Genomic DNA, 57671 nt, shown 5'->3' on the forward strand with positions numbered 1-57671 from the left:
CTGTGATGATCAGTCCCCAGCCCAGTACTGTGAAAGAGGCGGTAAACCCGATTTTCGCCACCAGAAAGGCGCCGGCAGCTGGCGAAACGACGGAGGCGAGCGTATGCACCAAGCCGTTGCCGGCCATAAGCCGGCTTTGTTGCAACCGGTCCTTGCCCATCTTGGCTAACATCGCCATACAAGCGGGAGAAAGAAAAGCCAGAACAAAGCCGCTGATGGAGCGGATGGCCAGAAGTTGCCAGGGATTGCTCACCCTCGATTGAAGCAGCAGAATGACTCCCGAACCGATGAGGCTGATTACGATGAACCGCTTGCTGCCGTACCGGTCTACGCCGACTCCCGCCAGCAAATTTCCCGGCAGGTGGGTTAGAGAGTATACCCCCATAATGAGTCCAATAAAAGAGGGGGCAGCGCCGATGGATAAGGCGAAGGGCGATAAAATCGGGTATTGGGCATGCAGATCGAACAAAGCGACAAACATGAAAAGATAAAGCCAGATGGCCGTTTTCATCTTCCGGCACCTCCAAGGGCAGTGTACTCGTACTACGTATACGCGGGCAGGACAGGCGCTAGAACGAGGAACATGCCGGGGGAAATGGCCGGAATGGTCTATCTGCAAAGCCTTGGCAGAGCCATTTTCATAGGGAGATCGACTTTTCCTGCAAAAAACGGATGAAGTGGCGGGGCCGTATGTTGTATGATGAATAGGTATAGGTTTTTTCCCAATACCTGTTTGGTAGAGCTGGAGGTAGCATCCGATGGATCAATGGACGACTTTTCTACAAGACCGCTGGTATGTAGCGGTGATCGCAGTGATTGTGCTGTTCCTGATCGTGAAGTTGGTTAAAACTGCGGTTAAGTGGATTCTGGTGGTTGTGATTGCAGCTGCAGTGCTTTATTACGGTTACCAGTACAAGGACGAGCTGGAAAATGCAAAAAATCTCGTTCCCACCTCCTATCACATGGACAGCAATTTGAGTGTTGCGCTGGTTCCCAATTTTCCGCTCTGGGGGTGATTGAACTTGGCGGATTTACTGGAAGCTGCGAAAGATGTTAATGCTATTTCGGCTCTGCTTGTCATCATATTAGCTGCTTCCATTTTACAAGGCGCCGGCAAGGGTGCATCCGGTTCGGCGCTCCAGTTTATCCGGGCTGTCATTGAAGGGGTCTTTACTTTGGCGGCCATATTAATGGCCTGGCTTGCGGCAAAGGCTTGTTCGCCGCTCCTTCAAAGTTGGCTCGTCTCGCGGAACATTAAAATTCCCGCCGTCGAACTGGACGTCTTTAGCCGCGGCTATTATACTTTTGTGACCGGCTTGCGGGACTTTACGTTGTTGCGTACGGGCCTTCTCTTTCTGTTGGCCTACATGATCGTGAAAATGATCCTGAATGCAGTAACCGTTCGTATTACTTCCATCCGGACGTATGAAAAGGTGGGGAATCAGTCAGGTTCTCCTGCCAGGCGGTGGCTAAGCAGCATCACCGGGGCTTTCGTTGGCGGATTGACCGGCATGGGGCGTGCGCTGGCGATGATCGCTTTGCTGTTCGTTTGCGCGACTGTGTTTCCAAACTCGCCTATTGCCGGATATATTCAGTCTTCATCTCTCTACCAAAAGGGAGCCAATGAAATCATCGAACCGGTGACTGGGAAATGGGTGACGGATCGTCTGCCCGTATTTTCTCGGCAAGTACAAGAGGAGTTCGCCGGTATTCTGCAGCGCCGCTATGAAGTGTTGGATGCGAACATCCCCGATAATATCGCAGCGGCCGCCTTGGAAGTGACGAAAGGCGATTCCACTCCGGAGGAGAAAGCCCGCTCCTTATATTCCTTCATCGGAACCCGGGTTCAATACGATTGGGATAAGTACAATCTCTACATGAAGCAAAGAATATGGAAAGAGCAGACGCCGGAAGAAACCTTTGCCTCCAAGAAAGGCGTATGCATCGATTACTCCCGGCTGTATGCCGTTATGGCGAAGGCTGTCGGATTGGATGTCCGTGTCGTCACCGGGCTCGGTTATGACGGGCAGGGAGGCTACGGACCGCATGCTTGGAACGAAGTGAAGGTAGATGGAGACCACTGGATTCCCCTTGACTCCACCTGGGTATCAAGCGGCGGCAATTGGTTCAACCCGCCGGGCTTTGAGAAGACCCATATTAAAGAATCGGCCTAATAGCGAAAGACACCGGCCCCCTGGATCGGCGGGTCCGCCATAATAGAACGAGGAGCTGCACCATGCGAAAACCGTTATCCGGCTATAAAGCCGTCTTTTTTGACGCAGGGGATACTCTTTTGACCATTCCGGAAGCAAGAATTTTGTTCAGCCAGTTCCTTGCATTGAAGTCATTCCATAATGATGAACAGCATGTCGGCCAGTTGCTGGACGAAGCGTTCAATCTGTTCTATTACGGCAAGCAGTTAAACCCTGAGCAGGTGTGCTCGCCTGAATCGGACCGAAAATTCTGGATGGACCTTTACCGGTTTATTTTGGACCGCCTCGGAGCCGGGGAGCAGTGGAGCGAAGAAGAAATTTATCTCGTCTGCCACGAGCTGTACGATGAATTTATCGATCCGAAACATTACCAGTTGTTTGAGGATGTCAAGGCGAATCTGGAGCGTTTTCGTTCCCTCGGCCTGCGGATGGCGGTTATCTCCAATTTCGCGCCGACCCTTGCGACCATTTTGCGGGAAAAAGAAATCATGAACTATTTCGATGCCGTTATCGTCTCTACTGAAGTGGGTTTGGAAAAGCCGAATCCGGCGATTTTCCGCTTGGCTCTGGAGCAAACCGGACTGGCCGCGGAAGATGTACTCTATGTAGGAGACCACGAAAATAATGATATATGGGCTCCTGCCCAGGTAGGAATGGATGCCGTGAAAATATCGCGTTATACCTACCAAGCCGACGGAAGCATTCACTCGCTAAATGAGCTGACGTAAATCCGTCTGATTTTTATACAGGAAGGGAAGAAGAAGCATGTCGACACACGACTTGGACGACGCGAACAAGCAAGAAGGGAAGAGGAAATGGTATTTTTCCGTGCGTATCAATATGTTCTTCCTGGTTACCTTTCTGCTGTTCTCCGTGCTCATTGTCAGTCTTGCCTACCTGCAGTTTGTCCAAGGGCCGGTTTTGCAAGCCCAGAAGGCGCTATACGAGAAAAAGCCATATATCATTCCCCCGGTGCGGGGGAACATTTATGATATGAGCGGCGCACCCATCGCTTGGACGGTCTCCACTCAGACGCTGTTCTATACCATTTTGCCCACCTCCAAAGACCAATCCTCCACGGACCGGTGGAAGGAACAGGTGAACATCGCCAACAACCTGGCCGAGGTGTTCGCTAAATACAGCGACAAGCCGGAGCAGAAGCTGACAGCCCAGGAAATTTTCGAACTGATGGACACTGAAAAAACGTATACAGGCGAGAAGCGCACGGTTAAAGGCTTCGGTTATTGGCCCCGGCGTATTCGTTCCGATTTGAACGAGAAGGAAATCGCCTATATTTCCGAGCACCGGGATGAATTCCCGGGCATGGATATCTCAGAGGAAACCGTCCGCACCTACGAGCCTGACGATTCCAAGCAGGTGGCTGCCCAAATGGTCGGCTACATGAAGCCCTTTAAAGGGGCGATCACGATGGACGACAAAGTCGGGGGATTCTATAAGAGCAAGCAAGAGGATTCCAAAAAGGACTTAACCGATTTTAAAAACAATTATCAGAGTGAAGAATATGTCGGGATCGACGGCCTTGAATTCATGTACCAGGACGAGCTGCGCGGCGAAAACGGCAAGAAGGAATATCCTGTTAACGCCAAAAATGAGATCCGCGGCGAACCGGAAATCACCTATCCGGAAAAAGGCCACAACCTTTATTTGACCCTCAACAAAAACGTTCAGTTGGCGGCGCAAAACGCCATCACCGAGCATTTGGCAAAATTGCAGAGCTCTACGTCGAAATATTGGGTGGATGGAAAGGAAGCCGTCGCCGGTTACGCGGTAGCGATGGAAGTGGATACGGGGCGGATCGTCGCCATGGCCAGCATGCCGGACTACAATCCGTCTTCCTGGTATAATTTGACGTCGTCGAAGCTGCGGGAGATCCTCAACCGTTACCCTAACGGTACCATCAAGGAGCGGTACGCGGACTTGCCCGACGATAAGGTAGGCAAGCATCCCAGCTCATTGGTGCCGTTGGGCTCGACCATCAAGCCGCTGACGATATTAGTCGGCTTGCAGGAGAAATTGATTACTCCGTGGAGCACTTACGCTGATTCGGGGACCTTCCTCTACGGCAAGGACAACAGTAAAATCCGCAACTCGGAAGGGCACAGCTACGGGTTGCTCACTCCTGCCACTGCTATTGAGCATTCCTCTAACACATTCATGGCCGCCATGATTGGAGATAAGCTGTACAAGCGGCCGAATACAGATTCTGCCGCAGTTTGGGATTCGTATATGAAGCAGTTCGGTTTGGGCGTGTCGACGGAAAGCGGGCTTCCTTACGAAAGCAAAGGAATTGCCGACTATCTGAATCCGAAGGCCGGGACGGCGCAAACCCGAATGGTGATGTCTTCCTTCGGTCAAATGGGCAAATATACGACGCTGCAGTTGGCTCAGTATGTTTCGATGCTGGCGAATCACGGCAAACGGATGAAGCCGCTGTTTGTCGACCGCATCACGACGGCGGACAATCAAGTGCTGTCGACTTGGCGGGACAATGTGACGGTTTTGAATGAAGTGGAGTTCCCCGATTCCTATTGGAAAGTGCTTTATGACGGGATGGAGAGCGGCATTGAAGGCTTTGAAAATTTCCCTTATGCGGTGAAGAGAAAAACGGGGACCTCTGAGTCTTCCATCGCCGGGAAGACCATCGAGAACGCGGTGTTCATCAGCTACGCTCCTGCCGATAAGCCGAAGCTCGCCATCGCTGTCGTTGTGCCGGAAGGCGGTTACGGCCGGTACGGCGCCGCTCCTATCGCTAGGAAAATTTACGATGCCTACGACGAGTACATCGGTTTAACCGGGACGCCGCGGCCGAAAACGGAATCTACCGATACGACAGGAACTACGGGCACAGACGGCAAGGTTACGGCAAACGGAACGACGGGGACTGGGCAGGCGGCAACAGGCGATACGAAGCAAAATGGTAATTCTAGTGGCACTGGAACCCAAAAAGGCAATACCCAAAAAGATAACCAGAAGCCAAGCGACAAGCCGAAGAATAATGGCACCGCCAATTCCAACGGCAACCAGAAAAAGGATGAAGCGATACCAGCCGGCCAAACGGCCGGGACTGGCGGTAATGCGGGAGGCCAGCCGGACCAAACCGGCGGCGATCAACCGGCTGCCGGAGACGCCGGCACCCCAGCGGGTGGTAACTAGCGCCGCCGCTTTTGCCACCGAAGATCCGGCTGCCTGTCGCTGAAGGCTTTACCCTTGATCGAAATCCTGCAAAAGATCAGGTTATTTCAGCTCCGGATCATCAATTCCTCTTTCCCGGAGCGAAATTCCTGCACTTTTGCAGGTTTTTCTTTTTCGTGCACTTTTGCAGGCTTTTGTTTCTCTGCTTAGCCGCGATCAAGCCAGTGGGTCACGGCTGCTGCTTATTGCGTCTTTTTTGTGGATTTTGTCGTCTTGCGGCTGGATATTTACTCATTCTGCGAATGGTATGGTATACTAGTGTATCGTAAAAATGGATACGCCTATATAGAATCCATACGGATACCAACATAGATGGAGAGTGGATAATTTGTGCGGAATCGCTGGTTTGATGCGCTTTGACGGTCAGGAGCCGTCACGGGAAAGCCTGAAACGAATGACCGATGTAATCGCTCATCGGGGACCGGATGACTCCGGTTTTTTGACGGAGGGAGGAATCGGCCTCGGTTTTCGCAGATTATCGATTATCGACCTGCGGGAAGGGCATCAGCCTCTTTGCAATGAGGATGAATCGGTTTGGATCATTTTCAACGGAGAGATTTACAACTATAAAGAGCTGCGTGCGACCCTGGAAGCCCGGGGACACGTGTTCCGCACCCATTCCGATACGGAGACGATCGTTCACCTGTACGAGGAATACGGCGAAGAATGCGTGAAAATGCTGCGCGGCATGTTCGGCTTTGTCATTTGGGACCGGAACAAACGGATGCTGTTCGGCGCCCGGGATCATTTCGGCATCAAGCCCTTTTACTATCACTATTCTTCCGAGCAGTTTGTTTTCGGCTCCGAAATCAAAAGCCTACTGGAAGCAGAAGGCATTGAACGGCAAGTGAATACCGACGGTCTGATGAACTATTTGACCTTTCAATACGTTCCGGAACCGGACACGATGTTTGCCGGTATCCAAAAACTTCGTCCTGCTCACTACATAAAAGTGACCGCAGACGGCAAAATGACCCAAGTCCGCTATTGGGACCCGATGCTCGAGCCGGAGAACCGGGAGTTCGACGATTATGTAGAAGAAATCCGCGCCAAACTGATGGATTCGGTAAGCCATCACCTGGTCAGCGATGTGGAGCGGGGCTGCTTCCTCTCCAGCGGCATCGACTCTACCGCCATGGCGGCTCACATGAGCCGCATCGAACCGATCCGCACCTTCTCCGTCGGCTTCGAAGGGGCCAACAACGAGACGATCATCGCCCGCGAGTCGGCAAATGCCATGGGCACCCAACACTATGACCGCATCATTTCGCAAAAAGACTACTTCGACAGCTTGCCCAAAGCCATCTGGCATCAGGACGAGCCTGTTGCCGATCCTTCGGCCATCGCGCTCTACCATCTGGCGCAGCTGGCCCGCGAACACGTGACGGTAGTACTCTCAGGCGAAGGCGCTGACGAGCTGTTCGGCGGCTATCGTATCTACCGTGAGCCTCTCTCCTTGAAGCCCATTGAGACGATGCCGGCGCCGCTTAAGCGACTGCTGCGCAAAATGGCTCTGGCCCTCCCCGGCGGCGCTCCCGGTCGCAATTACATTTTGCGAGGCACAACGCCCCTTACAGAACGTTTTATCGGCAACGCGAAGATCTTCTCTGAAGACTTGAAGGCGGACGTACTAAAGACCGGCGCCGAAAAATTGGGTACTTACAAGAATCCTTATCAAATCGCAGCTGAATATTATGAGAAAACCCGCCATCTCGATCCCGTCACCCGGATGCAGTACATTGACATGAACCTTTGGCTGCCAGGAGACATCCTGATGAAGGCGGACAAGATGACCATGGCCCACTCTCTGGAGCTGCGCGTACCTTTTTTGGATAAAGATCTGTACGAGCTCACCCGAAAAATTCCCGTGGACTACCGTCTGGGTGGCGGAACGACGAAATATATATTCCGTAAGGCAATGGAAGGCATTATTCCGAGCTTTATTTTGGACCGTCCCAAGCTTGGCTTCCCCGTTCCGATGCGGGATTGGCTGAGAGGCCCGCAAGGAAAAACGGTGCTGGAGCAAATCGAAGCCGGCGGTATCGGCGACTACATCAATCTGTCCACCGTGGAAAGCATGCTGGCCAAACATCAGAGCGGTCAAGGGGATTACGCCCGCCGCCTGTGGGTCATTTACGTCTTTGCCCTTTGGCACAGCACCTACATGCTGCCCGAGTCAAGCCGCGCTTTTGCGGCTGTTTAAAGGAGATCTGAGATGACAGCTTACCAGATTCAAACTCCATATAAACTGGTCGCCCTTGACATGGATGGCACTCTTCTTAACGACGAGAAGAAGATTTCCGAGGAAAACCGCAAGTGGATTGCCAAGGCTATTGAACACGGCATCACGGTGATGTTTGCCACTGGCCGCGGTGTTCCTAGCGTGGAGCCCTACGTGGAGGAGCTCGGCTTGAAATCGCCGATGGTATCGGTGAACGGCGGCGAAGTGTGGGAAGCGCCGAACGTGCTGCTCACCCGCCACGAAATGAAAGTGGAATGGATCCGTGAGCTTCTCGATTTGGCTATTGCCGAAGATTGCTGGTATTGGGCATACACCACCGAAGGCATGTTCAATAAGGAACGTTGGGTGGACAAACTGGAGAACTTCACCTGGATCAAGTTTGGCTTTTTCAGCGAGGATCCCGAACAATTGGACAAAATCACCAAAATCGTGCAGTCGGCGGAGCTCTATGAGCTGAGCAACTCCGACTTGCGCAACATCGAGATTAACCCGAAAGGTGTCAGCAAGGCCAGCGGCATCCGCGAGGTTTGCAAGCTCCTCGACATCCGCATGGAGGAGGTCATCGCCTGCGGTGACAGCCTCAACGACTTGCAGATGATTCAATCGGTAGGACTGGGCATCGCCATGGGCAATGCCCAGGAAGATATTAAACGGGCTGCCAAAGCAGTCACAGCAACGAATGAGGAAGACGGCGTAGCCCAGGTGATTCGAAAATACCTTTTCGGAGAGTAGGGCGGATCATATGGAAGTCGTTGGATGGATCTTGGTCATCGCGCTTTTTGTCATTGGCATGGCTGGCATCGTTTATCCGGTGCTTCCCAGCGTCGTCGCGGTATACGCCGCATTCTTCGTTTACGGTATTTTCATCAGCTTCAAGCCATTCGGTTTCTGGTTCTGGTCGTTACAGACGATGCTGTTTGCTGCGATCTTTGTCAGTGATCATCTGATCAGCGCACTCGGGGTTAAAAAGTTCGGCGGCTCTAAAGCCTCTGTCTGGGGCAGCATCATCGGTCTCATTATCGGCCCATTTATCTTTCCCGGTGTCGGTTTGATTCTCGGTCCGTTTCTCGGGGCGATGGCCGGTGAGCTGCTGATCGGCGCCAGCTTCAACCAGTCCGTTAAGGTAGGCATCGGATCTCTGCTTGGTTTCTTTTCCAGCGCGGTGGTCAAGGTGATTTTGCAAATACTCATGATTGTGCTCTTCTTCATTTGGCTTATCTAGTAATAACAGACCGAAAACAGCTGAAGGAGTGTTCAAAATGACCCATGTCACCGTTTGGAACGAGTATTTGCATGAACGCCAGGATGAGTTGGTAGCCGCCGTCTATCCGAAGGGCATCCACCAAGCCATAGCAGACGGCATCGCCTGCGGCGATTTTACCGTTGGCACCGCCACTCTCGATCAACCCGAGAATGGACTCACGGACGAAGTGCTGAAAAAGACGGATGTCCTGATCTGGTGGGCCCACATGGGGCATGAACAAGTATCCGATGAAACCGTGAACCGGGTACATCAGCGGGTGCTTCAGGGGATGGGGCTGATCGTCCTTCATTCGGGCCATTTTTCGAAAGTGTTTAAAAAGCTGATGGGCACCTCCTGCGATTTGAGATGGCGGGAGTATGGCGAGAAAGAGCGAATTTGGGTCGTCGACCCGGCTCATCCTATCGCCGAAGGCATCGGGCTTTATTTTGAACTGGAAAAAGAAGAGATGTACGGCGAGCATTTTGACATTCCGGCACCGGATGAGCTTGTGTTCGTCAGTTGGTTTGAAGGCGGCGAAGTGTTCCGCAGCGGCTGCACCTATCACCGGGGACAAGGGAAGATTTTCTACTTCCGCCCGGGGCACGAAACCCATCCCACCTATTACGACAAAAACGTGCTGAAGGTCATCGCCAACGCCATTCGTTGGGCGGCTCCCAAGCACGGTGCGAATCCGATTTACGGCTACAATGAACCCCTTGAGGCTATCGTTAAAAAAGGGTAGCTTGATGGAGCTTGGGAAAGGGCACAGGTCGCGGCGGAAGCTGCGGCCTTGCTTAATGGTCTTGATCCAGAAGGGTTTTGGGTAAAGAAAGGCAGGAGAACGGCTTGACCAAGGACTCATTGATAAAAGGCACGCTTATTCTTACGGCGGCAGCGTTTGTCGCCCGATTTCTCGGCTTGGTGCAGCGGATTCCGCTGAAGCATCTGCTGGGCGACAGTGGGATGGGTACATACGGCATAGCGTACAACATCTATTTTATTCTCTTTACGGTGGCGACAGCCGGCCTGCCCAGCGCAGTGGCCAAACTGGTGGCGGAAAAGATGGAGACCGGCCGCGAAGCGGAAGCGGAGCGGATTTTTCAGGCGGCTGTCTGGTTTGCATTGGTTTCCGGGTTAATCTTTACGGTGTTTCTTTATTTCTACGCCCCTTGGCAGGCGTCGTTCAGTAAAGATCCGTCGGCCGTCGGGCCGATTCGCGCCATCGCGCCATCGCTTTTGCTCTTTCCGCTGGCTGCGGTCATGCGCGGCTATTTCCAGGGGAGGCAGCACATGCTGCCCAACGGGCTGTCGCAAATTTTCGAGCAGATTTTGCGGGTACTCACCGCCATCCTGCTTGCGTACATGTTTATCTCCATCGGCTGGGGTCAAACATGGGCGGTCACCGGAGCTTCCTTCGGCGGAGTCGCCGGCACCATCGGCGCCATCGTGGTGATGTTTTATTTCTTTATCCGGATGCGCAAAAGCGACCGGGCGGCGGGGCTGATCCCGTCCGCAGAAGCCCGTCGGAGGGCGGCGCAAATTCCGTATAAGAGCATCTACAAAACCTTGTTCGCCGTAGCGGTGCCCGTCGTTCTTTTTGCTTGCGCCGTTCCCGCCATCAACTGGATCGATTCTTCTATCATCAAGCCGCTGATCATCAATCAAGTCGGCGATGATAAAGCCCAAGAAATTCTCGGACAATTAACCGGACGGGCGCAATCCTTGGCAGGGCTACCCATTGTGCTTGCCATTGCCATTAGCCAATCCATCGTCCCGATTATCTCATCGTCTTTCGCCAGGAAGGATATGAGACTGGTGTCGAGCCAAACGGAGCGGGCTATGCGTCTTGCGATTCTCTCCGGTCTGTACATGTTGCTTATCGTCGCCACCGCTGCCCGGCCGCTAAACTCCCTTGCCTTCGGTGACCCGGGGGGCACGGATTTGGTCATCATCCTGACTTATATATCCATTTTCCAGTCGACGATGCAAACCTCCGGAGCCATCATGATGGGGATCGGCACGATGAAGCCGTTGGTCGGCCATGTCATCATCGGCCTAGTCGCTAAGATCGCCGTCAGCTACATCTTTGCTCCTTTCATCGGTGTTTATGGAGTCAATATGGGGACAGCCGTCTGTTTCATATTGATGGCATGGCTTAACGACCGAACGTTAAAACGACGCATACCTGGTTACCGGATCTTTAATCGGGATCTTTGGCTGCGCTTAGGCGTGGTCATCGCCGTCGTTTCCGGTATCGGTTTTCTGCTGGAAAGCCTGGTGCACTATTTGATTCACATTCCTTATCGCATCGATTTCTTCCTGCAATCGGCGATCGTCTGCAGCGCAGTCGCCTTGCTGTATCCCCTTATGCTGGGAGTTACCCGTGTCGTGACGAAAGACGATATCCGCTCCTATCCTGCCTCCGTTCAGAGGCTCATCTCAAAGGTGTCCCGCATGGTTGGCGTTCGGTTATAAATTTGTTATCATCCCGACAACCCTTTCTCCGCTTCGGCGGCGAAAGGGTTGTTTTTTTACCGGTAGCATCATTGGGAGTATCCGATTCATATAGGCAAATGGTATGATAGGAAAGTACATAATTTTCCAAAAGGTTAGTTCATTGTAAAAGGAGAGAGAATCGGGATGAAGCGCAAGAAAAAGTTTGGGCTGGGGCTGCTTTTGAGTCTGATCGTCGCCATTATGGCCGGCTGTCAGGCGGTAAATGGAGTGGATTTAAACAACGTGCTTTTAAAGAGCACGGACGTACATTCCTACGAGTCGACGGAGTCGGTTCATCTGCAGTTGTTGATGGATGATTCTCTGGCCGTTCCGGAGGAAGCGGCAAAACTGGTAGATATGCTCAAGGACATTACGGTAACGCTGGATCAAAAGGTGGCGGATGCAACCCAATCTTCCGCATCCGGTACTTTGACATTGGGGAAAGTGAGCATTCCTTTTGAGCTCTATACAAACGGGACCCAGGTCCTGGCGAACGTGGGGGGGACGAAACATCCGCTACTCCTAAGCTCCGGTGCCGTTGGCGAGGATATCGGTTCGGAATTGTCTATTCCGGTGGATGCAAGCATCATAACGGAGCAATATAAGAAAATGATTCCTCTTGTGGTCAAGCAAATGCCGAATCCGAAAAAGCTTAACGTATCGATGCAGTCGTCGACTATTCACGGCGAATCGGTTTTCGGCGCTAAGGTCCATGCGGAGATCAAAGGCAGTGAACTGACGGATTGGCTCACAACCTTTATCACGAATCTGGTTAGCGACGAAGAATCCTTCAAATCCATTATGAAACTGGTTCTCACCGCGCAGATGGCGGAGGAAGGGACTCTTTCCGATGAGGAGTTGGCTACCGCTATTGATGAGGCTTACACCGAAGCAAAGGGAGAGCTGCCGGATCTCATAAGCCAGTTGAAGGAGGAATTAAGTGCGGAGGAAGTCCAATCGGTATTGAACGATGACCTTTCCTTGAGCGCGGACTTATTTGTCGACAGTCATGGCGACATTCGCAAGTCGAATATCACCGTAAACATGAAGTTGCCGGCCGATAAAACGGAAGGCTTGAACGGCATTATTTTGGAAGTGAATTCGGAAAAATGGAATGTGAACCAAACGGTGAAGGTGGATCCGATTGATGCTGCAGGAGCTCTCGAGATCGGTCCGTCCTTTAATCAATATTATTTCTTGAAAAATCTTGAACCAACTTCTCCGCTTTATTCGCTTCTTACCAACGATTTGAAAGCGACAGACGTCAATTTGCACTTATTGGTCATGCCTAACGCGCAAGTCAATTATCAGCGGCTCCCCTACTTGAAAAAAACGACGACCATGGTGCCGGTTCGGCTTGCCGAGGATCTGGGCGGAGAAGTGACGTGGGATGCGGTTAATAAACAGATTGTCATTACCGACATTCTTTCGGGAAAAGTCATCGCCTTGAAAGAGGGAAGCAACACGGCTGTCGTTGACGGAAAACCTGTCCAGATGGCGGCGCCGGTGGAAACTGTCGGCGGACGCAGCTTTGTACCGGCTAAATTCCTGGCAACCGAGTTTGGCTGCAAATTGATTTGGCACAGCGAGGATCAATCGATCGAAATTTCTCGGCCTTAGAGGCATCCTAAACGAGAGTATGAAAAAAGGCCGCAACGAGCGCCGGTTCACCGGCGTGGTTGCGGCTTTTTCACGTTTCATCGCATTTCGAGGCTAGATTATCCGTCCTCCTGCCCCCGCTTGGTCGCCCCCGGAAGCCGTCCCGCCCGTTTGACGGCTTCCCGAAGAAGGTACTCGATGTGGCCGTTTACGCTGCGGAATTCATCCGCTGCCCATTTTTCCAAAGCCTCGTAAAGGTTTGGATCGATTCGCAGGGGGAAGCTTTTTTTGGTTGCCATCGTTTAAGCTCGGGCGATCAATACAGCGAGCTGCTGTTGATAACCGGTTGGGCAGCCCGGTCTGATACGATCGCGACCATCAAATTGTTGATCATGGCCGCTTTGCGCTCATCGTCCAACTCGACGATGCCTTCGGACTGCAGCTGGGAGATGGCCATCTGCACCATCCCGACAGCTCCTTCCACGATCTTCTGGCGTGCGGCGAGAATGGCCGTAGCCTGCTGCCGCTGCAGCATGGCGCTGGCAATTTCCGTCGAGTAAGCCAAGTGGGTGAGTCGCGCTTCGATGACTTCCACGCCGGATACGGCGAGGCGGACAAGCAATTCTTTGGTTAATTCGGCGGATACCTCATCTGAGTTTCCTCTGAGACTCAGTTCGTCCCCATTCAAATCATCGTATGGATATTTGCTGGCCACGTGCCGCAGCGCGGTTTCGCTTTGGATTTCCACGAACTTGTTGTAGTTGTCAACGTCGAACAACGCTTTGGCCGAATCGATGACGCGGAAAACGACGACGGCCGCGATTTCAATGGGGTTGCCGTTAATGTCATTCACCTTTAGCTTAATGCTGTTGAAGTTGCGAACGCGAAGGGAAATCTTTCTGCGGCCGCTGAAGGGAATGGTCAGCCACATGCCGCTCTCGCGGATACTTCCTACGTAGCTTCCGAAGAAGGTGACGACTTTCGCCTGGTTGGGGAATACGACGGAAAGAGACGTCAGCATAAAGAGGAATAACAGCAAAAGCACAACAGCGGGAACCGTGGCTTCCCGAACAATAGCAAAAATGCCTCCTCCCAGCAGCAACGCTTCAATCAGGAAGCCAAGAAACCCGTTGACCTTCCAAGCCTTTTTTTCCACCATGAAGATTCACCTCATTGATTATTATTTAGTATCATTATGATATCACTTTTAGGAAAAATTGTAAAATTGCTCGAGAATGAAAAGCGGTTATTTCGGCAAAATTGACAATCAGTGTCATGTCATGTTATACAATCAATCAATAAGCCGCGTTACGATGAAAGGAGCGGAAGATGATGAAACAAATCAAGGAAGAAGATGAATTCTATTCGGCTATTGCCGCAAAGAAGCCTACAGTTGCTCTATTCAAAACAACCTGGTGCCCCGATTGCCATTACATCGATCCGTTTATGCCGGAGGTTATGAAGAAATACGAGGATCGGTTGAGCTTCATTCAATTGGATCGGGATGATTTTCCGGAACTGTGCACGCAGTTGAACATTTTAGGGATCCCAAGCTTTATCGTCTTTGCCGAAGGGAAGGAACTGACCCGCTTCGTCAGTAAACTGCGGAAAACACGTGAAGAAATCGAAGGATTTCTGGAAAAATCGGCTGTTGTGGCGGAAACCCTGGCTGGAATGAAAGAGTAAGACGATCATCGAGGGAATCTACCTGAAAATTTCCAAATGCTGAGGGTTTATGCAAAAAAAGAGCGCCAGTCGTCTGACAAAAGAGTCGGTGGCTGGCGTTTCTTTGTTTAAAGATGCAAAGATGGGGAAAGATCGTTTATAATAACTATTATAACGAAACCGCTAGATAAACATCTCTTGGATGAACGTGTTTGTGAAACTTTTTACTTTACACGGTAGCGAATTAGGAAGAAGGTAATGGGTAATGGGCAAGTATGTTAAGTCGCTTTCTCTCGTCACCTGTATCGGGATGCTCATCGTCCTCATGATGGGGGTATTGGTTTCTAATACAGGCTCTGAGCTAGGTTGCGGCAATGATTGGCCGTTATGCAACGGCAAATTCGTACCCAGCTATACGCTGGAATCATTGATTGAGTGGAATCACCGGGCTGTCACCGGCGTTGAGGGTATCTTGGTGGCTGTGACCTTTTTTGCAGTATGGCGCTATGTCCGCCGGTTTGATGCAAGGCTTTATGTAACGATGGCAGCTTTTTTCACTGTGCTTCAAGCGATTCTTGGAGCGATGGCGGTTGTTTGGAGTCAGTCCTCGGCGGTTATGGCTCTGCATTTCGGGTTCTCGCTGATGGCTTTTGCTTCCACCTATTTGTTATATCGAACCATTAGGGAAATACATACCACTCGGGAAAGAGAGATCAGCAATAGCCGTGTCAACGGGTCGATTCGCTCGTTAGCTTGGCTCAGCGCGATCTTTACCTATATCGTCGTCTATTTGGGTGCGTATGTGAAACACACAAATTCCTCGGGAGCCTGTACGGACTGGCCGCTTTGCAACGGCAAGCTCATTCCAGATTTTTCGGGAGGCGCGGGAGAAGTCTTTGCTCACCGGACAGCCGGATTGTTGCTGTGCATTTTTCTGGTTGTGCTGCTCATTGTGATCCGCCGCAGCGGCCGGTCTGATCTGATCCGCACCTCGAATTATGTCGTTCTGTTCGTTGTCCTGCAAATCATCAGCGGTGTGCTGCTGACGGCGGCGATTGCGACGGAATGGTTCAGCTACGCAGGGATGCTGCACATCTTAATCATCGCAGGCTTGTTCGCACAGCAAACGCATCTTGTGGTTTCGCTCTATCCGGGATTAAAGCGCGATGTTAAGCCGCGTTCGAAAGCCTAATACCAACGCTGCGCAGATACTGCCGAAATCAACCTCTATTGAACTGTACAACATGTCGACAAAGGGGAATTATGCATGCATTTGAATCTTCGCCAATTTCTTGATGTTTTGCGTCGGGAAAATGATCTGGCGGTTATCTCCGCACCGGTTGATCCTTACCTAGAGCTGGCGGAAATCCATCGCCGGGTTATCGAAAATGAGGGGCCGGCTCTGCTGTTTACCAACGTAAAGGGCAGCTCTTTTCCTGTAGTGACCAATTTGTTCGGTACTCCTCGCAGGGTGGATCTCGCTTTTGGGCCTCGTCCGGAGCAGTTTATGAAACGGGCTGTCGGTGCGCTCGATACCTTGCTGCCACCAACCTTTAAAGGGCTCTGGGGACAAAAAGACTTAATGTGGGATGCTTTGAAAGTCGGAATGAAGACGGTACAAACATCAGCCGCGCCGGTTTTGCAGGTATGCGATCGGAATGAGCCATTGTCCAAGCTGCCAGTATTGACCTGCTGGCAGGAGGATGGCGGTCCTTTCCTGACTTTGCCGCTGGTATATACCGAGCATCCGGACACCGGTCATCATAACCTGGGAATGTACCGGGTACAAGTCTATGACGGCCATACAACCGGCATGCACTGGCAGATCCATAAAGGCGGGGGCTTTCACCACCATGCAGCAGAACAACGCAATGCTCCGCTGCCGACAACAGTGTTTCTCGGCGGGCCTCCGGCTCTGATTGCGTCTGCCATCGCCCCGGTGCCTGAAGCGCTGCCTGAGTTATTGCTAGCATCCCTGATCATCGGGAAAAAGCTTGATGTGGCGAATGATCCGTTGGGCGGGCCTCATCGTTTAGTATCCGAAGCTGAATTTGCCATTTGCGGATATGTTCCTCCTCACGAGCGCCGTCCGGAAGGCCCCTTCGGAGACCATTATGGCTATTATTCGCTTGTTCATGATTTTCCTGTCTTTCATGTCGACAAGGTTTTCCACCGCAAAGACGCTATTTATCCGGCGACTATCGTGGGCAAACCGCCTCAAGAGGATTATTACTTGGGCGAATTTTTACAGCGCTTGCTTTCTCCGGCGTATTCCATCGTGATGCCTGGCGTTAAGGATTTGTGGGCTTACGCCGAATCCGGTGCCCATTCTCTGGCGTCTGCTATCGTAAGAGAAAGCTATAAGCGTGAAGCGATCACTTGGGCCTTCAGTATTTTGGGACAAGGCCAGTTGGCTTTGACCAAGTTTCTCATCGTTACGGATAAGCCCGTCGATCTATCGAATTTCAAAGAACTGCTGGAAACGGTGCTGGAGCGGTTTGATCCCTTCCAGGATCTGTTCATCTTTAATTACACCGCTCATGATACTCTGGATTACACCGGTCACAAGCTGAACCACGGCAGTAAAGCCACCATGCTGGGAATCGGAGAAAAAATCCGGGAATTGCCCGGGCAATATTTGGCTAGAGATTTGTCAGATGTTGGCGGAATAACGGGAGTCAAGCCCTATTGCCGCGGTTGCCTTGTCGTATCCGGTTCTGCATATGAAGCTGACCCTGAGCTTCCTGCAAGAATTGTCGATCGGGCAGGCGATAGATTGGCGGAATGGCCTCTTGTCATTTTGGCGGATGATCTATCGGCGACGGAGGGTCAAACGAAATTCCTTTGGACCGTGTTTACCCGGTTCAATCCCGCTTCCGACATCTATGCGAAAAGCCATGTGAAGCGCAATCATATCGGTTATGAGCTGCCTCTTGTCATCGACTGCCGAATGAAGCCGGGTTATCCGGACGAGCTGTTTCCGCGGGAAGATGTGGTCGCTACCGTTGATAAACGCTGGAAAGAATATTTTCCGGGCTGATTTATATAAGTTGAACCATTGCAGGATTAACGGTCGAAGGAGGAATGGAGGACATTTGGACTGGAGGAGCGGTAGCGTTCGCCTTTGTTTTCGGATTTCATTCCTTGAAAAACCGGCTCTAATCAGGAAATCCGAAAACAACAGCGACCGTAAGTTCAAATGGTCCGCAGTTCCTCCGTTCCGACTGTTCCAGTCTTAAGTTCAACTGGTGCTGAAACCGACAGGAAGCGGAGGCTCTCATTCATGCTGCGGTTTATGTTTGATGATTCTGAGCATACGGTTCCCGAATATTTTCGGGAAGCCAATGATGCAGTACTGCACTACCTAGACAAGCTTGCCGCCAGAGAAGAGGGTCAAGAAAGGCCGGATATGAGGCTGCTGCGCAGGGAAGTTCTCGCCAGCGGGTTTCTGCGTTCCTTGGATGAGTTGGAGCAGAGCGTCTATGCCAGCCGCATGTTTTGTCAGAAAGTTCACAACCGATACGCCGCGGATATGAGCCAGCAGGAAACGGATCACTATCACCGCCATCTCTACTTTTACAAAAATGCACTGATTCGGCTGTTCTCCATATTGGACAAGCTCGGCAGCTTTCTTGACGAGTATTTGGGAATCGGCACCGATAGGATCAAGCCCAAGTTCTCCTATTACACCGTACTGTATAACTTGCGGCAGATGGGGAATCCGCCGGCTTTTACCCATAAGCTGGAGGTCCTGAAAGAACAGTTTAAGGAGCCGATGCTGCGGCTGCGTCATGAACGGAATTTGGAAATCCACGCGGTTAACGGCGAACTTGAAGACGATTTGAAGCGAATCGCGGGACGGGCTAGAGGAGAAAAAATTTCTTTGGAAGATATCTCGGCTAAGCAAAAGGATATAGAGGAAGGCTTTGAAATGGCGACCCGCTCTCTCAGCGTGGTCTTTACTTCTCTTCGCTGATGCAAGTTAATCTGACTCTGGAAACGATTATGACGGAATACAATCATCTTATAGGTGGGGGTGCGTCATGCAGACACGGAAGGTTGCCCTGATTACGGGCAGTGCCAAAGGGTTGGGGAAACGAACGGCGCTCACCTTGGCGGCTCAAGGCTTCGATATTGCTCTTAATTATTTGCATAGCCGTGAAGAAGCGGAGATCTTGCGTGAAGAGATCATGAGCACTGGAGTTCGCTGCATAGCTGTACAAGCAGATATCACCCGGTCGGAGGATATCCGCCGCCTTGTTGAGGAAAGCGCAGCCACGCTAGGTGGGATCGATGTGCTTGTGAATAATGCGGGTCCTTTTATCCGTGAGCGAAAGTTATTTTCGGATTATTCCATTGAGGAAATTCAATATTTGCTTTGCGGCAACCTGACTGGTGTTATCGAATTGGATCATTTGGTCCTCCCGTATATGCATCGGCAGGGATGGGGAAGAATACTGCATTTCGGCTTCGGTAAGGCGGCGGAATCGCCGGCTTGGGTCCATCGGGCGGTTTATGCGGCAGCCAAAACGGGGCTTGTTTCCTTCACCAAATCGTTAGCGGCAGAAGAAGCTTCCCGGGGTATAACGGTTAATATGATCTGTCCCGGTGACATCCGAGGGGAAAACAAAGAGAAGACAATCGGAGAAGTGGAACACTTGACGGATGACGAATCGCCACGGGGCCGGCCGGGTTCCGGAGAAGATGTGGCCAGGGTGATCGGCTTTCTCTGCCTTCAGCACTCCGATTTTCTTACAGGAAATATTATCGATATATCGGGGGGACTTGATCCGATCCGCTCGCTTTCCAGTAACCGGATATCAAAAAGTTAAACGCACGTAAAAAAAGTCTCGGCCGCAATCGCGGTCCGAGACTTTATTCTTGGCGAGAGCCAATTAGAATACTTGAACAACTTCTTCTACACCTTCGACTTCTTCCAGCAAGGCGCGTTCGATGCCGGCTTTCAAGGTGATGGTGGAGCTTGGGCAGCTTCCGCAAGCACCCATCAATTTCAGCTTGACGATGCCATCTTCAACGTCGACCAGTTCCACGTCGCCGCCGTCGCGTTGCAGGAACGGACGAAGTTTATCGAGAACTTCCTGTACTTCATCGTACATCGAGATTTGGGTTTGATCGCTCATGGTATCACTCCTTTCCTTCGTCTATTTATTATATTACAATTATGGAAAAATGAAAACGGAAGGAGCAAGCATGCGCCCGATTATCGAATTTTGCACCAATAACATGCACCATGGAACGGATGTCTTGCTTGAAGAACTGGAAGGCAACCCGGATGTTGATGTCATTGAGTACGGCTGTCTCGGGAACTGCGGCGAATGCTATCTGTTCCCTTTTGTCCTTGTTAACGGTGAGATTGTCGCCGCTCCGACAGTCCCCGAACTGCGTGAGCTGGTTCTGCAAAAGATAAAGGAGATCGAGGAATGGGATACCCTATTTCCTCTTTAAATTTATCCGAAATGATGTTTGGATCTCCATAACACTCCGCTTTTCAACAGCCTGGGTACCATGCCGACAACGACGGTCACCCATCAAGCCGAAACCGGATTTTTTCCCCAGCGAGCCTAGGACTCCTTTCAGCTTGATGGTTCCCAAGTTCGGCGTTTCATTGCTCCATATGGCGCGGAGCACTTCGGCGATTTGGTTGCCTTGAGCCATGGCTGCCTGTGCGCTGGGTGAAAAGCGCAGACTTGCGCAGTCCCCCACAACGAACAGTTCCGGATGAAGGGGAACCTGATGATAATCATTGAGCATAACCCTTCCGCTGCCATCCTTGGGCAGGTTTAGCCGCTGCACGACGGGACTTGGTTGAATGCCAGCGGTCCAAACCGTTACATCCGTGTAGATATGCTCTTCCTGGTTATAGACGGTTCCGGGTTCGACCCGGGAAACCGAAACTCTCGATTTCATCTCGATATCGTTCTTTTGAAACCATTCCCGGACGTAGCGCTGAGCCTTGGCGGGGAACGGAGACAAGATGCTAGCCCCCCGGTCGCAGATACGGACGTTCAGATCCCCCCGGCTTTCCCGTAGTTCCGCCGCTAGTTCGACACCGCTTAAACCACCGCCGATGATGGTGACTTGCCCAAAGGGGCGGATATCACCAATATTACGATAGGTTGTCCGCGTCGACGAAAAAGATTGAATGCTGCAGGTGAATTCCTGAGCCCCGGGGATACCGTGGTATTGATCCGTACAGCCGAGGGCAATGACAAGATAATCGTAGGATAGCGGATCGCCGCTTTGAAAATGGATCGTCCGGTTGTCTAGAACGATATCCGACACCTCACCGTATCGTTTGGTCACCCGTGAATCCTCCGGAAAAGGCGCCCGCAGCTCTATATCCGACGATGTTCCGGCAGCAAGGGCGTAATATTCCGTTTTCAAGCCTTGATAAGGCATGCGATCGACAAGTATTATTCTCACATCATCTGGCAGATCATTTTTCAGCAATTCTTCGATGACAGCTAAACCGCCGTAGCCGCCCCCCAGGACGACTAGATTCCTCATGAAAATAACACCCCCGGATCAATAGACTTTAATTTCATTGTAGAATGTATCCCGTTCGACTGGGATGCGGTCCGCTCCTTTGATCAAATAGACAAGCTCATCGCGGGTCAAGCCTTCCGGAGTTAGCGCTCCTGCGGAGTGACTAATTCTTTCTTGAACGATGGTACCGTGAATATCCGACGCGCCAAACTGCATGGCAAGCTGGGTAATCTCCGTGCCGATATTAATGAAATAAGCTTTAATATGTTGGATGTTGTCGCACATCAGCCGGCTGACTGCAATCGTCCTCAGCACATCCATAGCAGATACGCGCCGTTTTAAGCCCATTTCTTTGGTCGCCGGTTGAACGGAATTCGGGATGAAGACCATGAAGCCGTTTGTTTCATCCTGCAGCTCCCGCAAGTAAATCATATGCTGCAGCCGCTCCTCCAACGTTTCGATAGAGCCGTAGAGCATGGTGGCGTGGGTTTTCATGCCCAGCTTGTGAGCGGTACGCTGCACCTCCAGCCACTGGTCCGTCGTCGCTTTGCCGACGCCCATTTTTTTGCGGTAGCGTTCCGACAGAATTTCTGCCCCGCCTCCGGTGAGGGTGGCGAGCCCGGCGTCCAACAGCGTCTTCAGAACGCCCTCATAGCTTAACCCGCTGATCCGGGAAAAGAACTCGATTTCCGCAGCGGTGTGGGCTTTTACCGTTATATGAGGATAGCGTTCCCGCAGAGCCTTCACATATCCAACATAGTATTCGAAAGGTACGTGTGGATTGTGACCTCCGGTAATGTGAAACTCCCGCATGCCTTCTTGCATATTCGCATCGATGTATTCAAACATTTCCTCAGGAGTGAGGGTGTAAGCTCCCTCTTCGTCCTTGTCTCTGCGATAATGGCAGAAGGCGCAGTGGGCTTCGCAAACATTTGTGAAGTACAGACTCATGGTATCGATAAAATAAACTTTTTTGCCGTTCTTGCGTAGATTTACTTTGTTAGCCAGCTGTCCCACCGACAATAGATCATCGGATTCATATAAAAACAGGCCTTCCTCCAGGGAGAGCCTTTGTCCATGTTCTACTTTCTCCGCGATGGCAGCCATTTGTGTTTCTGGTGTGGGGATGACGATGCTCACTATGGTACCTCCTTAAGCTTCAACTGTTCCGGGAAGCTCTAATCGAAAAGGCCGGAACTTATAATTATTATTATAAACGCCCTGTATGAGAGCAGCAAGAAAAACGGCTATTGGTGTAAGCGTGGCAAGTTGGCGCCTGAATTTTGCTCAAAGAGCGATGCAACCTGGATATCACTTAAGCTGCTTGAGAGCCAGATGGAATAGGGGTATACTGAATGAACCAAAGCTAAAGGGGGTTAACGGATTGATCGAAATGTCCGATACGGCGATAACTAAAATCAAAGAACTGTTAGCAGACGAAGAAAATGACCAGCTGTTTCTGCGTGTTGGAGTACGAGAAGGCGGCTGCAGCGGTTTCTCCTACGTGATGGGCGTGGACGATGCGCAGCATGACGGAGATACGATCCTTGACTTTCATGGCTTGACGGTAGCAGTGGGTCAAGACGATTTGAAATATATCAATGGTTTGAAAATCGATTACAAAGATTCGGGCATGAGCGGCGGGTTCACGATGGAAAATCCGAATGCTATCGCAACGTGCGGTTGCGGCTCGTCTTTCCGCACACGTCAGGATGCCGGAAAAGCCGAGGTCTGCGAATAATTCTGATTTATGACAAAACTGTGAACAAACCAAACCTTTCGCATGTCGGCTGCTCCCGAATCATGCGGGAGGTTTTTTTACGGAAAACGGTTACTTCATTGTTTCGTCATGATATTTTGTTGGAAAATGACGAATTAATATAAAATTGAATGAATTATAATAGTTCGTGAATGGCGAAAAAATGTAGTAAAAATCAAGGCGAACGAGTGAAAATAATCACGATTTAAAAACTATGAAAATAAATCTGATTCGACAAAAATAGCCATCTACATGGGATTGGACGCATTGCTATAATATGGGAGTATCAAATGTAGTAATAAATGTCACCGTTTTGAGATTTGCTGATTATGGTTAAAACCGAACATTCGGTCTCTGTGGTAAGGAATCAGCCGGACACTTCCACGAGGGTATCAAGGATTTGTGTGGGTGTCGATCTAGGCAAATGAAGAGAACAGGAGCGTGGTTTTAATGAAGAAAAGCATTTCCGTAGAGAGCCTGATTGAGAGCCTCGACATTTCACGAGAACGTTTTGAACAGTGGGTAAAGACCAATATCCATGAGAACGAGGCCGAGACGGAACATGCTGAACCGGATATCCTGTTCTTCGATCTTCACTCGCCAGCGATTCAACGCAACAAAAGCCTGATGACGGGAACCGGTTATTAAATCGATTCCGATCAACAAGCTGATTTTGTTCCACACGGAGAACAGCCCTTTCTAACCCCATTATTTACTCATAGAGCGTTCCGCCCGAATAAATGCGATAAATCTCCGAGATTCCTCCGTCGTTAATTTCCTCCCGTCAATGGTGAAATTAAACTGCTCCAGCAATTTCTCGTCTGACAGTTCCAAATCGTCAACAAAATCTCGTATATTCGGTTCAAGATCGCGGTTCGGTTCGTCTGTACGCCCAAGAAGATAGTCGATGGAAATGGAGAAAAAGTCGGCGATCTTATTTAAGGTGTCAGAGTCCGGTTCTCTGCGATTTTTTTCATAATGGGAGAGAGCCGCACGTGTGATCCCTAATTTCGCTGATAGATCTTCCTGCGTCATACTCCGTTTTTCTCGCTGCAGTGCGATCCGGTCGCCTCTGTGAGCCATCCGTGATACCTCCTGTGATTTTCGCATTAATATTTATGCATTTATATTATATCAATACATTAATTTACACTCCACTCTATATTTATACTCAAAACCTCTTGACTAGATACATTTCGTATCGTAAAGTGAAACTAGGTTATGATACAAACTGTATCCGAGGTGAAGAGAAGTGTCGAAAATAAAGCGAGCAGGTGACTCTTTATCAGGATTCCCTTTGTACCTCCGGCTGGGAATCGAAAAAGTCGGAATTTTGGATGTAAAATTAAAGGATGCTCTCATTCGTGTAGTGGAGTTTCGGACGAATGAGATGATTTTTGTTACTCCTTTGAGGCTGCCTGTAGGAGACAAGGTTCGCTATGGACTTGGCGGCATGTTTGCTGATCATCATATGAAAGGCTGCGCGATTTTGGTTGAAAGGAGCGAGGCTAAGGAAGGCTTCTACCAATACCGCTTGGTTCTGCAAACGGACGTTTGCCATCCTATCGACCTTTTGCGACTTGTTAATCGCGAAGCAAATGCTCAAAATCCATTATATCGGGACGCGGTACGGCAATACCGAAAAACAGGATTGGTATCGAGTCGAAATCGAATGGCCTTCCCTTAATATTCTCGACTGTTTCTAATGGAAATCCTCTCATCGTCCGGGTGAAGAGGATTTTTCTTTGTTCAAAAGCGCAAACGTTTGCCTATTCTGACGCTTATCTCTTTTCATGCGGATGATCAATTTTTACAATTCGAAAAAATCCTCGTTTCACATGTGAAACTTACCTCTTGCTTCCAGGTAATACATGAGGAATGTGGATTTATTGTGTCTTTCTATTAGGCGAGATGTTCACGCTCGTTATGTTTGGTTCGCCCAAACATGTAGTCAACCGATACTTGGAACAGGTCGGCAAGATTGATGAGCGTCTCATAATCAGGCGTTCTGCGGTTCTTTTCATAGTGGGAAAGGGCAGAACGAGAAATGCCCAGTTTATGCGCCAATTCTTCCTGCGTGAAACCGTAATGCTCACGCAATAATGTGATGCGATCTCCACAGTTTATCATAGTGCGCTCCTTTACATGAGGGATTTTCGCGATCTGTCCAAAAAATGGAAGCGTTTGTAAAATGATTGAATGTTCCAATTGATACAAATTGTATCACATCTATCATAGAGGATTTTAACTAAAAAGGAAAGGGGAAAATGAGAAACAGTTGAGAAAAAAGTTGGAACACCACCATTCCTTTCTGTAAAGGGGAATTATTACATCTGAGTGTGACGATTTCAAAAAAGTTATTATTCAAAATTTTCCGTCAAATGTCGAAAATCATTGTATGGAGGGATTTTATGGAATAATATAGTTGGTGCTTCCAGAAAAATAAAAAGGAGAGGAACTAACGTAGAATGAAAAAATCACTCCGAAAGAAGGTCATGTCGAAAATCATTGTCCCGGTTGCAACGGTTGTGGCTGTATTGGCGGCAGGCGGAAATGCCAGCATGGCGGTAGGCAATGGCGTTGAAGCAGATCAAGGCAAAGTTGGCGCAGCAGGTAATTGGGCGCTGCTGAATGGCGCTTACGAGGATTGGAGTCAGCAGGAGATCCCTTTCGGAAAACGTTCCTATTTTCTCACACCATGGCGATCCTATATGGATACCCGCAGCGCAACAGCATGGAATAACGTGCTGGGTATCAATTTCAACGTTACAAGCAAGGAAGCGGCAACTGCTGCTCAAGTACTGAAGGAAGCCGGTATCCGTTCCGCCCGTGTTGAAATCGGCTGGGGCTCCGTCTCTTATGCGGATGAAACCAAGCTGGTTGATCCTGAAAGCACAAGGGCGGTTATTACCGCTTTGAAGAATGCCGGTATTCGTCCTCTCATTCTGCTAAATGCAAATTCCGGTTTGCCTGCTCCCAATCAAAAGATGAGAATCCAATTGACTCGGGCCGCCAAAAAAGGGGACCGAGTGATCTACTTGAGTGATGTCCAGCAAATTAAACCGTACTATACAGGGCTGCAGAATATGGCATATCAGACCATGTATCCGGTCATAACAAAAGTAGATGCCGCGACCGGACAAGCTACCCTTTCAGCTCCCTTGCCTAAGGATTTGCCAGTGGGAAATGTTGATTTGACGAAATTGAAATATCAACCTTTTTCCGGTAAAACATATGCGGATGGGACAAGCAATCCCGCTGCCCAGGAAACTCTGGACGGCTGGCTCCGCTATGTGAAAACCGTAACGGGATTTGTCCGCGACGTTCTTGGGACTACGGGAAAAACGGATGCCGGATTTGATGTCGAGGTCTGGAATGAGCTTTCTTTTGGCAGCCAGTTCACGAAGATTGAAAATTATTATGATCCGAAGCCGGTCTTTTCCCAGCCGATTCGTTATGAAGAGAACGGAAAAAAAGTGGAGGGCGTCGAAACCATCCTTCCTCTCACCATCCAATACATTCGCAATCCGCAAAATAAACTTCCCGGCGTCAAAGTGATTAACGGCTTTTCCAATCAGCGGCCATGGGATAACGGGGCAGATTTGTGGAATGGGCAAACGGGCTTCAGCCGACATTATTATACCGGTTACAGTTCTAAGGATTCTTATATCAGTGTGACAAAAGCCGATGCTACGAAAAACCTTTTGGACGCTGGGGAAACGGGATATGTGCCAGAGTTTGTGAGTGCATTTCCAGAGAGTTGGTTTTATGCGTCCACGACGGAGAATATCGTTCGAGATTTGCAGCCTTTCCCCAATCTATTTGACAATCATTACCGTTACTCGAATCCGGGCGACGGGCATCAGGCGGAAGTCTGGATGACGGAGACTAACTTTTACCGCAAGGATTTCGCTCAAGATGTAAGCTCGGCATCCGGGAAACCGATAAGCGATCCGGCGATATCCAACCTGATGCAGGATATTGCAGCCAAAGCGGCTCTACGAATATTCACCTTCTATGGCCATAAAGGAATCAACACGGTTGAGCTTTACGCCGCAAAATCAAAGGACAGTGAATTTTCCTTTTTGCCAGAAGCTTTTTATAACGAATTATCGAAATCAAACGGCACTCTTACAGCAGGCGTCCGAAATACCGCGGGCAAACAGTGGGAAGCGATCCACAACGTTACTCGCCTCATGTCCCAGGGAGTACCGATCACGAATGTGCGTGATTTGAAAGTGGAGCGGGTGGAGGAATTCAATCCTCAGGTTGTCCTGCAGGGAGATGGTACAGCGGATCACCCCACTCTTTACAATCGGGATGACTTGGCTGTCTTGCCGTATCAGTTGGACGATAACAAGTACGCGATCGGTTATTATGTCGTTACGAGGGATCTGACGAAATCTTATAAACCTGAAGAAAATGTCCTGAAGTCCGACCGTTACGATATGCCGGAGCAAAAGTTCCGGGTAACCCTTTCTAACCTTGTCGGCAAGAATGCGAATGTCTATGTGTACGATCCCTTGACGGACAAAAAGCTTCCTGTTGAGAACGTTCAAGGTGGCAGCGATACGCTTACTGTGGATTTGGGCACCGTGGATTACCCCCGTTTTCTCATGGTGGAAGAAAAGACGGATGGGCCCCTCATTATGGATTCAGTCCTGTCAAGCGCGCAAGGTGGCGCCGGAGCTACCCTTTCCTTCGTTCCCAATGTAGACGGCACCGCCAAAATCACGTGGGGTAGCTATCCTCAGCGGACAGGGGGCACTTTTACAGAGAAGGCCTATAAAGACGAACGGTTTACGGAGCCGCTTAATGAGAAAGATATCGGACTCATCCAGTACAATAAAACTCTCTCCTCGCGCAAGGGATCTTACCGATGGACAGGCACGATTACACCGGATAAGGACGACACTTATACCTTCATCATAAATTCGGACAGCAGCAAGCATGAACTGAAAATCGGAAATCAAACCGTGATCCCCTTGAATACTGGATTAAAAAGCGGCCAGGTCTTTTTGAAGGCTGGAACGACTTACAATCTCACTCTTTCCTACAGCCTATATAATGACAATCCTCATTCTATGTCTTTATTTTGGGCTTCCAATGATCAGCCGAGACAAGCGGTTTCTCCTTCGGATAACTCGCTGCAAATGGTTCAATTGAAAGTGGAGAAGGGGAAAAAGGCGGTTGTGCGGATTCCAAAACTTAGCGTAGGCGAAGGCGTGAAAATACAACTACAGCATCAGGGTCCAATTACCAAGTTTCCGCAATGGGATTACGATGTGAGTGGAGTGAAGTGGAAATAACGTAAGGAAAAAGGAAAGAGGCGAAAGCCTCTTTTTTTTGTTTATATATGCGTATTTATTTACGCATCCCTAGCAATCTTATCTATTGAAACGCTTACGAGAAACGCTGTCACAAATTAGAAGCATTTTCATCCGGGAAATTAAGTATAGCTTCTTCAAGCGAAGCACATTTTGAAAGCCTTTCCGTAAAAAAAATCACAGACATTTGCGAAAAACCGATTGACATGATACGAAATGTATCATAAAGTAAAAGATATAAAAGATACGTAATGTATCAAAACGTTAGGTTGGGTCCTATAAAACTCACAATGAGTCGTATCCTAACAATACTGGAGGTAAAATATGGAAATTAAACAATATTGGGGTATTGTGAAGAAACGTATATGGCTCATTCTTTTGATCGTCACCATCGCTCCTATAACAAGCTGGTATTACACAAATAAGTACATTACTCCTATCTACACCGCATCCAGTAAAGTGATCGTGAATAAAGTCAGCAGTGGAGATTACGGTCAAGAACAGATGGATATGGGTGCACTTGCAACGAATATCGCGATTACGACCACATACCGAGAAATCATTTTATCGACTGCGGTTATGGATAAAGTCGTGCAGCAATTTCCCGAATTGAACGTATCCTCGAAAAGTCTTCTGCATATGGCTCATGTCGATGTGTTAACCCGGACGCCGGTTATGGTGATTTCAGTAAATGCTACTGATTATAAATGGGCGGCTACAGCCGCAAACGCCATTGTCACGGTTTTCAAGAACGAAGTCCCTTCTTTGATGAAGATCGATAATATTTTCATCTTGAGTGAAGCCTCCTTGAATGATCACGCTGCTCCCATCAACGACAACATGAAACAGAATGTCATCCTCAGCTTCATGGTTGCGCTGCTTTTCTCCATCGGCATCATTTTCCTCTGGGAGTACATGGATACCCGGTTGAAGAACGAAGAGGACGTCTCCAACTTGTTCGGAGTTCCGGTGCTGACGGTAGCAGCCAAACTAAACCCAAAAGATTTCCAGCCTCAAACGAGGAAAAGCGGGAGAGTAGGTGAAGCGCAATATGCAACAGCAAACCGATAAAAGCCTGATTTTAATGGATACCAATCCCGAGTCGCCCTATAGCGAAGCCTACCGCAAGCTGCGTACCAATATCGAGTTTTCCTCTGTGGGCAAGGATGTAAAGGTGCTGATGTTTACTTCGTCCCAGAAAGGTGAAGGGAAGACCCATACCGCGGTGAATCTGGCCGTATCTCTGGCACAAGCAGGGAAACGCACGATACTGGTCGATGCGGATCTCCGGGCCCCTAGCGTACACCGGTATTTTGCACCGAACAATCTCAGCGGATTGGCTAACTATTTGGCCATGCAAATTCCGTTAGAACAAATCATAATGGACACCCACATTCCTGGTCTTGCCCTCATTCCCGCCGGTGCCACCCCACCCAATTCAGCAGAGCTGTTGACTATGCGGAGAATGGATGCCCTGCTGGATATCTTGAAGGAAAAGTATGACATGGTCATCATCGATACTCCTCCGATTTTGAAAGTCGCTGACGCACAAATCGTTGCAGCTCGGGCAGACGGAGTCCTCCTGGTGGTCGAATACGGCAAAATCAAGCAGGAGTGGGCCAAGAAAGTGAAGACTAGTTTGGCTCAAGTAAATGCGAATCTCTTGGGGATCGTGATCAATAAGGCAAATCGCTCCGATTTCGATGCCACTGCTTATTACGGGGCTGCTCGCTAATCTCTGAAAATCAATTCTATCTATTATTCTTGATTGGCTCATAAGGTGATGCCTACTTACCTTTATCAATGTAGGCACTCGACCATGCTGTGGGTTTCGCAGACCTTAGACGTTAATCGTCGGTGGTGTGGTGTGAGGGCGGGTTTGATGCCCTTCTATAAATAAAGTGATATGAAATCGTAAAAAAGATAGTTATGCCGCTTTGCATAGAGCAAGTCGGTATAGCTATTTTTTTTACATCATCGCTTACGACAGATGATTGACTGCCGCCGCCATTCTATCTACCACTATTATCGCAAGGGAGGAGATCCAACTGATGAAGACCGTAAAAAAAGCCATCATTCCAGCTGCTGGCTTGGGGACTCGATTTTTGCCGGCCACTAAGGCGATGCCGAAAGAAATGCTCCCCATTATCGACAAGCCTACCATCCAATACATTGTGGAAGAGGCGATCGAATCGGGCATTGAAGACATCATTATCGTAACGGGAAAAGGGAAACGCGCCATTGAAGATCACTTTGATCACGCTTTTGAGTTAGAAGCCAAGCTGGAGGAAGGCGGAAAACTAAAGCTTTTGGAGGAAGTTCAACGCTCTTCTAGGGTCGATATCCACTACATCCGCCAAAAAGAACCGAAAGGCTTGGGTCATGCGGTTTGGTGCGCAAGACGCTTCATCGGCGACGAGCCCTTTGCCGTTCTGCTCGGTGACGATATTGTCGTAAGCGAGCCGCCTTGCCTCAAACAATTGATTGACCAATACGAGACGACGTTCTCCTCAGTCATCGGGGTGCAGCCGGTATCGGATGCGGAAACCCAGCGCTATGGCATCGTCGATCCGATCTATCGGGATGGCAGTCTCTACAAGGTGCGTAATTTCGTGGAGAAGCCGGCTCTCGGTAAAGCACCTTCGAACTTGGCGATCATGGGCCGCTACGTACTGACGCCGGAAATCTTCGATTTTCTTGAAATGCAGGAAACTGGAGCCGGTGGTGAGATTCAATTGACCGATGCCATCGGTCGGCTCAATGAAGTGCAAAACGTTTTTGCTTACCACTTTACAGGACGCCGTTACGACGTAGGCGAGAAGTTGGGATTCATCCTCACTACATTGGATTTTGCTTTGAAGAACAATGAACTGCGCGAGCCGCTGCTTCATGCAATGGAACAATTAATTGCTAGAGACAATATGCCAAAAGTGATTGGTTAAAAAGGGGCGTAGAACATGCGGAATATATCCATGGAAGCTGAAGCGTTGAATAACCGGTCCTACTATGCCGAGCAGCCAAGGGCACGAGTTTATCCGCTCCTTCAATCCAATCAACACAAATGGTACAGCTTCAGCAAGCGAGTACTGGATATAATCAGCGCTTTTTTCGGACTTATTGCACTCGTCCCTCTTTTCCTTGTGCTTGCCATCCTGATCAAACGGGAAGATCCGAAAGGAAAAGTCTTCTTCAAACAGATCAGGGTCGGGAAAGATGGAAGAACCTTTTACATGTACAAATTCCGTTCCATGGTCTCTAATGCGGAGGAACTGTTGGCGGATCTGACTGATCAGAATGAAGTGGAAGGCGCTATGTTCAAAATGAAGAACGATCCGCGCATAACAAAAATCGGAAAGTTCATCCGCAAAACAAGCATCGATGAGCTCCCCCAACTTTGGAATGTTTTGAAAGGCGAGATGAGTCTCGTTGGACCCAGGCCGCCTTTGGATCGGGAAGTTGCTGAATATACGAGCTATGACAAGCTGCGCCTCTTGGTCACTCCCGGCTGCACAGGCTTGTGGCAGGTCAGCGGCCGCAACAGCTTGAGCTTTCAACAGATGGTCGAACTGGACCTCAAATATATTCAGGAGAGAAGTTTATTTCTTGACCTGAAGCTTTTAATCAAGACGGTATGGATCGTGGTTTCTCCAAACAGCGCTTACTGATCCAGCCGGGAAGGGGTTTTCTGATGAAGGTTACCGTAATGGGTACGGGATATGTCGGCTTGACTACCGGCGTATCCCTCGCGCATCTAGGGCATCAAGTCGTTTGCGCGGATATCGATGAAAGAAAAATTGCAAAGCTTTCCGCGGGCGTTGCCCCTTTTTACGAACCGGGATTGGAACAGATGTTGGAAATGGTGCAGGAGCAGTTGGAGTTTACGACTTCCATCAAGGAAGCCGTCGCCAATGCGGAAGTGGTTTTTTTGGCAGTCGGGACGCCGGCTTATCCGGACGGATCGCCAAATTTAGAATACTTGCATGAAGCTTTTAATCAGACGGTGCGTTCGATTAAGAATAAAACCGAACAGACGGTGATCGTGAATAAAAGCACGGTGCCGGTTGGAACCGCCGATGAATTCGCTGCGATCATCGCATCGGAAGGTTTGGCTGATCGTGTAGTCATGGCCAGCAATCCGGAATTTTTAAGACAAGGACGGGCGCTGACCGATACTCTTTATCCGGACCGGATCGTCGTCGGTGGCAGTGAACCTGCCGTACAAACCCTCCGCAGGCTCTATCAGCCGCTTATTGACCAAAGCTTTTCGGAACCCCCTGGCATGAAACGGCCGAAAGAATTAGCTCAAGTCCCCTTTATCGCAGTCGACATCCGTAGCGCTGAGCTCGCGAAATATGCGGCAAACGCTTTTCTCGCTATGAAGATCAGCTTCATTAATGAGATTGCCAATGTATGTGATCTTGTCGGTGCGGATGTAACCCGAATCGCGCGGATTATCGGCGAAGACCCGCGGATTGGTCCATCCTTTTTGCAGGCGGGCATCGGGTATGGCGGCAGCTGCTTCCCCAAGGATACCCGGGCTTTGCGGTATATAGCCGATACCAATGGGTATGATTTTAAGCTGCTCTCTGCTGTCATTGAAGTCAACAATGCGCAGAAATATAGGTTGATCGATAAGCTGAAGCAGGAATTGGGGGCGTTAGCCGGTAAAAAGATCGCCGTCTTGGGCCTCACATTTAAGCCGGGAACCGACGACTTACGAGATGCTCCCAGCCTGACGATTATTCAGGAACTTGCGTTACAAGAAGCAGTGGTCTACGCTCACGATCCCGTAGCTATGGAGATAGCAAAACCGCATCTTCCGGAAAACGTCATTCTGGATGCGAATCTGTTGAATGTTCTGAGTCAGGCGGATGCCGCTGTATTGCTGACCGAATGGCCGGAATACCGGACTCTCGACCCGGAATGGCTGCTGCATACGATGAAGCGGCCGCTCTTAATCGACGGGCGTAACGCTTATGAGGAGTCGAAACGCGACGATTTGGAATATCGGGGGATCGGCTTAAGCAACAAAAAGGGCGAGCCGGTTACCTTGTGAGATTGAATGATCGAAAGCTTCCCGGAGGGGATGTCATGAAAGTCGGAATCGTCATGCCGCTTGCTGAACAGCGTGGCGGAGCAGAGCTCATGCTGCTCCATCTGCTTAAGGCAAACCGGGAAGCGGAGAAAGTTGAGTACAGCTTGGCTTTTCTGGAACACGGACCTTTGGTGCAGCAGGCGCAAGATTTAGGTTATTCGGTAGCGGTTTATCCTGCAGGCCGGTTGCGCAGTCTTTGGTCATTTGCTAAAACGGCTGTCGCTTTATTCCGTTGGATGAAACGGGAGAAGCTGCAACTGGTGATGTCCTGGATGGGAAAAGCGCATCTCTATGCATCAGTCGGTGCGGTTGCCGCGGGTATTCCCGCTGTTTGGTGGCAGCATGGTTTGGCCAAGAAGGGTTGGAGCGACTGGTTGATCAGCAGGCTGCCGGCTAAGCTTATTCTTAGCTGCTCCGAGACAGCCGCCGCAGCGCAGCGCAAGGTATCGCCCCGGATGACAATCCGGGTTGTTTATCCGGCCGTAGAGTTGCAGCGGTTTGATCCCGGAAAGCTGCCCAATCGGCAGGAAGCCAGGAGACGCTTGGACTTGCCGGAAAACGCCAAAATCGTCGGCACGGTCGGAAGACTGCAGAGATGGAAGGGCATGCACCAATTGATTGAAGCAGCTGGGTTAGCCGTCCGCGAATGCCCCGATTTGTATGTCGTGATCGTGGGTGGAGAGCATTTTTCCGAGCCTGATTATCCCGAAGAACTGCGGCAGCTTGCCCGTAGGGCAGATATTGCGGATAAAGTTCTCTTTGCCGGCCAGCAGCAGGATGTTCCGCTGTGGATGCAGGCTTTTGATGTATTTGTGCACTGTTCTACCGGAACGGAACCATTCGGCATGGTGGTCATTGAGGCGATGGCGCTTGGCAAAGCGGTCGTCGCTTCGCAAAAAGGCGGTCCTATGGAAATAATCGAGCCGGGCGAAAGCGGCCTATTGGTAGATATGAATAACGCATCCGCCTTATCGGAGTCTATCGCCGCCATTTTAAAATCTCCGGAACTTGAGGAAAAGTTAAGCAAGCAAGGAATCCTGCGTGCAGGATATTTCCATACAGGGCGCTTATCGGCGGAAACAGCCGCCATCCTTTCCGGAACGATACATCAAACGTATACCGAGCCTATGGAAGGGAGGATTCAAATGTAGATGAGAATGATGACTGGCGTCCTCCAAAAACCTTATGTAAAAGCAACCTGGATTACTCTCTTATCTGTTTATATCGCTTATTATCTTGGAACGGCAATGGTCTTGGAGCCATACCGGCTGCGCATGCTGCTGGCAATCGGACTGGGGCTTATTTTTTATGCCATCAGTTTAATAAAGCCAAACAAAGCCCTTATCGCGATGTTTATCCTGCTTCCCATCCTGGGCTTTATTCGCCGGGCACTTATTCCATTCGCCGGCTGGTCGGGCTTCGACCCAATCGTCGCTATTGTCCCTGGCATGGTTTGTTTTTTCGGGTTCAATTATTACTACGAGCGCTTCTTCCGCAAACAACTCGAACTGGATGACAGTAAGTTTTTTTCTTTGGTCCGCTGGCTGTTGTTCGTCCATATCATGCAGGTATTCAATCCCATGCAGGGCAGTTTATTGGCGGGAATGGCGGGAGCAATGTTCTATATAACCCCGCTGATGTGGATGACATTATCCCGGCAGCATTTTTCCGAAAAAATGATGATCCGCTTTATCAAAGTCATTCCTATTATCGCTTGCATATTGGCTTTATACGGATTGAAGCAGATTTACTTGGGATTTTACAGTTTTGAAATCACCTGGATGAACATGACGAACTACAGCTCGCTTAACGTCCAAGGCATGATGCGCGCCATTTCGACTTTCACGAGCGCTAACGAATATGCGCAGTTTTTATCCATATCTGCTGTTATCTGTTGGGCGTTCATGCTGAAAGCAAATTCCAGCAAGCTGCCATTCTTGCTGCCTCTCCCCTTGCTCTTCTATGCGATTTTCATGACCTCTCAGAGAGGCGCGGCGTTGACGACGATGATCGCAATTTCTCTATTGTCGATTTTGTCGGCTCGAACCCGAAAATCCCGGACGATTGTTACCATCGTGACTTTACTCATAACGACAGGCGCCTATATCGCGATTATCAATATCAATCCCAATGATAATGCATTGATCGCCCATCAGGTTGATGGACTCGCAAATCCTTTGGATGATGAGCATTCCACGGTCGGTTTGCACTGGAAAATAATAATGGATGGTTTCGTTCGAGGATTGACTAATCCTCTTGGTTATGGACTGGGCACAGGGTCAATAGCAGGCGCAAAGCTGGGTTCAGGGGTTATTGGCACGGAAGTCGATCTTACGAACATTTTAATATCGGATGGCATTATCGGGTTCGTTCTTTACTTCTTTATCATTGTAAAAGGTTTGAAATCCGCTTACAGGCTCTACAAATTGGATAATTCTCCGCTGTCCTTCGCGATTTGGGGAATCTTGATATCGACGATCGGCGGATGGTGCATCGGCGGCAATTACTCTACGGCGGCTTTGATTTGGATATGTATCGGTTATATGGACCGGGCTTATGTGAAAAAATCAAGAATCTATCAAGAGCAGGCGATGAAAGAATGATCACTGTCCTCATACCGACTTACCGCCGCGTTGACGATTTGCTGCGTTGTCTGGAGGGAATTCGTGCGCAAACCCGAATGCCTGACGAAGTGTTGGTTATCGTTCGTTATAACGATCATGACACTTTGGAGGCTCTAATAAAACTGGATTATCATGATTTGTCCCTCCGTGTGATCACGGTTGCCGTTCCCGGTCAAGTGGCTGCCTTAAACCGCGGACTTACGGAAAGCCGGGGAGACATCATTGCCATTACCGATGACGATACCATCCCGAAAAAGGATTGGCTGCAGCGCATCGAAAGCCATTTTCTGAGCGATCCTGCAGTAGGAGGAGTCGGCGGACGGGATTGGGTCCACGAGGGAAGCCGCATCTTATCGGAGTCGCGTCCGGTGGTCGGCAAAATCCAGTGGTTCGGGCGGGTTATCGGAAATCATCATCTTGGCGTCGGACCGGCGAGAGAAGTGGATTTGCTTAAGGGAGCCAACATGAGCTACCGCAGAGCGGCGATCCGCGGCAAATGGTTCGAAGAGAAGCTGAGGGGATCGGGCGCCCAGGTACACAACGATCTGGCTTTCAGTTATTCCGTAAAGCGATCGGGCTGGAAGCTCATCTATGATCCGTTGGTTGCCGTAGACCATTACCCGGCTCAACGCCATGATTCCGATAAGCGGAATCAATACAACGCTGTTTCTCATTTTAATATGGTTTACAACGAAACCGTCACCTTAAGCCGGCATATGGGCCTACTGCGTAGGATTATCTTCTTGGCTTGGTCGATACTCATCGGCACAGCTTCGTCGCCTGGCCTTGTGCAATGGGCGCGGCTCGCGGTAAAGCCTCATTCCCATGCAGGACGGAAGGTAGCGGTAGTGTGGAAAGGAAGAATTATCGGGTTTTATCACGGTTTGAAGATAGATCCGGGAAGCGGGTGAAGTCATGCGGATCTGTATCGTCACCCACAAATTCGTCAAAGGCGACGGCCAGGGCAGGGTGAATTACGAGATTCTCAAAGAAGCGGTCAAGCGGGACATTCAGCTGGAGTTGTATGCAACGGAGGTTGCAGAGGAGTTTCTTCGATACCCCAATGTGCATTGGGTGCAAATTCCGGTAAAAGGTTGGCCGACACAGCTTTTGAAAAATCAGATTTTTGCTTTGATCTCCAGTGTGCTGTTGCTGTTCAAGCGAAGGCATTACGATTTGGTGGTTATGAACGGATTTATCACCTGGTTATCAAGCGACATCAATGTTGTCCATTTCGTGCACAGCTCATGGATCAAATCCAAGGTGCATCCTTTCCGGTTGCGTAAAAACGGGTTTGGAGTTTACCAATTTCTTTTTACTTCCTTAAATAGCCTATTGGAAAAATGGGCTTATTCCCGTGCCCGGCGTCTGGTTCCCGTATCCGATAAGGTGAAGAAGGAACTGGTGGCCATCGGTTTGGCCGATCGGCCATTTGAAGTCATTTACAACGGGGTCAGCTTGGAAGAATTCCAGCCGATGGATGCCGAGCATCCGATAACGAGAGAGAGCTTGGGGCTTCACGGGACAGGGCTATTGGCGCTTTTTGTTGGGGATATCAAATCCCCCAGAAAAAATTTGGATTCCGTGCTGAAGGCGATGCAGCGGGTTCCCGATCTGCTGCTGGCAGTGGTTGGCGCCGACGGAGAAAGCCCTTATCCGACAATGGCGGAACGTCTTGGCTTATCCAAACGTGTCCAGTTTCTCGGTTACCGCCGGGACGTGGCCGACATTATGAAAACAGTCGACTTCTTCGTCTTTCCTTCCCGCTACGAAGCTTGTACCTTGGTGGTGCTGGAGGCGATGGCATCCGGCTTGCCTGTGATTACCTCCTACCAGTCGGGAGTCGCCGATCTGGTTTCGATGTCCGATCGGGATGGGGTGACAGCGGGGTTCGTTTTGGAGGATTCCGAGAACCGGACCGATCTGGCCAACCTGATGGTTTTTTTGAGCCAGGACGCAGATATGCGGAAGAAAATGGCAGAGCAAGCACGGCGGGTTGCGGAACAGTTCAGTTGGAGGATCATGGCTGAACGGTATTTGAACCTGTTTGAGCAGGCGGTATCCGAGAAGGATTCTCGCGGTGTCCGGGAGATGAAAACCATTTGAAGATAACGCTGCCCAGCGTACGGAGGTAAGCAATGGAGACGGGGAAAAAGCTTAGAATCTGCATGGTAGTCGGCGAAGAAATAGCAGGCCCCGGCGCCATCATTCCCGGAGGCATCGGCCAGTACACGCTGCGCTACTGCCGGATGCTCGCGGAAATGGGCCACGAGGTTACGATCGCTTGTTACTGCCAAAAGGAAGAGTTTGAGTTCCGCGAAGGCGGCATCCGGTATGCGGGCATATCCGGAGGCAAGCTTCCGTGGGGGCTTTATGTTTACAACTGGCTGCGTACCCAAAGATTCGACGTCATCGAATTCCCGGAATGGGGAGGCTACGGCGCGTACGCGGCATTGCTGCTGCGCCGCAAGTTCGGACGGATCATCACAAGAGGCCACGGACATAGCCTTTGGGTGCAGCGGGTTCACGGCAAACCGATCAAGAAAGGCCGGCAGCATGTGATGGAATGGCTGCAGTTGCATTTCAGCACAGGTATATTGGCGAATTCCGGCTTTTTGAAGGATTTATACTTGCAGGATTTCGGGTTGCGCGATAAAGCCGTGGATATTTGCCATATCGGAATAGACCGGAAGGCCATCGGTCAGGAAGACCGGGAAAAAGGGGACTATCAAGGCCCCGTGATGATCTATGTCGGCGGCTACGACCGCAGGAAGGGTCCCGTGGATCTCATCCGGATTCTTCAAGAGACCAATCTTTGCCAGGATGCCTTCAAGGTTCGGCTGATTATGGTGGGACAGGACACGCCAACCGGACCGAACGGCATGTCCTATAAGGAATATTGCATGCAAACGGCAAGAGAGCTGGGCGTGTATGAGCAGGTCGATTTCATGCCGGCAACTCCCCGCCAGCAATTGGCGCAAATCTATGGAAAAGCAAGCCTATTCGTCTCGGCTTCCCGGGCGGAAACGCTGGGGATTCCGTTTTTGGAAGCGATGAGTCTCGGACTTCCGGTTGTAACCTGGAGAACCGGAGCAGCTCCGGAACTCATTGTCGACGGGGAAACCGGATATTTATTGGAGTATGGCGAGATGTCCCAATTTGCCGAAAAGGCAGTTCGCATTTTTAAAGATCAGGATTTATGGCGCGCGTTTTCCGAGAATGCGGTGCGCAATGTCTCCCAACGTTTTTTGGAAGCGGATGTGCTGGACCGGCAAGTGGCTTGGTACCAGAATATTTGCGGATAACTTTAGGTCAGGTAAACGGAGGACTTGTATGAACGTATCGGTATGCATATGTACGCGAAACCGTCCGGAGGATTTGGCGAATGCTTTGAAATCGGTGCGGAAGTCCCGTTTTCCGATCCACCAGATTATCGTTTCAGACGACGGTACCGACAATCGGACAAAGGAGCTTGTTCTCGCGGATTTTCCTGAAGTGACTTACTTGGAGGGGCCGCGAAAAGGGCTTTGTCCAAACCGGAATAACGCGTTGCGGCATGTGACCGGAACCCATGTGTTGTTTATGGACGACGATGTATTGCTGGATCAGGAATTTTTCAACGAAATGGACCTTCGGCTGGCGGAATACGGCACGTACGACAATGTGATTGTTACCGGATTGGAGAAACGTAACGGATTTCTGGTCCATCCTCACGACCAATCTTTTCTCGGATTTCAGCGGAAGGCGTACAGCAACCGGGATGAGCTAAAGACGGTAGTGATCAACAGCACGCTTTTTCCGGCTGAGATGTTCAAGACCATCCGGTTTGACGAACAATTGGTGTACGGCTATGACGAGGTAGACATCACGACCAGAGCCTTTCACAGTCAATATCGGATCATCTTATGCGAGACGGCGGTCAATCAACATTTCCCTTCCCCTGTCAACCGCGATCTTTATCAGCCCTATACGGAAGCATCCCGCATTTACGTAACATTCAAACGGTACTATCACAGCGAAAACAAGCCGTGGAAAGGCATTGCTTTTTTAAGTGGCGCTTTGGCTCATGCCATGGCGTACGGACTGAAAAATAGCGGAGTGAAGGGGTTGTCCAAGGCGGCGTTCACTTGCAAAACGAGCCTAACCTATATCCGCAATTTACGAAAACAAGCGGCATAAGCGATAGAAAGGAGGTGGAGATTTTGGCGGTACCATTGACCGGGAAAATAATCGGTTTTGCCACTCAGGGAGCCGGCGGCGATGATGAGGCGCGGCTGAGGGCGTTGTTAAGTAAGCTTCCGGCGCAAATCTATCCCTTCGATAAAAAAAAGAAATGGAGGAACATCGGGGGTTTACTTAAAATGATCTCCAAGGAAAAGCCAGATTTGCTCATCATGGAAGGTACGGGCCTATTTGGTGGCATTGCGGTGCTTCTGGCCAAGCTTTTCAAAAAGATCCCGTATGTCGTAAGCAGCGGAGATTCCATTGCCCCCTTCATTCAAAAAAAGCGTCCGCTTCTAGCGCCGCTTTTTTCTTTATATGAAAAAAGATTGTATAAGCGCTCCATCGGGTTTATCGGGTGGACGCCTTATTTGGTGGGCAGAGCGTTGTCTTACGGAACGACCTTCGGGGTAACGGCGGCAGGATGGGCTCCGTTTGAGCTTGCAGAAGATGAGGCTCAAACGGCAAGATCCAGAGTACGTGAAACCTTCGGGATACCCGAAGACGCCATCGTCATCGGCATCGTCGGATCGTTGTCCTGGAACAAACGCATTGGTTATTGTTACGGCTACGAATTAATCCGAAGCATACAAAAAATGGTAAGGGACGACCTGTATGTCATGATCGTCGGTGATGGAACGGGAAAAGCGAAGCTTCAAGAGTTGGCCAGGGGACAGAAAAACATCATTTTTACGGGGCGCGTCAGCCGGGAAGAAGTTCCCGCTTATCTGGCCGCTTTCGATCTGGCCAGTTTGCCCCAGAGTGTCGATCAAGTCGGGAGCTTCCGGTATACGACCAAGGTCAGCGAATATTTGGCGGCCGGATTGCCCATTGTCACGGGCACGATCCCGATGGCTTATGATCTCACGGAGGTCGGATTTTATAAAATGATCGGGGGAACCCCTTGGTCAGATACGTATTGCAACCGGCTATCCGTATTCCTACAAACCATCGACCGCGCCGCGATCGCCGATAAATCCAGCCGGATTCCGCGAACGCTCCCCCTGTTCAATAAAGAAACCCAAGTCGAGCGTATTACCTCGTTTGTTCAGGATATTCTTCAGTCGCTGGCGGATGGAAATTGGCGCTCGGAGCCGCAAGAGGCAAAAGTCGAAGATTACGGCTATAGAGGTGTTTCCGCCAATGAATACAAGGAAGCTTAAAATTCGTGTCGCCCTAAAGCTGAACAAGTGGCTCCGCTTTATTCAATATTGGTCCGCGCAGCCTACCGGGGATAAAATCGATCCGACCGTAACCGTTGAAATCGGCAGCCGGGTATACCAGGATGTTTCCATCGGACGCAACACTTATATCGGCCACAATACGATGATCCAGTCCGGTACGATCGGTGCCTTTTGTTCCATCAGCTGGAATGTTACCATCGGCGCCGATGAGCATCCCCTCTCGGGCATCTCCAAGCATTTCTTTTGGTACACGACGGAAGCGAACCGGTTCAAGGGTCCGGGCGAACGGTGGAGCCAGATCAAACCGCCGCCAGTCATCGGCAACGATGTCTGGATCGGGGCGGGAGTCACGATTCTGCGCGGCGCGGTTATCGAAGACGGTGCCGTTATCGGCGCAGGCAGCGTCGTCTCTGGCCATATTCCCGCTTATTCCATCGCTGTCGGGATACCCGCCAAACCCATCCGCTTGCTGCACGACAAAGAAACCTGCGAGCAGATTGCCGGCACCCGCTGGTGGGAATGGGATGAGGTGAAGCTGCGGGAGGCAATCGAGTATTTTGACGATATTCCGGCCTTTTTGAACAAACATCCAGCAATACAGGAAAGCAGGTGAGTGGCATAAAGCGGCTTTTTATATCCGGTTTATTTGTAAACCTCCTTGTCATGGCCGTCAATTTCAGCACAGGCGTGATGAGCGCTCGCTTTCTAGGTCCATCCGGCAGAGGTGAATTGGCTGCCGTTACCCAATGGACGACATTAATCATCGGGTTATTTGCCCTTGGCATACCCGGCGCGGTTATCTACTTAGGCAAAACCATCGCCGAAAAAAGAGAAGAGTTGCTTGGAGCTTATCTGGTCATTGGCTTTCTAAGTGGGCTCGCGGGTATGGCCATCGGACAAGTGGTTGTCCCTCATTTGCTGAGCAGCTATCCGAAGGAAGTGGTTGTACTCACGCAGGTCAATCTCTTGATCATTCCGCTAACCGTCTTGACGGAAGGGTTATCCGGTACCCTGCAAAGCTTAAACAAATTTAGACTTCTGATGATCCAAAGGCTGATGGTTCCTTTTGGAGTGTTGCTGATTATCGTCATTCTGACTTTTATAGGATCGTACGACGTAAAAAGTTTCGTTATTGTCAATATGCTTTGGAGCGGAGCGCAAGCCATTCTTGTCCTGTCGTGGGTACTCCGCTATATCCGTCCGAAATTCATACATTTATGGAGCAATATCCGCAGCCTGCTGGGGAAAGGCATCCAAATCTATGGTCAATCCCTTGTCACGATATTCGGCGGTTCCCTTGATCAAATCGTGATCTCCTTGATGCTCTCTACTTATTATCTAGGGCTCTATACTGTGGCGGTAAGTACAGGCTTCATTATCCCCTCTATTATCATTGGATCGTTATACTTCTATTTGTGGCCGAAGCTGATGGATTTATCCGGAACCGCGCGGATTCGCCAAGCGGAGCGCACCCACAGCATTCTATTTTATGCGACCCTTGGCGCTTGCTCATTGGCCGCCGCCGCTTTTCCTTTCCTGATGCCTCTTGTTTACGGGCATGAATTTGCTCCGGCTGTCATCATGGGTGTCATCTTGTTATTCATTTCTCCGATTCGGGTTTGCAGCAATGTACTGTCCAACTTTCTCTCGTCGGAAGGGTGCTTTATCCATGTAAGTGGAGGCGAAGTGCTCGGGTTGGGCTTGAGCGTAGGCAGCATGTTCGTCTTGATGCCGCTTTTTGGAAGTATCGGCGCGGTTCTGGCCGTCGTGACGGCAACGATGGGAAAATGGCTGTATTTGCTGATTTGGTCAAAAAAGCGAGGCATCGAATGGAAAAACTTGTTCGTATTCTCGTTCAGAACCTATCTGGTTATGGCACAGAAGCTGCTGAGTAACGTGCGCAGCCGGTATCGCCGCGGGCAGGTTGAAGCCCATTAGTAAAAAGGATACTGCATTTCATACAAAGAGTAAGAGATAGCCAAATTATTGGAAGCAATGGAGGAGAATCATGGATATCCTGGTCTCGGGAATGGGTTGGATCGATCATACGCCGGGAGGGTTGAACCGCTATTTCGCCGACTATTTGCGGGCAATGGAAGGGGAAGGGCACTCTGTCAGAGGGTTGATGACGGCAAACGGCGAGAAGACGTCTGCTCCTTCTTATGTGAAAGAGGTTAGCCGCGAGGCGGGCAAAGTAAACCCGATCGCGAGAGTTTCCGCCTTCCGCAAAGCCGTTGCCGAGGAGATCCGCGGTTACCGTCCGGATGTGTTCAATCCGCATTTCGCTCTTTATGCTTCGCTCGTAACTAGGGGGCTTGTGCCTGATGACATTCCCATCGTGACCCACTTTCACGGCCCATGGGCGGATGAATCTCTTGTTGAGGACAATGGGAAGAGACAGGGGTTGAGCCAGAAGCTGCGATACCAAATGAAGAAAAATATTGAGCTGATGTCCTACCGCCGATCCGATCGGTTTATCGTGCTCAGCGAGTATTTCAAAGATATTCTGCACAGACAATACAGAATTGCGGAGAGCCGCATCCACATTATTCCGGGAGCTGCCGACCATCAGCGGTTTGTTCCTCATGACGACCGGGATAAGTTGCGCCTAGAGCTCGGGCTAGCCGAGGGGCAACAGGTATTGTTTTGCGCCAGGCGTCTTGCCAAAAGGATGGGGATCGATCGGCTCATTCAGGCGATGGTTCCCGTCGTAGCGGAATTCCCGGAGACCATTTTATTCATAGCCGGTGATGGCGCTATGCGAAGCCAGCTAGACCAGCTTATTGCAGACTTGAACCTGAGAGATCATGTGTTTCTGTTAGGGCGGGTATCCAATGAGGATTTGGTCCGCTGGTATCAAGCCGCTGATATTAGCATCGTGCCGACTGTAACGTTGGAAGGCTTCGGGCTTGTGACGGTAGAAGCACTTGCTTGCGGAACGCCGGTACTCGGGACTCCTTATGGCGGGACGAAGGAGATCTTGCAGCACTTTTCCCCGGAGCTGTTGTTTCGCGACGGCAGTCCGGAAGCCATGACGGAGAAGCTGCTCGCCATCCTGTCTGGAGGCTGTCCCGTTCCGGCAAGGGAGACATGTCGGCAGCATGTGCTGGAGCGCTATACATGGGAAAAGGTAGCCAGATCGGTCCATGATGTTTTCTTGCAAGCCATTGACGAACGGAAAGCGAAAGGAGGGGTCTTCCTTGAAGGTCGGGCTGTATAATCACACAAGCGACATCAGCGGAGCGGAAATATCGCTTCTGCTTAATGCCAAGTATTTTCGCGAGGCTACTCCCGTCCTATTTGCGCCGGAAGGGGAATTGCTCGACCGCGCTCGAGACGAGGGCATAGCCGTTGTGCCGACTCCCAGTTACCGCGCGAGATTAAGCCGCAACCCCATACGAATCTTACGTGCAGCGGCCGGAATGATCCATTCCGGCTTTCGTTTTGCCCGAACGGTACGCAAAGAAAAAGTCGACGTAGTTCACGCCAATTCTTTACGGGCCGGAATGATGGCTTCGCTCTTCGCGTGGCTGCACCGGAAACCGGTGATTTGGCATGTGCGGGATTTGCCGCCTGGCGGGATCATCGGGCGGGGGATTCGGCTCTTCGCCCGGTTGAGTGCAAGCCGCATCATTGGCATCTCCAAACCGGTGGTCGCCGGCATGGGAGAGAAGAGCGCCAAGGTCCATCTCGTTCATAACGGCCTTGATATCGCCGATATTGCCCAAGAAGACCGGGCTCTTTTTCGGGAGAATTTACGTCGTGAGCTGCAGACTCCGGATGATGCCAAGGTGCTCGCCATCATCGGACAGATCGCCCCATGGAAACGTCAGGAAGATGCCATCCGTGCCGCTGCCAGACTCCTTCGGGAAGGCAAAAAGCTGAACGTGTGGATAGTCGGCGAAGCGAAGTTTCGCGAGGAGAACATCCGCTATGAAGCCGATTTGCACAAGCTGGCGGCGGAGTTTGGCATCGAGCAGCACATCCGATTTACCGGCTTTCGCAAAGATGTCATCCCCATCTGCTGCGCCGCCGATGTCCTCCTGCTCTGTTCGGAACACGAGCCATTCGGCCGGGTAATCATCGAAGCGATGTCCCAGGCTCTTCCGGTAGTCGGAACCAATGGCGGCGGCGTTCCGGAGATAATTGAGCATGGAATAAGTGGACTGCTGTACGAAATCGGCGATGTCGCCGGTATGGCGCGGCACATCAGCCAGCTTTTGGACAATGAAGAGCTTTATCGCACCATCGGACAAAATGGAGCCGAACGGGTTCGCCGCTTCTTTACCATCGACCGCACAGTGGAGCGAATCGAAAGCATTTATGATCTGGCGACGGACGGGAAATTCTCGAAGCAACCGCGGATCGCGATTGTTCATGACTACTTGAATCAAATGGGGGGCGCAGAGCGTCTGGTGGCGATTTTTCATCGGATGTATCCGGAGGCTCCTATTTTTACAACCATTGTAGACCGCAGCATCCTACTTCCCGAATTGCGCGATGCCGACATCCGCACCACCTGGATGCAGAAGATACCGGGTATTATGAAATATTTCAAGCATTTTTTCTGGCTGTATCCCTTTGCCGTCCGCTCGATGAAGCTGAAAAATTACGACATCGTGCTCAGCTCCAGTACCGCCTATGCCAAAGGAGCGCCGGCAAGGAAAGATGCGGTTCATGTGTGCTATTGCAGCACGCCGATGCGGTTTGCCTGGGATTTCGACTCCTATATGGACGGCTCGGGTGTTCCGGCGCTCATGAAAGGGGCGGCTAGGCTTCTTGTCATGCCTTTGCGGATCTGGGATACGCGCACTTCCCGGAAAGTGGACCAGATTATCGCCAACTCTTCCGTGGTCCAGATGAGAATCCAGCAGCATTATGGCATGCACGCACCGGTTGTTTTTCCGGCGGTTAATATATCCCGGTTTACAGTTAATGAGCATGCCGAAGGTGACTACTTCCTTATCGTATCCCGGCTTGTTTCTTATAAACGGATCGATCTGGCGGTTCAAGCCTGCTCCAGCATCGGACAAAAACTTGTGATCATCGGCGACGGTCCCGACCGTAAGCGGTTGGAAGGGATGGCCGGACCGCAAGTGGCTTTCCTGGGCAGGCTTCCGGATGAGGAAGTCGTGAAGTATATGGAAAATTGCCGGGCATTTCTGTTCCCGGGAATTGAAGACTTCGGCATCACGCCATTAGAGGCTAATGCATGCGGCCGTCCGGTTATCGCTTATCAGGCCGGCGGAGCTCTCGATACCCTCGCACCGGGTGTCAATGGCATGTATTTTACCGAGCATACGGCGGAATCTCTTGCGGAGGTGCTGCATACCTTTGACAAGAATGCTTACGATCCGTACACCGTTCGCCGTCATGCCGAGCAATTCAGCGAAGAGGTGTTCGTAAACCATATCCTCCGGGTTGTTGAACAAACGACTAACAACAAGGGGCTTAAACCTGTATATCAGACTGTGGCGGAACCGCGATAACTCGATGCACCTTAGCCGTCGAAGAGGAAAAGAGGAGATGATTCGATGAAACTTGTCCTGTTATCCGGCGGATCAGGCAAACGCTTGTGGCCGCTTTCCAATGATTCTCGCTCCAAACAATTTCTTAAAGTGTTGAATAACGAACAGGGCGGGCTGGAATCCATGGTGCAGCGCGTATGGGGACAGATCACCCGCGCCGGTTTGAGGGAGCACGCCTATCTGGCAACGGGAAGAGGTCAGTTGGATCTGATTCACAGCCAGATCGGCGCTGATGCTCCAGTTGTTATTGAGCCGGAACGAAGAGACACTTTCCCGGCTATCGCACTGGCTGCGGTATACCTGTATTCCGTCGAAAGCGTGAAACTAAACGAAACCATCGCGATTTTGCCGGTGGATCCGTATGTGGCCGATTCCTTTTTTCAAACGGTGAGTTCTTTAGACGGGGTTTTGAATGAAACAGGCGCTGATCTTGCGCTTATCGGCGTTAAGCCTACGTACCCATCGGAAAAATACGGCTATATTGTGCCGGACGTCGCCGCAGAAGGAGAAAATGCTTTAGGCGCCTTGAAGGTTAGCCATTTCGCCGAGAAACCGAACGAACAGGAAGCCCGAAGATTAATTGGCCAAAACGCTCTTTGGAATTGCGGTGTCTTCGCCTTCAAGCTCAGTACGATCATCAACCTGTTGATTCAGCGCGGACTGCCCATCCAGTATGAAGAATTGTCAAAACAGTACCACAAACTGCCCAAAATCAGCTTCGACTATGAAGTTGTCGAGAAAGCCGAGCATATCGTTTCGGTTCCTTATCATTCTTATTGGAAGGATCTTGGCACGTGGAACACGCTGACGGAGGAAATCGCCACTCCGCTGATTGGAAAAGGCATGGTCAGCGCCGATTCGCTTAACACGCATCTGATCAATGAACTGGACATTCCCGTAGCGGTGTTGGGATTATCCAACATTGTTGTTTCCGCCAGTCCGGATGGAATCCTCGTTTCCTGCAAGGAAGCCAGTCCCCGGGTCAAGGATGTCGTCAAGGAATTCGACCAGCGGCCGATGTACGAGGAGCGGAGATGGGGCTCTTACCGCGTTCTCGACTACAAAAAATTCCCTGACGGACAGGAAGTGCTGACAAAGCGAATTTGCATCGATGCGGGTAAAAATCTCAGTTATCAATTTCATACCTATCGCAGCGAAGTCTGGACCGTGATTCAGGGAAAGGGCGAGTATGTTTTGAATGACCGTGTAGGGCAATTGGAGGCCGGAGACGTTATCCGTGTACCCGTAGGTACGAAGCACAGCATTCGCGCCCTTACCGATCTGGAAATCATTGAAGTGCAGAGTGGAACTCCCCTTATCGAGGAAGATATTCACCGCTTCAGCATGAAGTGGGACGAAATTTTGCAACTGTGCAAATAGGGGATCTATATAATTTGAACGAAATATAGTAAGGATTCCGTCACTGCAAAACCTGATTATTCTTCCAATCGCTGTTGCGCTAAGATTCCTTGATTATATAGTTGTCTAAAGGTAGGAATCTGATCGCAAAGGCGACCGCTGACGCTTTTCCAGAACAATCGGTTTCTCCGCTCCTTCATCCCTTTCTTTCGTTCAACTTATTTAGGAAAAGGAACGTATCATATCCGGGAGGAATAATAACCGTGCGCGTCGTGTCTGGCGTTTTGTTGCTTGCTGTGGCAGCCGCCATTTTCTTTTTTTCGTCTCAAACCTACAGTCAACAGAATCTTATTCCGAAAATGAGAACCTATATTCAGGAAGACACGCTGGCAAGAATGCTCCCTGATATGGAGATCGAGTACAACGGCAAGCTTCTTCAGGCTAAAAAATCCCCTTATCAATTTACCCAAGTCATCCTGCGCAAAGGGGCTCATTTATTCATGTACGGGCTGCTAGCGTGTGCGATTTCTTTTGTTCTGACATTCTATAAATGGGCCAAGTGGAAAAAAGCTATGCTCCTTTACGGAGTCGTGATTTCCATTGCGGCGCTTGATGAATGGAACCAGCGGAGTTCATTCCAGCGAACAAGCAAACCGAGCGATGTTGTGATCGATGTGATCGGAGCTACTTTGGGAGTAGCAATAAGTTTGTTGGCTATGACCGCTTTCAGAAGCGTAAAACAAAGGAAAATAAATAATCAAAACTAATTTTCATTTAGTACTTGATACAATTCGTATCATTGTGTATAATAAAAATATACAACATGTAGCAACGAGAGAAAGATCATGACATTCGTTATCCCGAACGTTTGGTGGAGAATCCAATGAGTGCCATATCCGCGATTTTTCAATTCAATCAACAGCCTCTCCCTCAAGAAGACTGCACGAAGCTGCTGGAAGCAATGGAGGACATCCCGGTAGACGATATCGGAGTCTGGCAGCAGCACCCCATTTTTCTCAGCAGCCACACCCAATGGATCACGCCTGAATCGGTAAATGATGACCAGCCGCGTTACGATTCCGAACGGAAATTGGCGATAACGGCGGATGCGATTATCGATAACCGCAGCGAGCTGTTCCAATTGCTGCAGGTGGCTCCGGATCGGCAGAGGGATATTTCCGATAGCGAACTCATCCTGCTGGCCTATGCCAAATGGGGAACGGAGTCTCCCGAACGATTGATCGGCGATTTCGCCTTCTTGATCTGGGATGAAAATAACGGCAGGCTCTTCGGAGCCCGGGATTTTTCCGGGGCGCGCAACCTTTACTATCATAGGAACGATCAGCGAATCGTCTTCAGCACTCTCATCAAACCGCTGCTCTCCTTGAATCAGGTTCAGAAGAAACTTAACGAAGATTGGCTGGCGCAATACTTGGCGATCTTCCACATGTATGACGCGGTTGATTCCGCATCAACGATTTATCAAAACATCCTCCAAGTACCGCCTTCACACTCCGTGACCATTACCCGCGACAAGATGATCTTAATGCCTTACTCCACGATTTTGCCTCGTGAGCAACTGAAACTTAAATCGGATGAGGAATATGTCGAAGCTTTTCAGGATGTTCTTCAAAAGGCCGTTCATTCCCGGCTGCGTACACACCGTCAAGTAGGCTCTCAGCTCAGCGGCGGATTGGACTCCGGCTCCATCGTAAGTTTTGCCTCTCCCGCTTTGAAGCAAGCAAACAAACGGTTATACACCTTCAGCGCCATTCCTGTTGACGGCTTTGTCGATTGGACGCCCGGCAACCGCATGGCCAATGAGAAGCCTTACATACAAGCAACGGTTGATCATGTTGGCAATATTGAACCAGCTTACTTAAGTTTTCCGGGAAGAAACGCTTTGTCGGAAATCGATGAATGGCTGGCTGTCATGGAGATGCCGTATAAGTTTTTTGAAAATTCGATGTGGGTGAGAGGCATCTATGAGGCAGCAGCCAGTCAAGACATTGGGGTATTGCTGTATGGGGCACGAGGCAACTTCACCATCTCTTGGGGTTCCGCCTTTGAATATTACGCCAGTTTGCTGAAAAGGCTGCACTGGATTCACCTCTATCAAGAGCTGGCGCAATTCAGCCGCAATGTCAGACAAAGAAGGCGCTTAGTTCTATCCCTCATCGGAAAACGGGCTTTCCCGCAAATGGCTGCCATTCTCACTCATACAACCCCAAAAACATTTCCGGCGATGATTAATCCGGCTTTCGCCGAGAGAACGGAAGTCTATGAGAAGCTCAAAGATTACGAAGCAGACTCCCCATTTGTAAATAAACTTAATCTGCCGGAGGCTCGACTTCATCATCTGGAGCATCCCTATCACTGGAATGCGACCAGCACGAGCCACGCAAAGTTATCGCTGAAATATAAACTGTGGGGACGTGACCCGTCCAACGATTTGCGAGTGATCCGTTTCTGCCTATCCGTTCCGGAAAATCAATTTGTGCAGAACGGTCTGGATCGCGCCTTGATCCGTAGAGCGACAAAGGGTTATCTGCCCGACAAGGTGCGGTTAAACCAGCGGGTGCGGGGTTCCCAGGGCGTGGATTGGCTCCACCGGATGGCATCTTCCTGGAAACCTATGATTGATGAGCTTCATCAGCTTTGTGCCGATCCCTTAATGGGTGAGTACACAAACCTGTCCATGATAAAATCCGGCTTGGCCAAGGCTGAATCTGCTGTAACCCCGGAAATGGCGCTGGATACCGATATTCGGATCCTGATGAGAAGCCTGATTGTGTATCGATTTCTCAAACAGTTCCGCGAAGGGAGGTGAAAAATATGTCCAAAAAAGAATGGATCCAACCGTCCTTGGAGGAACTCAGCATCAAAATGACCCTGCAAGGTTCTGCATCCACTGAAATCGACGCCACTTTCTCTGACGTCAATGAAACGGTACATCTGCACGGGAGCTAATCCCGGCAGGCGGAGGTAGAACAAGCCCTTATACCCTAAGAAGTATAAGGGCTCCTTCTTTAATATTATGATCGTTCCGGAGTGAGTGAAATGTTGAATACGGCCCAATCAACCGTTTATCGGGCTTTCGGTTTAACGGTTTCAAGCGAGATTCCGCTGCCAGAGCTGGTGGTTGCAGGAGAAGAAGATACACAGGCGGATGTTGTGATTCAAATCGATGCGAGTCAATCCGCTTCCCTATACGCCGAACTGAAGGCGCAGAATAGGCAACTGATCGTTAAAGATGGCAAGGTTATTTTTCACATTCCTCATCTGGCTTTGTTCTCTATTGAGGACGGACGGACTATTACCGTTCATCCCCTGACGGAAATCTTCCAGAAGGAAGTTCGATTATACCTGCTTGGAACATGTATGGGTAGTGTACTGCTGCAAAGAAAAATCCTTCCAATGCATGGGAGCGCTATTCTGATGAACGGAAAAGCCTATGCCTTTGTCGGGCTTTCCGGAGCAGGCAAATCCACTCTCGCTGCGGCACTGATCAGCAAGGGATATCCCCTCTTAAGCGATGATGTGATAGCCATTACGCCAGATGGCGAAGATGGAGGTCCTGTCGTGACCCCGTCCTACCCTCAGCAAAAACTGTGGCAGAACAGTTTAACCCAACTTAAGATGGACAACCAGGATTATCATCCTTTATATGAGATAGATACTGCCGTCAAATACTCCGTACCGGTCTCCTCCGATTACTGTTCCCGAATCGTTCCTTTAGGAGGAGTATTTGAGCTGCAAAAAACCGACGAAGAGACGGTCAGCCTGAAACGATGTACGACCCTTGAGGCGGTGCAGATATTCCGCGGACATACCTTCCGGGATTTCCTCTTGCCTATGCTTGATTTGGATGCATGGCATTTTTCACAGTCGACAAGCATTATCCATCATATAGACGTATATCGGCTGCAGCGGCCGGCTTCGCTTTTGACGATCGACCAGTTGGCACAATTGATAATTGAAACCGTTGACGAGGGAGGGCAAACATCATGACAAAGCAAACTATTGTTTTGGAGGATACCGTTTGTCAAGGAAAGGGCAATTTGGTCAGCAGCATGGATGGGGAAAAGGTGTTGATGAACATTGGCAACGGCAAGTACTACAATCTGGGGGAAATCGGCGGACGCATTTGGGATCTGATCGAAGCTCCTACACCGGTAAGTCAGCTGATAGACGGACTTATGGAAGAGTATGAGGTGAAGCGGAGCACTTGCGAGGAGCATGTATTCAATTTCCTGCAAACGATGCTAACCGAACGCCTTCTGGAAGTTCAAAGCACTGTGAATCTATAACGAAAGGGTCGGTTGGCTTGCTGCGAATAATAAGGAAGCTGCACAACTTTCCGGCCGGCATGATTCTGCTGCTGTTGGAAGCTTACCTTTCCTTGGGGTGGGCGCGCGTGTTAAAAGCGTTGCCCTTTTCCAAAGTCGCTCCTTCCTTGGGAGCGCAGATGCAGGAAACGGAGATGATCTGCAGCGACGCGGAAGCTAGGATCATAAAGCGGATTGGCCATGTGATAGCGGTGGCAAGCCGCTTCACCCCGTGGGAAAGCGTGTGCATGGTTCGGGCGCTGGCAGCCAGCCGCATGCTGGAGCGCAGGGGAATCTCCAGTACGCTCTATATGGGAACGGGAAAAGACAAAACCGGGAAAATGATCGCCCATGCCTGGCTGAGAAGCGGACCGATTTATGTGACAGGTGCGGAAGTCATGAGAAATTATGCAGTGGTTGGCATGTTTGCCAGAACGATTCCGTATAAAGCGAGCCGAAGGAGCATGAAATATGGATAAGGCAATGAGCCTAGAGTTAAGCTCGTTTCCAAAAGAGCTTCAGGTCATGCTGGAGCTGATTCGAGCGGATCATGGGGACCCGCTGGATACTTTGCAAAATAACAACCCGATGCTCGCGGATATCGATTGGAATTCATTTATTCAACTGGTGCGGCACCATCGGATTGGTCCTTATCTCTATGCGGCAATCAAACCTATCGGAGAGGGCATCATTCCTGAAGAAGTACGGCAAACCCTTGCGATGGAAGCCAAGATGAACATGTTTCAAATGCTCCAATTGACAGGCGAAGTGGAGAAGGTTACCGAAAGCTTCCAAGCGGCTGGGATTCGCTCCTTATTGCTAAAAGGTCCGGCGTTGGCCAAAGCACTTTATGGGGACATCTCCCTGCGAATCTCTGGCGACATTGATATTCTCATACCTGTTGAGAAAATAGAGGAAGCCCATAAGGTGCTGACCGATCTTGGATATTGCTTCATTCAAGGGAGCGCCCCGCATATTTTGGAAGATTGGATACGCAGGGATCATCACATCTGCTTCTATCACCCTGAGAATCGTGTCCAAATTGAGGTCCATTGGCGGCTTAATCCGGATATGGGCAAAGAACCGGAATTCGATGTCCTGTGGGAACGCAGGCAACGCAGCAATGTGTCGAAGTCGGAAATCTATTACCTTGGTAAAAACGATCTGTTTCTCTATCTCGTTTCACATGGGGCCCGACACGGCTGGTTTCGGCTAAGATGGCTGCTGGATATTCACCGGATGGCGCTGCTTGAACAGGATTGGCCGAAAATCATCAGCCTCATGCAAAAATACGGATTCGTAAAAGCAGGCGGTCAGGCTCTGCTTTTGGCTGCGGCTATCTTCCATACTCCGGTAAGTTCAGAAAACAAGCGGCTTACCAAAGGAAAACAGCCTATGAAGCTGGCTAAGCTCACCCTGCCTTTTATTCGGGAGATGATCGAGTTTTACGGGGAAGAGCCAGTGGGAAAGGAGATTTCCCGCAAGTTCGACCGCTATATGTTTTCGATGAAGAGCATGAGGCAGAAGTGGGCTTATTTTACCAATCGGCTTTACCCCAGCTCCTATGATGCCAAATTGCTTCCGCTCCCGGCTGTTTTGCATTTTCTATACTTTCCGCTGCGGCCGTTTTTGTGGTTTTGGCGGCACTACAAGCAGCAAGCATCTTCTTGAAGTAAGGTGTGATGAGATGAAGCAGCTTCTGATCTTTTTAAAAAAAATGCATCATTATACGGGGGTCCGGCTATACATCAATCTCATTTGGATGGTCGGGATCAGTTTTATAGAAGGAATCAGTATTATTCTTATTATTCCTTTGCTGGGGCTGACCGGCATTCTGGACGGTGTGAGCTCGGGAGGCATCCCATTCCTTTCCACCGTGATGGAATGGCTGCAGCGTCTGCCTTTCAAGATTGATTTGGTCACGGTTCTAGTCTTCTACGTTGCGATGCTCACTGGGCAAGCCATGCTGCAGCGCAGTCAAGCCATCATGAACGCGAAGATTCAACAAACCTTCCTGGGCAGTATGCGAATGGAGATTTATCAGGATCTGCTGCAGGCGAACTGGTCCTTTTTTCTGAAAAAGCGCAGATCGGATTTCAATCATATCCTGACCAATGAGTTAGGCCGGGTGAGCGCAAGCATTTATACCTTCTTGCGAATGATCGCCTCCCTGGTTTTTACCCTCGTTCAAGTGGGGTTTGCTCTGATCTTGTCGGCAAAGCTTACTATGATCATTTTGGTTTGTGGTGTCGGGTTAGCCGTCGTATCGCGCAGATCGTCTAGGAAAGCAAAGGAAATGGGCGGCAGCATGTCGGAATTGTCTCAGAACTACATGGCGGCCCTGACTGACCATTTTAATGGAATGAAAGATATCAAAAGCAACAATATGGAACGAAAGCATTATCAGTATTTTAAATCCATCGTAGATCGTATCGAAGGCAATTTTCTTCAAATCAACAATCTGCAAACGAAGTCTCAATTCTATTACAAGACGGTATCCGCGATACTGATCGCATTCTTTGTTTTGCTGTCCATGAAGGTACTACATGCCAGCGCCGGACAGCTTCTGATTATTATTTTGATTTTTTCCCGCTTGTGGCCGCGCTTTACCGCTCTGCAAAGCAGCTGGCAGCAAATTCAATCCAACCTGCCTGCGATATCCAGCCTGCTTGAGGTTCAACGCGAAAGCAGAGAAGCGATGGAAGTGGATATGGACGCACCGGAAGACCAAAACGAGACATCCATTCTGCATGTGGCCGACCACATCGAATGCCGCCATGTGGATTATCGATATAATCCGTCGAGCGATGCTTATGCGTTAAGCGATATCAACTTGACGATACCTGCCAACAGCATGACGGCGATTGTGGGGAAATCCGGAGCCGGAAAAAGCACACTCATCGATATGCTCATGGGCTTGATCCAACCGGAAAAAGGCGAGGTGCGGATTGATGATGCCGTATTGTCCAAGGACAATGTCAGGCAGCTGAGAAGATCGGTCAGTTATGTAGCTCAGGAGCCCTTTCTCTTTCATGCCAGCATCCGGGAAAACCTGCTTCTGGTCAAGCCGGAGGCGACGGAGGAAGAGTTGTGGGGAGCGCTTTCATTCGCTTCGGCGGATGCGTTTGTCCAGGAATTGCCATTAGGTCTGGATACAGTGGTAGGCGACCGGGGAATCCGGCTTTCAGGCGGAGAACGGCAGCGTATCGTACTGGCCAGAGCTATACTGCGCAAGCCCTCCATTTTGATTTTGGATGAAGCGACAAGCGCTTTGGACAGCGAAAATGAAGCGGTGATCAAATCTTCACTGGACCTGCTGAAGGGCTCTTTGACCATCATCATCATTGCCCATCGGCTTTCGACGATTCGCAATGCCGATCAGGTAGTAGTGATGGAAGGCGGCCGGATCATTCAACAAGGCGGTTACCAGCAGCTTTTCAAAGATACACGCGGCAAATTCAAGTCCATGCTGGCATATCAGGCTGATGTAAATATGAATGGGTAGGGATCAAAGGATAGTCAGTCAAAAGCGGATGAGAGGGGAATAGACAAATGATCGGCGACGAAATCCGAAGGCTGCGTCTGCGTAAGGGGATGTCTCTGACGCAATTTGCGGAGCGGGCTGAAGTAGCGAAGTCATACTTGAGCAATGTGGAACGGAATATTCAGACCAATCCCTCTGTACATATCCTGAAGCGGATTTCCAGCGCACTCGGCGTACCTTTTGAGGTTTTGCTGCGTCCAGAGCGGGATGTCGTTCACGAAGAACTCGACCCGGAGTGGAGGGATTTGCTGCACAATTTGATTGAATCCGGGATTCCCAAGCGCGACATGAGAGTTTTTCTTGATTTTACTCGCTGGAGACTGGCTCAGGAGAGACAACTGCAAATGGCGGCGCCTGAAGACGAAAAGCAGAAAGAACTTCATTCATGAAGACATGGAAAAAATGGCTAATCGGTTCATCGGCAGGGCTTTTGATCGTTGTTGCCGGAGCAGGGATATGGATAAATGCGGCGTTCAGGCCTTCTAACCACTTTCATAATAAAAAGTACCCGGTTCTGGCGGTGCCGGATTCAACTAAGCTACCGGATCAGACCGGAGCGATATCATCCCAGGCTGCAGGTGGAACTGATCTGCAGAACAAAATCGCCGTTAATGCGGATGACCCGTCTTTCAATATCGCTATTCTGGGTGTGGACGCACGTCAAGATGAGTATTCTCGGACGGATGTCATTATGCTGGCCCGGGTAAATCCCGAGACGAAGAAGGCCAATGTGATTTCGATTCCGCGGGATACACGAGTTAATCTTCCGGGGATCGGGTTTACGAAAATCAACCACGCCAATGTTGTAGGGGAGTTGAAAGGCGGAAATAAGGAAGGGACCCAAGAGAGCATACAGGCGATCAGCAACTTGTTTGGCGTGTCGATTCACTACTATTTGAAGACGAATTTTGTAGGATTTATTCATTTCATCGATGCCATGGGCGGCGTCGAAGTGGATCTGTCTCAGCCGATCAGTCTGGTAAAACCTCTGGGAGGCCGCAGTGCCGTCACCCTGCCGGCAGGCAAGCAGCTGTTGGATGGGGCTACTGCTCTTGATTTTGTAAGGGAACGGTATACTCTGGACAATGGGGATTTCGGCAGACAAGCGCATCAGGTTGATATTATGAGGGATGTTGCCGAGAAACTGACGCAGCTCGATACACTACCTAAGCTGCCATCCCTTTTGCATATGGTTCAGAAAGAAATATTGGATACCAATTTCACCAATAGCGATTTAATCAGCATGGCTTGGCTGTTCAAAGGAATGAAAGGCAATCAAATCGCATATTCTCAATTGCCGGGCTCAAGCGGTTATTTTATGGACCCTATGGTGAAGAAGCAGCTTTATTATTGGATACCCGATCGCGTCAAGCTTATGGATTTGGAGGAAAACTTCCTACTTGCAACCCAATGATCCCAAGGATGAAAAGTGCCCATTCCTTCCAAAACCGGATGGAGTGGGCTTTTTTTGCGTTACAGATATAGAGGTTGGTTATCTCATTTTTCCGTCCGTTTTCGCCCATG

General features: G+C 50.1%; 54 protein-coding genes and 2 pseudogenes (1 of these 56 running past the window's edge). 47 read left to right on the top strand and 9 right to left on the bottom strand.

Annotated elements, in window-relative coordinates; translation table 11 throughout:
* Positions 1-511: MFS transporter (locus tag TJ79_RS24150; protein WP_040952910.1), on the bottom strand; the 511-nt coding region annotated here is incomplete at its 3' end.
* 247 nt (positions 512-758) lie between these two features.
* Here TJ79_RS24150 and TJ79_RS24155 point away from each other — a divergent pair.
* The 10 genes from TJ79_RS24155 to TJ79_RS24200 all read left to right on the top strand — a co-directional run bounded on the left by TJ79_RS24155 (position 759) and on the right by TJ79_RS24200 (position 13027).
* On the top strand, positions 759-1016 hold the full coding sequence (locus tag TJ79_RS24155; RefSeq protein ID WP_040952911.1) for a hypothetical protein: 258 nt from the start codon (positions 759-761) through the stop codon (positions 1014-1016).
* Between the two features lie 6 nt (positions 1017-1022).
* Positions 1023-2174 carry a transglutaminase domain-containing protein gene (locus tag TJ79_RS24160; protein ID WP_081757136.1) on the top strand — a complete coding sequence of 384 codons (1152 nt, stop codon included), beginning with the start codon at positions 1023-1025 and terminating at the stop codon, positions 2172-2174.
* Between the two features lie 62 nt (positions 2175-2236).
* Positions 2237-2941, top strand: a complete 705-nt coding sequence (locus tag TJ79_RS24165) for an HAD family hydrolase (protein WP_040952912.1) — start codon at positions 2237-2239, stop codon at positions 2939-2941.
* A gap of 37 nt (positions 2942-2978) precedes the next feature.
* Positions 2979-5387, top strand: coding sequence for a peptidoglycan D,D-transpeptidase FtsI family protein (locus tag TJ79_RS24170; RefSeq protein ID WP_081757137.1), 2409 nt, complete (start codon positions 2979-2981; stop codon positions 5385-5387).
* A gap of 367 nt (positions 5388-5754) precedes the next feature.
* Positions 5755-7629 carry an asparagine synthase (glutamine-hydrolyzing) gene (gene asnB, locus TJ79_RS24175; RefSeq protein ID WP_040952913.1) on the top strand — a complete coding sequence of 625 codons (1875 nt, stop codon included), beginning with the start codon at positions 5755-5757 and terminating at the stop codon, positions 7627-7629.
* Between the two features lie 12 nt (positions 7630-7641).
* A complete protein-coding gene (locus TJ79_RS24180; RefSeq protein WP_040952914.1) occupies positions 7642-8400 on the top strand; it encodes a Cof-type HAD-IIB family hydrolase in 759 nt (252 codons plus the stop codon).
* Positions 8401-8410: 10 nt separating this feature from the next.
* Positions 8411-8890 carry a DUF456 domain-containing protein gene (locus TJ79_RS24185; RefSeq protein WP_040952915.1) on the top strand — a complete coding sequence of 160 codons (480 nt, stop codon included), beginning with the start codon at positions 8411-8413 and terminating at the stop codon, positions 8888-8890.
* Positions 8891-8927: 37 nt separating this feature from the next.
* On the top strand, positions 8928-9653 hold the full coding sequence (locus TJ79_RS24190; protein ID WP_040952916.1) for a ThuA domain-containing protein: 726 nt from the start codon (positions 8928-8930) through the stop codon (positions 9651-9653).
* Positions 9654-9757: 104 nt separating this feature from the next.
* Positions 9758-11386, top strand: a complete 1629-nt coding sequence (locus TJ79_RS24195) for a putative polysaccharide biosynthesis protein (RefSeq protein WP_040952917.1) — start codon at positions 9758-9760, stop codon at positions 11384-11386.
* A 165-nt stretch (positions 11387-11551) separates the two neighbouring features.
* Complete coding sequence (locus TJ79_RS24200) at positions 11552-13027, top strand: copper amine oxidase N-terminal domain-containing protein (RefSeq protein ID WP_040952918.1); 1476 nt, start codon at positions 11552-11554, stop codon at positions 13025-13027.
* 98 nt (positions 13028-13125) lie between these two features.
* On the opposite strand, the gene TJ79_RS24205 is transcribed toward TJ79_RS24200, so the two are convergent.
* On the bottom strand, positions 13126-13305 hold the full coding sequence (locus TJ79_RS24205) for a type II toxin-antitoxin system antitoxin (protein WP_040952919.1): 180 nt from the start codon (positions 13303-13305) through the stop codon (positions 13126-13128).
* 17 nt (positions 13306-13322) lie between these two features.
* Positions 13323-14165: an SPFH domain-containing protein gene (locus TJ79_RS24210; RefSeq protein WP_040952920.1), complete on the bottom strand. Its 843-nt coding sequence runs from the start codon at positions 14163-14165 to the stop codon at positions 13323-13325.
* Between the two features lie 173 nt (positions 14166-14338).
* Between TJ79_RS24210 and TJ79_RS24215 the strand changes: the two genes are divergently transcribed.
* The 5 genes from TJ79_RS24215 to TJ79_RS24235 all read left to right on the top strand — a co-directional run bounded on the left by TJ79_RS24215 (position 14339) and on the right by TJ79_RS24235 (position 19503).
* A complete protein-coding gene (locus tag TJ79_RS24215; protein WP_040952921.1) occupies positions 14339-14692 on the top strand; it encodes a thioredoxin family protein in 354 nt (117 codons plus the stop codon).
* A gap of 244 nt (positions 14693-14936) precedes the next feature.
* Positions 14937-15863 (top strand): COX15/CtaA family protein, encoded by a 927-nt coding sequence (locus TJ79_RS24220; protein ID WP_040952922.1) that lies wholly within the window; start codon positions 14937-14939, stop codon positions 15861-15863.
* A gap of 75 nt (positions 15864-15938) precedes the next feature.
* Positions 15939-17711: a UbiD family decarboxylase gene (locus TJ79_RS24225; RefSeq protein ID WP_040952923.1), complete on the top strand. Its 1773-nt coding sequence runs from the start codon at positions 15939-15941 to the stop codon at positions 17709-17711.
* Between the two features lie 243 nt (positions 17712-17954).
* A complete protein-coding gene (locus tag TJ79_RS24230) occupies positions 17955-18647 on the top strand; it encodes a Cthe_2314 family HEPN domain-containing protein (RefSeq protein ID WP_040952924.1) in 693 nt (230 codons plus the stop codon).
* A gap of 67 nt (positions 18648-18714) precedes the next feature.
* Complete coding sequence (locus tag TJ79_RS24235; protein ID WP_040952925.1) at positions 18715-19503, top strand: SDR family oxidoreductase; 789 nt, start codon at positions 18715-18717, stop codon at positions 19501-19503.
* A 63-nt stretch (positions 19504-19566) separates the two neighbouring features.
* Here the strand turns inward: TJ79_RS24235 and TJ79_RS24240 are convergent, their stop codons facing one another.
* Complete coding sequence (locus TJ79_RS24240) at positions 19567-19812, bottom strand: NifU family protein (protein WP_040952926.1); 246 nt, start codon at positions 19810-19812, stop codon at positions 19567-19569.
* A gap of 70 nt (positions 19813-19882) precedes the next feature.
* On the opposite strand from TJ79_RS24240, the gene TJ79_RS24245 reads away from it, so the two are divergent.
* Positions 19883-20137, top strand: coding sequence for a YuzB family protein (locus TJ79_RS24245; protein ID WP_040952961.1), 255 nt, complete (start codon positions 19883-19885; stop codon positions 20135-20137).
* 2 nt (positions 20138-20139) lie between these two features.
* Here TJ79_RS24245 and TJ79_RS24250 read toward each other — a convergent pair.
* Together TJ79_RS24250 and mqnE are read right to left on the bottom strand one after the other, a co-directional pair.
* Positions 20140-21199: pseudogene (locus TJ79_RS24250) on the bottom strand (NAD(P)/FAD-dependent oxidoreductase).
* 18 nt (positions 21200-21217) lie between these two features.
* Positions 21218-22285 carry an aminofutalosine synthase MqnE gene (gene mqnE / locus TJ79_RS24255; protein WP_420319402.1) on the bottom strand — a complete coding sequence of 356 codons (1068 nt, stop codon included), beginning with the start codon at positions 22283-22285 and terminating at the stop codon, positions 21218-21220.
* 277 nt (positions 22286-22562) lie between these two features.
* Here mqnE and TJ79_RS24260 point away from each other — a divergent pair, with 277 nt between their 5' ends.
* Complete coding sequence (locus TJ79_RS24260; protein WP_202903368.1) at positions 22563-22919, top strand: HesB/IscA family protein; 357 nt, start codon at positions 22563-22565, stop codon at positions 22917-22919.
* A 468-nt stretch (positions 22920-23387) separates the two neighbouring features.
* Positions 23388-23585: a hypothetical protein gene (locus tag TJ79_RS24265; protein ID WP_040952928.1), complete on the top strand. Its 198-nt coding sequence runs from the start codon at positions 23388-23390 to the stop codon at positions 23583-23585.
* Between the two features lie 60 nt (positions 23586-23645).
* Here the strand turns inward: TJ79_RS24265 and TJ79_RS24270 are convergent, their stop codons facing one another.
* Entirely contained in the window at positions 23646-24020 is a 375-nt protein-coding gene (locus TJ79_RS24270; RefSeq protein WP_040952929.1) for a helix-turn-helix domain-containing protein, read from the bottom strand.
* Positions 24021-24189: 169 nt separating this feature from the next.
* Between TJ79_RS24270 and TJ79_RS24275 the strand changes: the two genes are divergently transcribed.
* Complete coding sequence (locus TJ79_RS24275; RefSeq protein ID WP_155988023.1) at positions 24190-24624, top strand: hypothetical protein; 435 nt, start codon at positions 24190-24192, stop codon at positions 24622-24624.
* A gap of 239 nt (positions 24625-24863) precedes the next feature.
* Here TJ79_RS24275 and TJ79_RS24280 read toward each other — a convergent pair.
* Positions 24864-25064 (bottom strand): annotated as a pseudogene (locus tag TJ79_RS24280) (helix-turn-helix domain-containing protein); the annotation flags it as partial.
* A gap of 341 nt (positions 25065-25405) precedes the next feature.
* Here TJ79_RS24280 and TJ79_RS24285 point away from each other — a divergent pair.
* The 28 genes from TJ79_RS24285 to TJ79_RS24415 all read left to right on the top strand — a co-directional run bounded on the left by TJ79_RS24285 (position 25406) and on the right by TJ79_RS24415 (position 57561).
* On the top strand, positions 25406-28246 hold the full coding sequence (locus TJ79_RS24285) for a PA14 domain-containing protein (RefSeq protein ID WP_040952931.1): 2841 nt from the start codon (positions 25406-25408) through the stop codon (positions 28244-28246).
* 342 nt (positions 28247-28588) lie between these two features.
* Positions 28589-29335, top strand: a complete 747-nt coding sequence (locus TJ79_RS24290; protein WP_040952932.1) for a YveK family protein — start codon at positions 28589-28591, stop codon at positions 29333-29335.
* Positions 29316-29999, top strand: a complete 684-nt coding sequence (locus TJ79_RS24295; RefSeq protein ID WP_040952933.1) for a CpsD/CapB family tyrosine-protein kinase — start codon at positions 29316-29318, stop codon at positions 29997-29999. Before TJ79_RS24290 ends, TJ79_RS24295 begins: the two co-directional genes overlap by 20 nt.
* Before the next feature lie 316 nt (positions 30000-30315).
* Positions 30316-31206, top strand: a complete 891-nt coding sequence (galU, locus tag TJ79_RS24300; protein ID WP_040952934.1) for a UTP--glucose-1-phosphate uridylyltransferase GalU — start codon at positions 30316-30318, stop codon at positions 31204-31206.
* Positions 31207-31221: 15 nt separating this feature from the next.
* On the top strand, positions 31222-31929 hold the full coding sequence (locus TJ79_RS24305; RefSeq protein ID WP_040952935.1) for a sugar transferase: 708 nt from the start codon (positions 31222-31224) through the stop codon (positions 31927-31929).
* Between the two features lie 23 nt (positions 31930-31952).
* Positions 31953-33320 (top strand): UDP-glucose dehydrogenase family protein, encoded by a 1368-nt coding sequence (locus tag TJ79_RS24310; RefSeq protein ID WP_040952936.1) that lies wholly within the window; start codon positions 31953-31955, stop codon positions 33318-33320.
* Between the two features lie 35 nt (positions 33321-33355).
* Positions 33356-34510, top strand: coding sequence for a glycosyltransferase (locus TJ79_RS24315; RefSeq protein WP_052339954.1), 1155 nt, complete (start codon positions 33356-33358; stop codon positions 34508-34510).
* Positions 34511-35962 carry a hypothetical protein gene (locus TJ79_RS24320; protein ID WP_040952937.1) on the top strand — a complete coding sequence of 484 codons (1452 nt, stop codon included), beginning with the start codon at positions 34511-34513 and terminating at the stop codon, positions 35960-35962.
* The gene (locus tag TJ79_RS24325; protein ID WP_040952938.1) at positions 35959-36894 is read left to right on the top strand and encodes a glycosyltransferase family 2 protein; all 936 of its coding nucleotides are present in this window, start codon (positions 35959-35961) and stop codon (positions 36892-36894) included. The genes TJ79_RS24320 and TJ79_RS24325 overlap by 4 nt, the downstream gene beginning before the upstream one ends.
* A gap of 4 nt (positions 36895-36898) precedes the next feature.
* Positions 36899-38089, top strand: a complete 1191-nt coding sequence (locus tag TJ79_RS24330) for a glycosyltransferase family 4 protein (RefSeq protein ID WP_052339956.1) — start codon at positions 36899-36901, stop codon at positions 38087-38089.
* Between the two features lie 32 nt (positions 38090-38121).
* Complete coding sequence (locus TJ79_RS24335) at positions 38122-39288, top strand: glycosyltransferase family 4 protein (protein WP_040952939.1); 1167 nt, start codon at positions 38122-38124, stop codon at positions 39286-39288.
* A gap of 28 nt (positions 39289-39316) precedes the next feature.
* Complete coding sequence (locus TJ79_RS24340; RefSeq protein ID WP_040952940.1) at positions 39317-40162, top strand: glycosyltransferase family 2 protein; 846 nt, start codon at positions 39317-39319, stop codon at positions 40160-40162.
* 23 nt (positions 40163-40185) lie between these two features.
* Positions 40186-41367, top strand: coding sequence for a glycosyltransferase (locus tag TJ79_RS24345; protein WP_040952941.1), 1182 nt, complete (start codon positions 40186-40188; stop codon positions 41365-41367).
* Positions 41348-42001 carry a CatB-related O-acetyltransferase gene (locus TJ79_RS26380; RefSeq protein ID WP_052339958.1) on the top strand — a complete coding sequence of 218 codons (654 nt, stop codon included), beginning with the start codon at positions 41348-41350 and terminating at the stop codon, positions 41999-42001. Before TJ79_RS24345 ends, TJ79_RS26380 begins: the two co-directional genes overlap by 20 nt.
* Complete coding sequence (locus tag TJ79_RS24355) at positions 41998-43326, top strand: oligosaccharide flippase family protein (protein WP_040952942.1); 1329 nt, start codon at positions 41998-42000, stop codon at positions 43324-43326. The genes TJ79_RS26380 and TJ79_RS24355 overlap by 4 nt, the downstream gene beginning before the upstream one ends.
* Positions 43327-43396: 70 nt before the next feature.
* The gene (locus TJ79_RS24360) at positions 43397-44608 is read left to right on the top strand and encodes a glycosyltransferase family 4 protein (RefSeq protein ID WP_040952943.1); all 1212 of its coding nucleotides are present in this window, start codon (positions 43397-43399) and stop codon (positions 44606-44608) included.
* Positions 44589-46877 (top strand): glycosyltransferase family 4 protein, encoded by a 2289-nt coding sequence (locus tag TJ79_RS26980; RefSeq protein ID WP_162162987.1) that lies wholly within the window; start codon positions 44589-44591, stop codon positions 46875-46877. Before TJ79_RS24360 ends, TJ79_RS26980 begins: the two co-directional genes overlap by 20 nt.
* 45 nt (positions 46878-46922) lie before the next feature.
* A complete protein-coding gene (locus TJ79_RS24370; RefSeq protein WP_040952944.1) occupies positions 46923-48296 on the top strand; it encodes a sugar phosphate nucleotidyltransferase in 1374 nt (457 codons plus the stop codon).
* 251 nt (positions 48297-48547) lie between these two features.
* A complete protein-coding gene (locus tag TJ79_RS26385) occupies positions 48548-49042 on the top strand; it encodes a VanZ family protein (protein ID WP_272944766.1) in 495 nt (164 codons plus the stop codon).
* A gap of 116 nt (positions 49043-49158) precedes the next feature.
* Complete coding sequence (locus tag TJ79_RS24380) at positions 49159-51105, top strand: asparagine synthase-related protein (protein WP_040952945.1); 1947 nt, start codon at positions 49159-49161, stop codon at positions 51103-51105.
* A 5-nt stretch (positions 51106-51110) separates the two neighbouring features.
* Complete coding sequence (locus TJ79_RS27440; RefSeq protein WP_155988025.1) at positions 51111-51245, top strand: paeninodin family lasso peptide; 135 nt, start codon at positions 51111-51113, stop codon at positions 51243-51245.
* A gap of 90 nt (positions 51246-51335) precedes the next feature.
* Positions 51336-52286 carry a phosphoenolpyruvate carboxykinase (ATP) gene (locus TJ79_RS24385; protein WP_040952946.1) on the top strand — a complete coding sequence of 317 codons (951 nt, stop codon included), beginning with the start codon at positions 51336-51338 and terminating at the stop codon, positions 52284-52286.
* Positions 52283-52585: a lasso peptide biosynthesis PqqD family chaperone gene (locus TJ79_RS24390; protein ID WP_040952947.1), complete on the top strand. Its 303-nt coding sequence runs from the start codon at positions 52283-52285 to the stop codon at positions 52583-52585. Before TJ79_RS24385 ends, TJ79_RS24390 begins: the two co-directional genes overlap by 4 nt.
* 59 nt (positions 52586-52644) lie before the next feature.
* Entirely contained in the window at positions 52645-53082 is a 438-nt protein-coding gene (locus TJ79_RS24395; RefSeq protein WP_052339963.1) for a lasso peptide biosynthesis B2 protein, read from the top strand.
* Positions 53075-54274 carry a nucleotidyltransferase domain-containing protein gene (locus TJ79_RS24400; protein WP_040952948.1) on the top strand — a complete coding sequence of 400 codons (1200 nt, stop codon included), beginning with the start codon at positions 53075-53077 and terminating at the stop codon, positions 54272-54274. The genes TJ79_RS24395 and TJ79_RS24400 overlap by 8 nt, the downstream gene beginning before the upstream one ends.
* 16 nt (positions 54275-54290) lie before the next feature.
* A complete protein-coding gene (locus TJ79_RS24405; RefSeq protein WP_040952949.1) occupies positions 54291-56108 on the top strand; it encodes an ABC transporter ATP-binding protein in 1818 nt (605 codons plus the stop codon).
* A 47-nt stretch (positions 56109-56155) separates the two neighbouring features.
* Positions 56156-56536, top strand: coding sequence for an XRE family transcriptional regulator (locus TJ79_RS24410; protein WP_052339965.1), 381 nt, complete (start codon positions 56156-56158; stop codon positions 56534-56536).
* Positions 56533-57561 carry an LCP family protein gene (locus TJ79_RS24415; RefSeq protein WP_040952950.1) on the top strand — a complete coding sequence of 343 codons (1029 nt, stop codon included), beginning with the start codon at positions 56533-56535 and terminating at the stop codon, positions 57559-57561. The genes TJ79_RS24410 and TJ79_RS24415 overlap by 4 nt, the downstream gene beginning before the upstream one ends.
* Positions 57562-57644: 83 nt before the next feature.
* Here the strand turns inward: TJ79_RS24415 and TJ79_RS24420 are convergent, their stop codons facing one another.
* Positions 57645-57671: the end of a YkvA family protein gene (locus tag TJ79_RS24420; protein ID WP_040952951.1), read on the bottom strand. The gene runs 351 nt beyond the window's last position; the window shows 27 of its 378 coding nt (coding positions 352-378); its start codon lies beyond the right edge, outside the window; its stop codon occupies positions 57645-57647.

The organism is Gorillibacterium massiliense (assembly GCF_000455485.1).
Taxonomy (GTDB): domain Bacteria; phylum Bacillota; class Bacilli; order Paenibacillales; family NBRC-103111; genus Gorillibacterium; species Gorillibacterium massiliense.

Excerpts from the sequence above, each read along its gene's own strand:
- TJ79_RS24155 (WP_040952911.1), top strand. The coding sequence starts at position 759 with ATGGATCAATGGACGACTTTTCTACAAGACCGCTGGTATGTAGCGGTG.
- TJ79_RS24165 (WP_040952912.1), top strand. The coding sequence starts at position 2,237 with ATGCGAAAACCGTTATCCGGCTATAAAGCCGTCTTTTTTGACGCAGGG.
- TJ79_RS24170 (WP_081757137.1), top strand. The coding sequence starts at position 2,979 with ATGTCGACACACGACTTGGACGACGCGAACAAGCAAGAAGGGAAGAGG.
- TJ79_RS24180 (WP_040952914.1), top strand. The coding sequence starts at position 7,642 with ATGACAGCTTACCAGATTCAAACTCCATATAAACTGGTCGCCCTTGAC.
- TJ79_RS24185 (WP_040952915.1), top strand. The coding sequence starts at position 8,411 with ATGGAAGTCGTTGGATGGATCTTGGTCATCGCGCTTTTTGTCATTGGC.
- TJ79_RS24190 (WP_040952916.1), top strand. The coding sequence starts at position 8,928 with ATGACCCATGTCACCGTTTGGAACGAGTATTTGCATGAACGCCAGGAT.
- TJ79_RS24200 (WP_040952918.1), top strand. The coding sequence starts at position 11,552 with ATGAAGCGCAAGAAAAAGTTTGGGCTGGGGCTGCTTTTGAGTCTGATC.
- TJ79_RS24205 (WP_040952919.1), bottom strand. The coding sequence starts at position 13,305 with ATGGCAACCAAAAAAAGCTTCCCCCTGCGAATCGATCCAAACCTTTAC.
- TJ79_RS24210 (WP_040952920.1), bottom strand. The coding sequence starts at position 14,165 with ATGGTGGAAAAAAAGGCTTGGAAGGTCAACGGGTTTCTTGGCTTCCTG.
- TJ79_RS24215 (WP_040952921.1), top strand. The coding sequence starts at position 14,339 with ATGAAACAAATCAAGGAAGAAGATGAATTCTATTCGGCTATTGCCGCA.
- TJ79_RS24220 (WP_040952922.1), top strand. The coding sequence starts at position 14,937 with ATGGGCAAGTATGTTAAGTCGCTTTCTCTCGTCACCTGTATCGGGATG.
- TJ79_RS24225 (WP_040952923.1), top strand. The coding sequence starts at position 15,939 with ATGCATTTGAATCTTCGCCAATTTCTTGATGTTTTGCGTCGGGAAAAT.
- TJ79_RS24230 (WP_040952924.1), top strand. The coding sequence starts at position 17,955 with ATGCTGCGGTTTATGTTTGATGATTCTGAGCATACGGTTCCCGAATAT.
- TJ79_RS24235 (WP_040952925.1), top strand. The coding sequence starts at position 18,715 with ATGCAGACACGGAAGGTTGCCCTGATTACGGGCAGTGCCAAAGGGTTG.
- TJ79_RS24240 (WP_040952926.1), bottom strand. The coding sequence starts at position 19,812 with ATGAGCGATCAAACCCAAATCTCGATGTACGATGAAGTACAGGAAGTT.
- TJ79_RS24245 (WP_040952961.1), top strand. The coding sequence starts at position 19,883 with ATGCGCCCGATTATCGAATTTTGCACCAATAACATGCACCATGGAACG.
- mqnE (WP_420319402.1), bottom strand. The coding sequence starts at position 22,285 with ATGGCTGCCATCGCGGAGAAAGTAGAACATGGACAAAGGCTCTCCCTG.
- TJ79_RS24265 (WP_040952928.1), top strand. The coding sequence starts at position 23,388 with ATGAAGAAAAGCATTTCCGTAGAGAGCCTGATTGAGAGCCTCGACATT.
- TJ79_RS24270 (WP_040952929.1), bottom strand. The coding sequence starts at position 24,020 with ATGGCTCACAGAGGCGACCGGATCGCACTGCAGCGAGAAAAACGGAGT.
- TJ79_RS24285 (WP_040952931.1), top strand. The coding sequence starts at position 25,406 with ATGAAAAAATCACTCCGAAAGAAGGTCATGTCGAAAATCATTGTCCCG.
- TJ79_RS24290 (WP_040952932.1), top strand. The coding sequence starts at position 28,589 with ATGGAAATTAAACAATATTGGGGTATTGTGAAGAAACGTATATGGCTC.
- TJ79_RS24295 (WP_040952933.1), top strand. The coding sequence starts at position 29,316 with ATGCAACAGCAAACCGATAAAAGCCTGATTTTAATGGATACCAATCCC.
- galU (WP_040952934.1), top strand. The coding sequence starts at position 30,316 with ATGAAGACCGTAAAAAAAGCCATCATTCCAGCTGCTGGCTTGGGGACT.
- TJ79_RS24305 (WP_040952935.1), top strand. The coding sequence starts at position 31,222 with ATGCGGAATATATCCATGGAAGCTGAAGCGTTGAATAACCGGTCCTAC.
- TJ79_RS24310 (WP_040952936.1), top strand. The coding sequence starts at position 31,953 with ATGAAGGTTACCGTAATGGGTACGGGATATGTCGGCTTGACTACCGGC.
- TJ79_RS24315 (WP_052339954.1), top strand. The coding sequence starts at position 33,356 with ATGAAAGTCGGAATCGTCATGCCGCTTGCTGAACAGCGTGGCGGAGCA.
- TJ79_RS24320 (WP_040952937.1), top strand. The coding sequence starts at position 34,511 with ATGAGAATGATGACTGGCGTCCTCCAAAAACCTTATGTAAAAGCAACC.
- TJ79_RS24325 (WP_040952938.1), top strand. The coding sequence starts at position 35,959 with ATGATCACTGTCCTCATACCGACTTACCGCCGCGTTGACGATTTGCTG.
- TJ79_RS24330 (WP_052339956.1), top strand. The coding sequence starts at position 36,899 with ATGCGGATCTGTATCGTCACCCACAAATTCGTCAAAGGCGACGGCCAG.
- TJ79_RS24335 (WP_040952939.1), top strand. The coding sequence starts at position 38,122 with ATGGAGACGGGGAAAAAGCTTAGAATCTGCATGGTAGTCGGCGAAGAA.
- TJ79_RS24340 (WP_040952940.1), top strand. The coding sequence starts at position 39,317 with ATGAACGTATCGGTATGCATATGTACGCGAAACCGTCCGGAGGATTTG.
- TJ79_RS26380 (WP_052339958.1), top strand. The coding sequence starts at position 41,348 with ATGAATACAAGGAAGCTTAAAATTCGTGTCGCCCTAAAGCTGAACAAG.
- TJ79_RS24360 (WP_040952943.1), top strand. The coding sequence starts at position 43,397 with ATGGATATCCTGGTCTCGGGAATGGGTTGGATCGATCATACGCCGGGA.
- TJ79_RS24370 (WP_040952944.1), top strand. The coding sequence starts at position 46,923 with ATGAAACTTGTCCTGTTATCCGGCGGATCAGGCAAACGCTTGTGGCCG.
- TJ79_RS24380 (WP_040952945.1), top strand. The coding sequence starts at position 49,159 with ATGAGTGCCATATCCGCGATTTTTCAATTCAATCAACAGCCTCTCCCT.
- TJ79_RS27440 (WP_155988025.1), top strand. The coding sequence starts at position 51,111 with ATGTCCAAAAAAGAATGGATCCAACCGTCCTTGGAGGAACTCAGCATC.
- TJ79_RS24385 (WP_040952946.1), top strand. The coding sequence starts at position 51,336 with ATGTTGAATACGGCCCAATCAACCGTTTATCGGGCTTTCGGTTTAACG.
- TJ79_RS24390 (WP_040952947.1), top strand. The coding sequence starts at position 52,283 with ATGACAAAGCAAACTATTGTTTTGGAGGATACCGTTTGTCAAGGAAAG.
- TJ79_RS24395 (WP_052339963.1), top strand. The coding sequence starts at position 52,645 with ATGATTCTGCTGCTGTTGGAAGCTTACCTTTCCTTGGGGTGGGCGCGC.
- TJ79_RS24400 (WP_040952948.1), top strand. The coding sequence starts at position 53,075 with ATGGATAAGGCAATGAGCCTAGAGTTAAGCTCGTTTCCAAAAGAGCTT.
- TJ79_RS24405 (WP_040952949.1), top strand. The coding sequence starts at position 54,291 with ATGAAGCAGCTTCTGATCTTTTTAAAAAAAATGCATCATTATACGGGG.
- TJ79_RS24410 (WP_052339965.1), top strand. The coding sequence starts at position 56,156 with ATGATCGGCGACGAAATCCGAAGGCTGCGTCTGCGTAAGGGGATGTCT.
- TJ79_RS24415 (WP_040952950.1), top strand. The coding sequence starts at position 56,533 with ATGAAGACATGGAAAAAATGGCTAATCGGTTCATCGGCAGGGCTTTTG.